This is a genomic window from Pseudomonas sp. Leaf48 (genome assembly GCF_001421885.1).
Classification (GTDB): Bacteria; Pseudomonadota; Gammaproteobacteria; order Pseudomonadales; family Pseudomonadaceae; genus Aquipseudomonas.
The window spans coordinates 57,672-114,391 of record NZ_LMLH01000014.1; the positions used below are offsets into that span (position 1 = coordinate 57,672).

Here is a 56,720-nt window from a genome sequence, read left to right on the forward strand (position 1 = left end):
TCGAGCAGATTGCCAACCGCACTTTTAGACCGATTTCGACCAGTAGAAAGTGCGTAAGGAAGGGAAAACACTATGGCCGAAAAGAAGGACGATCAGCAAGAACTGGCTGGCAACCTGGCCATGGCTCAAGCCGGGCGACTCATGACGGCCGGCGCACCGCTCTCACCCTGCCGCTGCCGCCTCCACCGCAAAAGAATCGCTCGCCGCCGTCGGATTCCAGGCCCGACACGCCGACACCGGCAGGCATCCTGAGGCTCTCCAGCACTTCGCCGGACTGCGGATCGATACGGCGCAACTCACTCTCATCGCCCTCCCAGGTGCCATGCCACAGATCACCTTCGACCCAGGTCACGCCGGTGACGAAACGGTTGGATTCGATGGTGCGCAGGATCTCGCCGGTACCGGGGTCGATCTGGTGAATCTTGCGCTCGCGATATTGCCCTACCCACAGCGAGCCTTCGGCCCAGGTCAGGCCCGAGTCGTTGCCGCCGCCGGGTGCGGGGATTGTGGCCAGGACGCGGCCGGTCTGCGGGTCGACTTTGTGGATACGGTCTTCGGCAATCTGGTACAGATACTCGCCATCGAAGGCAGTCCCGGCATGGCCGGCGACCTCCAGCGAGCGCAGGGTCTTGCCGCTTTCGGGGTCGAGGGCGTGAAGTCTGTCGGTGGTTGCAAACCAGACCTGTTCGCCGTCCCAGGTGACGCCATGCACGGCGTCGACACCAACAAACGGGCCATATTCACGAAGGATCTCGGCAGCTGCGGTTTTCATCTTGCATTACCTCTTCAGCGGACTGGTGGCGTTGATCCTAACCACTGGGCAGCGGCGCCGGGAGTAACAAGGTCGTCGCGAATCCGGGCATCGGCGGGGTCATCCAGCGCCGGGCGCGGCCGCAACCGAACGACTGCACCTTGCCCTCGGCCGCCAGGGTATCGAGCGCCCGTTGTACCGTGCGCTGACTGATGCTCAGTGCCAACGCCAAGGCCGAACTGGACCACGATTCACCGTCCGCCAGGCAGGCGCACAAGGCGGCAAATTTTTCTTCGAGCGGCGGTACCAGTACCACCACCTCAGGGCAAACCGGGGTGGTCAGGACGAACCCGCGCGGGGTGGCGGTCACACCGGCCAAGGGTTTGAGCGCGACCCGCAGCCGGCCGATTTCCACGCGCAGCCGTGCGCGGTGGGACTCGTCCGAAAGCTTCAGGCGAAATGCCCGGGCGATCAACACCTCCCTTGCAACATCGGCTGGCCAGGCTTCGGCCAATGCTTGCGCGAGGCTGAACAGGATCGGTCGTGTGCCCAGGGATACCGACATGCCGCAGCCACGCACGACGTAGCGGCAGGCGTCCACCACCAGCGAGGTCGAAGCGAGCAAGGCTTCAACTTCGTCCAGCAACACTGGCCGCTGTTCGCCCCCGGCAATCAGGTGCGCAACCGGGGTGTCGAGGAGCATCGCCGCGTGTTCAACTTCAGCGCTCAATGCCGCAATGGCGGCTTGATCGGCCGCGCGCCGTGCCCGCGTCAGGGCATCCCTGGCCGCGCGCGATTGCAGGCGGCGCAGGGCAATTCCCAGCAGTACCAGTTCGTGGGCCGTGCGCAACGCTGGGGGCAATGGGTCCGGGTTAAGTCCGGCGATCAGGTGTTGCGCTTGATCGAGCTGACCGATCAGCAACAGTCGACGAATTTGCAGATAGCGGGCGTGATCGGCATTGACCTGATCACCGTGCGCCTCAAGGGTGATTCGCGCCGCTTCCAGCGCCTTGACCGGCCAGCCAAGTTCCCGGGAGGCCAGCGCGATCTCGGCTTCGGCTACCACGCAGCGGGCCCGGGACAACGACTCTTTCGGGCCGAACCCGCGCAGGGCGCTTTTGATCAGCGCCCGGGCCCGCACCAGATCGCCCAACTGAGCCATGGCAATACCGCGCAGCGCCAGCGCCGGTGCATCGTCGCGCAAGGCCACGCGGTCCAGCGCGCCCAAGGGATCACCCGCCGCCAGGGCGCGGGCTGCCGCTGTGATCATCGAGTCCATCGCAATACCGCCACGCTTGTCACTCCCACCGTTGCATACCCCGGTTTAGTCTAATTCACGACAGGCCACCAGGAGCGTACGCCGAGGAACAATGGCTGGAGCAACAGTTACATTGCCTTGGCGCCCTACTCCCGGTCTTTCGTCGAACGGATCAGATTGCTGCGTAATTTGACGATTGCCTTCTGCATCTGCACGAATTCGTCAGGGTCAAGACCGGTTTGCGGGAAACCTTCTTCCCAGAGGCCTTCACGCAGTTTGCGTCCTTCTTTCGTGAGCCTGATCCGTACCTGGCGTTCGTCTTGCGGATCGCGCTGGCGCAGCAGATAACCCATCGCTTCGAGCTTCTTCAGGATCGGCGTGAGGGTGTTGGATTCAAGGAACAGCTTCTCGCCGAGGCTGCCCACGGTCTGGTTGTCTTCCTCCCACAGCGCGACGAGGGTGATGTATTGCGTATAGGTGAGGCCAAGCCGTTCGAGCATCGGCTTATACGCCTTGCTGAACGCGAGGTTGGAGGAATAGACCGCAAAACACAGAAAATCGGCAAGCTTGAGGTCGAGGGCGGCTGTCTTTTCGGTGGGTTTCATGGGCATTCTCGATGGGCACGACGGATGAATCGCGGGGTCCGACTATACATCGCATGCGATGGTATCGGAAGTATTCACACCATTGGCAGTCGTCCAGAAAGCAGCACCATGCAGGCCGACGACCGGCTCACCAGGTTTAACCCTGGCGAGCCGGTCGTGCAGTGGGTCAAGCAGTCAGGACCTTGATGGCAACGTCAATATTGCCCCGTGTGGCCTTGGAGTACGGGCAGATGGCATCGGCGTTGTGAGCCAGTTCGGTCGCAACCCCCTCATCCAGGCCGGGCACCCGCAGGGTCAATCGAGCCTGGAGGAAGTACTGCTCACCGGTCTGGCCCAGATCGACTTCGATATCGACAGCCGTATCGGATGGCAACGTCACCTTCAATTGTTGAGCGGCCAGCCCTACCGCTGCGATGTAGCAAGCCGACCACGCCCCGGCGAACAGTTGCTCGGCTTTGGGGTGCGGTTGCACGCCGGTAAGCACGTGTGCCGCAGTGGTGCTGCCGGGGGACGACAACTCGATGTCGAGGTTGCCGTTATGGCCGCGCGATGTATTGCCGGCGCTGCTACGGGTGGTATGGGTTCTGCCGCTGGCCAGTACTTTTTCGATCTTGCTCATGATGATTTCCTCAGGTTTACAGGCTGCTTAATTCGTATGCGCTTGCATCGCGTGCGACGCTTGTCGCCGCATCCAGGCATCACGCCGTAATCACGTTCAGGGCAACGTCGATATTGCCGCGAGTCGCTTTGGAATAGGGGCAGATGGAATCGGCGATGTGCGCCAGTTCCGTCGCGACATCCTGTGCCAATCCCGGCACGCGCAGGGTCAGTCGAGCCTGAAGGAAATAGGCCGGACCAGTCTGGCCCAGGTCCACTTCGATGTCGACGGCCAGATCCGCTGGCAACACGACGTTGCGCTCCTGCGCCACCAGACCGACCGCCGCGGTGTAGCAGGCCGACCATGCCCCGGCGAACAATTGCTCGGCGGTCGGGTGCGGTTGGGTGGCGGCGAATGTGTGTGCTGGCTGGGCGGAACCGGGTGAAGACAACTCGATATCGAGGTTGCCGTTATGGCCGCGCAGGGAGTCACCGGCAGCGCTGTGGGTGGTGTGGGTTTTGCCGGTAGCCAGTACTTTTTCAATCTTGCTCATGGACGGTTTCCTCAGTGTTTTATTGCATGCGATCGTATCGTATGCGAGTTATTAAGTGTAGAAGCAACGCTTATCAAGCGGCTGGTGCAGTCATCCAGTTATTGCCGTTGTGGCCGTTGTGGCCGTTGTGGCCGTTGTGGCCATGGAAATCACGGGTGTGGCGACTTTCGGTGTTCATGGTTGGAATCTCCAAACGGCAAGGCCATGATCTGCTATCGCAACCGATTTGATCGTACGCGATGTATAAATATTCAACCAAAGCCGCAGTCATGTCAAAGATTATTTTAAGTGTCATCGACGGGCGGTAGATGGCCGCCAGAATCGGGGGAGTAGTCAGGGCCCGGCATCCGGGCCCTGGTGTTCAGGCCTCTCTCAAGGCGCCCTCGAAAGCGGGGGTCAGCCCCGACAGTTGCAGCTTGCGAACAAAGTCGCCGAGACGCTGTTGCTTGTAGGCTTCTACATCCAGCTCGCTGTAGTCATAAAACCCCTGGCCGTCTCGCAAGCCATTGCGGCCGTTTTGCATATTGTCGGCAATCACCTGTGGCGACTCGAAACGAGGTGCCAACGCGCCACTGAGGTAGCGCGAGGCGTAGTACAGAATGTCGCCGCCGCCCCAGTCGATAAACTCCAGCAGCCCCAACACCGAGAAACGCAGGCCAAAGCCGACGCGCACTGCGGTGTCGATATCTTCGGCGCTGGCCACGCCCTCCTCGACCATCCGCGCGGCTTCGTTCATCGCCAGCGCCTGGATGCGCGGGACGATGTAGCCGGCCACCGGGTTGCACACCACGGGCACCTTGCCGATCTGCTTGAGCAGTTGCAGCAACCGCTCGACCACTTGTGGGCACGTCGCCTGGCTGCGGCTGACCTCCACCAACGGCATCAGGTACGCCGGATTGAGCCAGTGCGCGTTGACGAAACGCTGGGGTTCACTGACCATCTCGGCCAACTCGGTGACCAGAAAGGTCGAGGTGGTCGAGGCGATGATGGTCGACGCCGGGACATGCTCGCTGATCCATCCAAAGGTCTGCTGCTTGACGGCGATGACTTCCGGCACCGCCTCAAACACCAGGTCGCACAGGCGCAAGTTCTCCCCGGCCAGGGTTCGGGATTGCAGGGTCAACCGGGATATCGCGATGTCCGCCTGCTCCTCCACTAGCATGCCCAGGCGTACCAGCATCTGCAGTTCGCTGCGCACGTTGTTTCGCACGCGTTCGAAGTAACCACGCCGCTCGTGCTCGGCGCGATCCTTGATGTCGATCAGGGTTACCGGCAATCCCGCATGGATGAACGCCAGGGCAATGCCCTCGCCCATCCGGCCGGCACCGACCACGCAGACATGAGGCAACGCAGCGTTCATCAGTTGTAACCCCTGGTCAGCAGCTCGGTCATCTGCGCCCGGTCAAGACGGGCCAGACCGAGGTTTTCCAGGGTGCGACCTTCGGCGTAAAGATCCCGTGCAGCGACTGCCGATGCGATGCTCAGCAGTCCCTGCGCCACCGGGGTAGGCACACCGGCCCACCGGCCGACGGATACCAGGAAGGACAGGCCCAGGCGCGTGTCTTCGAGCATGTAGCGATGTTTCTGCAGGTCGATGTCTTCGCGCCAGTCGCCGCTGTCGGTCAACTTGCCGTGGGCACCGCGACCGTACATCCACTCCTCGCCTTCGCTGGTGTTGTAGTGATCGGCCAACGGAAAGTGCGGCGCGCCGTAGGTCAGTGCTTCGCGCACGGCCATGCGCTCGGCATCAAGCTGGTTGGTCACGCGGCGAATCGATGGCTGGGTACCCTCATTGTGAATGTCCCAGGCCTCGAAATGCTCCAGGGGACCTGCGTTCATCACGATCAGCGGCGGGTGAATGATGGGGCCTGCGTTCATCAACGCCCCGCTCAGGGCGTCTTCAATCGGCTCGACGCTCGGGTAGGCCTCGCGCAGCACCGCAAAAGCGTGCTCGGACAGGTTGCTCGGGAACACGCCGGTCGGCAGACGGGTGGCGTAGCAACTGATCACCAGGTCGCTGGCACCGTGCTTGCGCACCAGGTACGGCAGCGTGCCGGTTTCAGCGAAAGCGACCTTGCTCTGGTTGCCCGCATCGGCCATGGCCTTGGCGAACACGAAACTGCCGAAGGTGCCCGGCGGCAGGAACACCACCTGACCGTCGTGCAGGTGCGGCGCGACTTGCCTGGCCAGGTCTTCATGGGAGGTCGACGGCAAGGGGATGATGACCAGTTGCGCGTCGCTCAGGGCTTCGCCCAGGTTGTCGGTCAGGGACAGTTTGTCGCCAGGATTGCCGACGGCCAACTGGCGAGTGCCCCGGTAGTCCTTGATGGTCAGGCTGCCGATGTCCAGCAGCTCTTTGAGCGCTGCGCTGTCGCGACGCCACAGGCGGGTCTGATGCCCCTTTTCCGCCATCTCCACAGCAGCGGCATAACAGCCGTGTCCACCACCCAGCACGGTAATATTCATCGAGTTGCTCCTCTTGTCAGAGACCCGATGCTATCGAGGCGCAGCGCCGCAGACTTATCCGATTACGCAGCCGAATGACCGATTGCGCAGCAGTCTCAATGCTTGCGTCGCCGCAGGGTGTCCGAAGGCAGGCAACCATAGCGTTGTCGATAGGCGCTGGAGAAATGCCCGAAGCTGTTGATGCCATGACGCAACAGGATATCGGTGACGGTTTCGCCGGCCCTGCCCTGCCTGAGCGACTCATGGATCACTGCCAGGCGACGGTCACGGATGTACTCGACCGGCGCCTGCTGGAGGAACTGATTGAAGCCATTCTGCAGAGTGCGCACCGAGACGCCACACAGTTCGCTCAACGTCGCCAGGCTGATCGGTTCGTCGAGGTGCTCCTCGATGTAATCACGGGCCTTTTTCACGTGGTGCGGCAGCGGTGCGCGCGAGTCGCTCAACAGGTCCGCCGAGTAGTTATGCGGTAACTGTGTGAGCAGCAGTTGCATCAGGTATTCGGACAGGCCGCTGGCCAGGCGCGATCCGTCCACGCCGCTGCCGTAGAGCCGGCAAATGTAATCCAGGGTGTGATAGAGGCTGACGACGCCGGCGCCCAGGTGATCGACGCTGACATCAAAGATCACCGACTGGCGCAGGCTGCGGCCGAGCAGGCGTTGCAACTGCGTCTCCAGGGCATCACGGTCGACACGCAGGATCAGGTTGCGACATTGCCCATCGGTGACGATGCGGCTTTGCGCGAATGGCGATGACACGCTCAGGTAGCCCGACTGCATCGCCGCGCTGCGCCGCCCGTGGGCCACCTCGCAATGCCCCTGCAAGGTAATGCGGAACAGGTACTGATCGGCAATGTCGCCGATGGTAATCTCCACCGGCGCGCCATAACTCAGGTCGAGCAGCGCCGAATCGCCGAAAAAAACGCCGTTAAGCCGGGTATGGATGGGCTTGTCGCGCAGTACGTTGAAGCTATGCGGGCACAGGTATTGGCTGACCTTGTCCTTGATCTCGCGGTAATCGGCGGAGCTGAGCAGGCTGTGGCGTTCCAGCAGGTGTACGTCATTCAACATCAGAGGCTCTCCTGACCTGAAGCGGAGCGGCCCCGCTGCGTGGAAACGCAGCGAGGCCCAAGTACTGGCGTATTCATCTCACGCCCGGGTAGGGTATTCCCTGGCATAGCTTTCGCGGAAACGACGGCAACCACGCCATAGCAGAAGCACGGTTAACACCGAGGCGCCAGCAATCACCAGCGACATCGACGAGCCCACCGCTGCCGGCGAGCCGAAGTAACGGTCGGTCAACAGCGCCACCAGCGTGGTGCCAAGTCCCAGCCCCAGCAGATTGCTGATCAACAGGAACACGGCCGAAACCTGCGCGCGCACCTGATTGGGCGCGAGGATCTGCATGGCCGCCGTGGACGCCGGCATCGGGAACGAGGCAAAGAACATCGCGGGTACCAACAGGGCTACCGACAGCCACAGTTGATCGACTTGCGGGAACAGTACGGCCGGCACTGCCATGCCGAGGGCACCGATCACCCCGGTGCGCATCGCGGCATCCTGATGCCCTTTTTTGGCCAGATAATCGGTGAGCCAGCCACCGAACAACACCCCGGCGGTGTTGGCCAGCAACAGCACGGTGCCGAGCATGTAACCCGCCTCTACCGGGGTCATCCCGAACTTGCGGATGTACAGCGCCGGGCTCCAGCTCATCATGCAGAAAAGCACCATGGCGTAGAACGAAAAGCCCAGGTAATGGCAGGCAAAGGTGGCGCGGTGGCGCCCGAGGAAGCGCAAGCCATCGCTCAGCGCGACCTTCTTCGGCCGGCCCGAAGCATCAATCTGCAAACCCTTGCGCGCCGGGTCACGCACGGTGAGCCAGATCAACAGGCCGACCACGATGCCAGGCAGGCCGACAATGAAAAACGCCAGCTGCCAGGCCTTCATCGCACCGAGAACCGCGACTTCGATGGTGTTCATATCCTTGAGCATCGCGATCACATAGCCGCCCACCAGGAACGCCAGGCCGCCACCCACAAACGAGCCGATCGAATAGATGCCGACTGCCCGGCCAAGTTTTTCCTTGGGAAACATGTCGCTGAACATCGAGTAGGCCGAGGGCGACAGCGCCGCTTCGCCGACGCCGACGCCAATGCGCGCGAGGAACATGTGCAGGAAGTTTTTGCTCATGCCGCAGGCGGCAGTCGCCAGGCTCCAGAAAACCACGCCGACGGCGATGATCTTCGGTCGGGAGAAACGGTCGGCCAGGTAGGCGATGGGCATGCCCATGAATGCGTAGAACAAGGAAAACGCCAGCCCGTGCAGCAAGCTGAACTGGGTGTCGCTGATTTGCAGGTCGGCTTTGATCGGCTCGATCATCAGCGCCAGGATCTGCCGATCCACAAACGAAAAGATGTAGGCGACCATGCACAGGGCCACCACATACCACTCGTAAAAATAGGTTTTCTTGTGCTGCAGGACCGCGTTATCGACCTGGACATTCATTAGTGTTTGCTCCTCTTGGAATCCGCTCATGTGCGCAGCGCGCCGGGTGACGGTGCACAGAGCACCGACTGGGAAGTTGCAGGGCAGATGTAAAGGACAATGGGTTCGAACATGCTCAGGCCTCTTATTGTTATGGGGTCAAACACCGGGTGGACCGGGCTTACCAGAACTTCCAGGTGTACGTCGTGGCGACACGGAATTCGTTGTAGTCGTAGCCGTACTTCTGTTTTACATCGATGTTGCGCAGGTCCAGCCCAAGGCCCTGCAGCGCCCCGCTCTGCACCACGTAGTTGAGCCCCAGAAAGCGTTCGCTTTCCTGGTTGTCGCTCAAGTTTGCGCCACGATCCCAGTGGGTACCCTTGATGTAGCGGGTGTAGAACTTCAGCCCCGGCATACCCATCCCGGCAAAGTCATAGCTGTAGCGTGCACCCCAGGACTTTTCATCCGGGCGGACAAACCCCAGGGACGACCAGTGCACCAGGTAAGGTTGCGGGATATAACCGTTCATGGTCGGGAACACGCTGTCACCAAGCATGCGCTGGTAACTGAGGCCAAACATGTGGGCGCCCTTGAGCAAGGTGAACAAGGCTCCGTAGGAGCGGTTGTCTACTTCACCGTTCAATGCACTGCCATCTTCATTGTTATTGAAGTAACGCAAGTCGGTTTTTAGTTTGTAGCCATTGCCCAGGTCGGCCATATGCATCAGGCCGAAATAGTGTTGCTGATAAATATCGTGCAACACGCCATAGAAATAACTGGCTTGCAGGTTCTTGGTAATGTCGTAAGTAGCACCACCAAAGTCCAGGCCATCACTGTCGAGGTTATCAGTGGAGCCAAACTTGTAGAGTTTCTCGTGGTTGGAAGACTCCCGTGTAGCGGCAGACCAGAAACGGCCACCGGTCAGCATCAATCCGTCAACTTCCCTGGACTCGACCACAGCCCCCTGGTAGATGGTATCCAGTTGTCGACTCGGGTCATCGGACGCCACCGGCAATTGTGGGCGCAGATCACCGACCTTCAATTCGGTCTTGCTGTAGCGCATCTTGAAGGTGGCACCGGCACGACTGTAGTCATCCGCCGTCTGCTGATCGCTCACGCTGTACGGTAGCGAACCATCGTTGCCTGACGAATCCAGGCGCACGGCGTATTGCGCATCCACATCAAGGCCGATGGCCAGGGCTGTGTCGGTGTAACCGGAGGTAAACTGCGCATCGAAACCCTGAGACCAGCTATGCACTTCTGAAACCGGCGCATTGGTATTGGTGTAGTTACGGTGCAAGTAGAAGTTACGCGTATCCACTTTGAAGTGACTGTCATCAATAACATCGGCATAGGCTGCCAGTGGCGAACAGATTACTCCGAGCGCACTGGCAATACCGAGCCCACGGCAAGATTGCTTTACCTGATACATCTGACATCTCCACATCTGTATGTGCTCGGGCACTGTATTTATAGGAGCGAAATCAAACTGAAAAACGCCGGGCGACGATGTAACAATCCAGCGACCGGAAAAGTGCACGGCAGACAACTACAGCAAAAGACGGATTGCATCAGGGACGTAAAGGACCATGGGTTGGAGCATTGTCAGACCTCTTGTTGTTATGGGGTAAAACGCCAGGCGGGCTCAATGCAACAGTCCGCTACGACGACGCGCTTCCCTTCTACGCAAGGTATGCCAGTCAGCGTCGCGCCGATATCAAGACGAACAGCATTCGTTGGGGGGTAATCTCCAAGCCGGCTAAAGGTTTCCCTTAGTCCAAATCCACGATGGGCGTTGGCAACGCCTGGGCTGCATAGGCCTTCCTGGAGCCAGTTCATGCTGATCGGTGCGCTCTAAACTAGCCATTGCACCACCTGCCAACCTCCCCGATTGCGCAGCAGATTCTCCAATTGCGCAGCCCGCTGCCGAGCCCGGACTCACCTGCGCAGAATCAGAGAAATGTCCGCTCCCCAGCAAAACTTTTCGCTTCACTGGGCGTCCGTTAATAAGTCGACATGATCTTTGAACCCCAGACCGCTGATCTCAGCCAGGGACAGATGATCTCTCTTGTTTTCCTCCTGGCCCGCGACCTTGGGTGGCTTTGTATAGCCGCAGCGCTGAACTTATCCATGGGGTGTAATAACCGCTGATGACGAATTTCGAATCGGGTACTAAAGCGCCATGGCCAGTAGGCGAACGGGAGTTGCTGCAAGTGCGCAACTTCAACAAAAAGCTCGCCTGGATACCGCGCTTTCGAATCCGCAACCGCATCACCCCCCATGTGATCCAGGCGCTGTTGCGCGCCAGTCAAATCGGCGGCGCGGGAAAATTGCTCAAGCACGGGCTCAAGGCTGAAACAAAGGTAGTGGGTGCGGGCGGCGACCAAGTGCCCGTTCGGATCATCCGGCCCAGAGGCAAAGCAAAGGGCGTTGTGCTTGATTTCCATGGGGGCGGCTGGGTAATCGGCAATGCGCAGATGAATGACGACTTTAACCTTGCCATGGTGAACGCCTGCGGCGTTACGGTTGTCTCGGTCGACTACCGGCTTGCCGTATCGACTCCGGTTCAAGGTCTGATGGAGGACTGCCTTTGTGCCGCTCGCTGGCTATTGGATGACGACTGTCGAGAGTTTGCAGACCTTCCTGTTATCGTCGTGGGTGAATCGGCAGGGGCTCATCTTGCAGCGGCAACGATGCTGGCGTTAAAGCAATCGCCCGGCTTGCTGCAGCGGGTCAGCGGTGCGCTGTTGTATTACGGCGTCTACGATTTGACGGGAACACCAAGCGTCCGTGCGGCGCCCCCGCAAACGCTGGTGCTGGACGGCCCGGGCATGGTCGAAGCTTTTCGCCTGCTGACGCCGGGCCTGACTGACCCGCAACGCCGGCAGCCACCTTTGTCACCGCTGTACGGCGACTTCACGGATTTCCCGCCAGCGCTCATGTTTGCCGGTGAACTTGATCCCCTGAGAGATGACACACTCCAATTAGCCGATCGCTGGATGAAATCTGCCCCTGTCGAAGTGCACTTGCTACCCTCCTCGCCCCACGGGTTTATTCATTTTCCGACGGCAATTGCAGATAGCGTGCTTGCTTACGGCAGGGACTGGATAACGACTCGAATCGACGCCTGGATTGGCTGAAAACAATCTTGCAGGAGCAAGCTTGTTCGCGATGAGGCCCTCACATTCACCATCCTCGGCGTCTGACCTGCCGCCATCGCCGGCAGGCCAGCTCCCACAAGGGATTTGTGCCATGCGCGGATGTTGAATTCCCCATGGAAACCTGTATGAGCTGGCTTGCCAGCGATGAGGCCCTCACATCCACCATCCTTGGCGCCTGACACGCCGCCATCGCCGGCAAGCCTCGCAGGCGTGGGTCATCCACCACGAATGCCCCACATCAAGCGCTAAAAGCCACCCTGGATGCGCGATGACTCTTTACATCTCAACCTGTGTACCCAGCTCAATCACCCGATTCAACGGCAACTTGAAGTACTTCAGGTTGCTGTTGGCGTTCTTGAGCAAAAACGCGAACAGGCTTTCTCGCCAACGGGCCATACCGATGCGCTTGGTCGGGATCACCGTCTCCCGGCTGAGGAAATAGGTGGTGCGCATCGGACTGAAATCCAGCTCGGACAAGTGACACAGACTCAGGGTCAGAGGAACATCCGGCTCCTCCATAAATCCGAAGTGCAGACTGACCCGAAAGAAACCTTCGCCATAGGCTTCAACCTCAAATCGCCGGTCAGCAGCCACGCGCGGGCTGTCTTCGGAAACCACAGTGAGTAACACCACTTGCTCATGCAAAACCTGGTTATGCAGCAGGTTGTGCAGCAGCGCATGAGGAACAGCATCTGCCCTGGCCGTAAGGAACACTGCCGTGCCTTGTACGCGATGGGGAGGCTGCGTACGGATGCTGCCGATGAACAGCGGTAGAGGAAGTGCAGTTTCATCCAGCCGCTCAACGATAATCTTTCTGCCCCGCTTCCAGGTCGTCATCAAAATGAACAGACCAATGCCGGCAATCACCGGAAACGCACCGCCCTGAAAAATCTTTGCGGCGTTGGCCGCGAAATACAGGCTGTCTACCAGCAAAAATCCGAGCAACATTGGAATGGCCACCCAGCGCGGTGTTTTCCATAGGAGCAGGACGACAGCCGAGGACAGGATTGTTGTGATCAGCATGGTCCCCGTCACCGCGACGCCATAAGCCGCAGCCAAAGCACTGGACGACTCGAAACCAAGCACCAGCAGCACGACACCCACCATCAACGCCCAGTTAACCGTACCGATGTAGATCTGCCCCTGCTCATGGCTGGAGGTGTGCTGGATGAACATGCGAGGGATATACCCAAGCTGGATGGCCTGGCTAGTCAGGGAGAAAGCGCCCGAAATCACGGCTTGGGAAGCGATGATGGTCGCCAGTGTGGAGAGTGCAACCATCGGCAAGAGCGCCCAGTCGGGTGCCAGCAAATAGAACGGGTTACGCACAGTCTCCGGGTTGCCCAGGATCAACGCGCCCTGGCCAAAGTAATTGAGCACCAGGCCCGGCAACACGAGGATGAACCAGGCACGCGCAATCGGTTTGCGACCAAAGTGGCCCATGTCGGCATACAGCGCTTCAGCACCGGTCAATGCCAACACCACAGCACCCAGGATAGCCACACCCATTCCCGGATGAACCACGAAGAATTGCACAGCCCATACAGGGTTCAGTGCTTGCAGCACTTCCGGACGCAGCGAAATACCGTAGATACCAAGTGCACCCAACACCACAAACCACAGCACCATGATGGGGCCAAACAGGATACCGATTCGAGCCGTGCCATGTTTCTGTATCAAGAACAGCGCCACCAGCACAATCACCGACAAGGGCACGACCCAGTGTTCTATTCCGTCAAACGCCAGTTGTAGTCCTTCAACCGCAGAGAGCACAGAAATAGCCGGGGTGATCATGCTGTCCCCATAAAAAAGTGCTGCACCGAACAGGCCAAGCAGTACCAGAACCTTGCTCATGTGCGGATAAGGTGCGGCCGCGCGGCGCGCTAGCGCCGTCAACGCCATGATGCCGCCTTCGCCCTGGTTGTTGGCACGCAGGATGAACAGCACGTATTTGATCGAGACCACCCAGATCAGTGACCAAAAGATCAACGATAGAATGCCCAGCACTCCGTCGTGATTTACCTGAACGCCGTAGTGGCCGGAAAATACTTCCTTGAGCGTGTAGAGGGGGCTGGTGCCAATGTCCCCGTAAACCACTCCGACGGCGGCGACGAGCAAGCCCACTCCTGACGCCTTGGATTGGGATTGGGAATCTGAATGTGCACGGGTCGCTGTTTCACTCAAGGGTCGCTTCTCTCAAATTGCGGGAAAGAGGTGCATGCCATCCTTGGGCAATACATTGCCAGCGTCATCAGGAATGCAGACGCTTGGGCGATTAATAAAATCGCGGCCAGTATCGTTGCGGACCAAACCGCTTATCGTAAAAAAAGCGTAAAAAATTAACGGCTCGCCTCAAGCCTGGCTCCGACCAGTCATGCCGATGCGCACTGGATGGTGATTGCATGGATGGCGGTCGGCGGTGAAACGCCTCGTTGCACTCAACACCAGGCTCAGTGGCAACATCCTGGATACGCGCTTTCCAGCGGCATGCGCGCAGATCGTGGGTATAATGCGCGCCCTCTTCATAAGCCAATGTTTTCCAATGAAAAAACTGCTGTCCGTAGTAGCGCTGGTGCTCTCGGTAATCACCCCCGCCTTCTCAAGCCCTCCGTCGAACTTTTCCGAAGCCAAGGTCATAGCAAAACAGAAAATCTACCTCGACCAGGCGAACAGTGCCCTTGGCGAGTTGTACTGCGGTTGCAAGTGGACATGGGTAGGCAAGTCGGGTGGCCGTATTGACCCTGATTCTTGCGGCTATCAAACCAGAAAACAGCAAAACCGCGCCGAGCGGACTGAGTGGGAACATATAGTTCCTGCCTGGACATTCGGTAACCAACGCCAGTGCTGGAAGAACGGCGGTCGAGAGCACTGCGTGGACGACGATCCGGTCTTCCGAGCCATGGAAGCGGACCTGTTCAATCTCTACCCGTCTGTTGGGGAAGTGAACGGCGACCGTAGTAATTTCAACTACGCAATGACCCCCGGCGTAGCGCCGCAGTATGGGCAATGCAAGACCCGGGTTGATTTTGATCAACGAGCCGCCGAACCCCGTGACGAGGTCAAAGGCCTGGTCGCGAGGACGACCTTTTACATGTTCGATCGATACAATCTGAACATGTCACGTCAGCAGCAACAACTACTGATGGCCTGGGACAAGCAGTACCCGGTCTCGGCCTGGGAGAAAGTGCGCGATAGTCGCATTGCCTCAATCATGGGGCACTCGAACCCTTTCGTGACGGGTGACCGTCAATGGACGCAAGGATACAAGGCGGCGGGTGATGGAACCGTCAGCGCCATTGCCGGGAAACCCGTGCCAGTAACGGCCCAGCCAACCCTGGCGAAAGCGACCGGGGCAGGCTTGATCATTGGCAACCGCAAGAGCCAGGTGTATCACCTCTCAATCGGTTGCCCTGGTTATGCTCAAGTGTCGGAAAAAAACCAGATAACTTTTGACTCTGAAGCTGCCGCCCAGGCCGCCGGATTTCGTAAGGCCGGCAACTGCAAGTAGCAGCAGGTGGAGTTGATGGAGCCGCTTTGACGATTAGCGTCGCTGAAGCTTCCTCGGCATGCTCACGCCCTCGCCAGGCGTGAGCATGGGCCGATCACTCAGGCAAAGACGAAGTCCGCCGCGGTAACGGAGTCTGGCAGGACCCCGGTCAAGGTGAACCTGTGCGCATTAAGTTGCGTTCGGGCGACTCGATCAGCACCCAATCGCTCGCATTCTTCGGCGCCCTCTTCACCCCGGAGGAATGGTCGCCAGTGCCCCGATCAAAATGGTCAACAGCAGAAAACCACCGAGAAAAATCGTCATTCTGGCCATATGGCCTCCCAGCTCATGAAGTTGCTGTACAGGGTCGTACTGCGCTGTTGTGCGCCGGGCGGATGACCCTGCCGATGAGTTATTGTGGGCCGGTGACTGTTTTCGTTACAGATGCAGATTGCGCAGGAAAATACGGATCAGACAGGCTTCGTCCAGGCTCGGTCAAGTTCGATTGCGGGCGTCTGGGGGGGAAAAACTTGCGGGCAACGTCGACAAAGGGCGTGATGATCAGGCCGTGAAGCGTCAGGTAACGCTCGTGATCCTGCTCACCAGTGCCGAAGCGGATTGCTTCCGGGGTCGACCGGGTGACATAGAGCGTGCCGAACATCCAGTCCCACAGTGACAGGTTGATACCGAAGTTCTTGTTGAAATGCCGCGGCGCATCGCTGTGGTGAATCTGATGCTGCGCGGGACTGCTCAGCACCCGCTCGATCACCGGCCCGAATGAAAACCACACATGGCTATGCCGCAGGTTGGCCGCCAGACCGTTGAAGATGAACACAATCCACGTCACGCCAAACAGGGTATAGCGGCTGACCTCGCCGCCACAGGCGTACCAGAAGACTCCGGCATAGAGGCCCAGGCAGATGATATCCACCAGCTTTTCGACGAGTTCTTCAAGAAAATGCACCCGGCTTGCCGTAGCCGGCACCAGCACGGGCGCCGAATGATGGACTTTGTGAAATGCCCACAAGTAGCGCGAATGAAAGGCCCGGTGGTTCCAGTAATGAGCGAAATCCTTGACCAGGAACACGCCCAGGCCGTAGAGCAGGGAAAGCCCGAGGTTCTCCCCCACTTGCGCGCGCGCGCCCCACAGGTTGGAGAAAAATCTGATGTAGTCCGCTGAACGCAGCACATAGGGATCAACCAGCCCGACAATCGGCAGCACCAGCGCCACTTTCAGGATGGCGAGCACGAAGTAGTAGCGGTAATCGAGCAGCGCCGAGCGGTGCAGGTAAACCCGCCGCCCGCCGAGGAACTGCCCGAAGGAGCGCGCCCCGGTCAATCCGCGAGACGTTCTGAATCGAAACAGGCCATAGGCGACGCCGTAGGAAACGCAGAGAAAGACCACTCCCAGGCGTCCATTGACATCGAAGATGCCAAGAAACTGGTGGGTGACCGGCTCGATCACCCACCTGATCAGGTAACGATGTAGATCGGCGAGCACATCCATACCCGACTGCCCTGCGTAAGTGGAAGGGCATTGTAAATGAGAATGAATACTCAATGTGCTGCCGGGTGAAAATCTCTAGCCACCGAGCGCGATGATGGCGACGATCAGCACGCTACCTGTGAGCGCCAGGGCCACCCCGCCCTGCCAAGGTTTGGTGTTAGCGTATTTGGCCAGCATCCAGCCGGCGATGACAGATACATGACAGCGTCCGCCAGCCCCAGGCAAGGTTACAGCCGAGCGCGGCAATCATCATCGAGCGCTCTTGCGCTGCCTGGTCTGCCGTCGCCACACTGATGGTTCCGGTGAACGTCATGGCCATTAACAGGCCGAATACAACTTCTGTAATGTGCTCGACTGGATCAAGCACCGGGGCCCGCTTCTGTTTTTAATTATTTTGCATTGCCCACCCTCTCCATGTCCTGCTCGTTGAGTACCGTCCGGCTCATCCGCCGATACCGGCTCTTCAAGTGTAGATTGAGCGGCTACACTGGAGCGAGTACGCCAACTGATTCACAGAGAGACAATTGATGCTTGATTACTTCGCGTTGGGGCTGTTGTTCTTTGTCGGACTTGTCCTGTTCTACGGGATTATCCTGCTCCACGACATTCCTTATGAAATTGCGGTCCACCGCAATCATCCGCACCAGGATGCGATTCACGCCACGGGCTGGGTCAGCCTGTTTACCCTGCATGCGCTGTGGCCGTTCCTATGGATCTGGGCGATGGCATACCGGGAAGACCGGGGCTGGGGGTTCAGTGATGGAAAATCAGGGCACGCCCATGTTGTGCATCTGGAACAACAAGTCGCAGAACTGCAAAGCCGCGTCGCGCACCTGGAGACAGCGACAGGAACGGCGCAGCACAGGTTGCCGACCGACAACAGTGGCGAGGGAATCTGACCCATGGATCTTTTACTGGTACTGACTTACACCGCCATCTGCGTTGCAATCTTCAAGATCTTCCGCATCCCCTTGAACAAATGGACGGTCCCCACCGCTGTATTGGGCGGGATCCTGATCGTTGGCGCGATGATTTTCGTGATGAACTACAACCATCCCTACTCGGAGGTTGCACGTTCGTATTTCGTCTCCGTCCCGGTGATTCCCGTGGTCACAGGCCAGGTGATCGACGTGCCGGTCCAGGGCAACGAACGCCTGGAAAAGGGCGATGTGCTGTTTCGGATCGACCCGGCCCCCTTCGAGTATCGAGTGAAGTCGCTCAAGGCCCAACTGTTGGTGGCCAAAGCTGACCGCGCCCGAATCAGCGAACTGATCAAGCGTAACTTCGCCACCCAACGGGAACTGGATGTCGTCGTTTCCCGTACTGATGACCTGCAGGCGCAACTCGACGGCGCGCAATACGAACTCGACAACACGACGGTGCGCGCACCGAGCAAAGGCTTCGTCACCCATGTGTCGTTGCGTCCGGGCATGATGGCGACGAAGTTCCCGCTACGCCCCTCGATGGTGTTCATCCCCGATGAAGGCCAATATTTCGCGGCGTGGATGCGCCAGAACAGCCTGCTGCGCCTGACGGTCGGCGATGAGGCCGAAGTCGCTTTCGACGGCATTCCGGGTAAGGTTTTCGAGGGCAAGGTCAAAAGCGTCCTTGAAGTCATCGCCGAAGGTCAGGTCCAACCTTCCGGCTCGCTCATCGGCTTTACCGGCTCACCACCGGCCGGTCGGGTTCCGGTGATCATTGAAATCACCGACCCCGATTTCGCCCCGTATGCCAAGCTGATGCCCGGCGGTGCCTACGGCCAGGCGGCGCTCTACAGCCAGCATTTCACCCACATTGCCATGATGCGCAAAATCCTCCTGCGCATGGCGGCCTGGATGAACTACATCTTCCCATTCCATTAATCGCTGGATGATGGCGGCGTGACGTTCAAAGGATTGAGACAAAGGCCGGTTCAAAGGAGCCGGCCCGATCACGCCGTTGAACCGGTCGTTGCAGGTTAACTCAGCGATTGGCACAGACATGAAGTGCAACGCGGGGAATGGTTCCCCGCGTGCATTGGGTTGAATGCATTCGAGAGGTGCGGATATTTTTTGATATTCAGCGCTGCGCTAAAGAATCCAGGGCAGCAGAAGGTGCGAGGCAATCCAGGGAGACGCCTGGCCCACGACCCATTGCAGGAAGACACATGCGGCCAGGTAAGCCGCAAAGAACTTGATCATCGTCAATCTCGCCATGACCATCACCAACCTCCCGCCTTTAAATCCTGGGGTTCCAATTCGACCCCGTGACCATCACCACGCCGAACCGCCCGTAAAGCTTTGACGCCTGCAATTTTTATCAGTTCCATGTGTGCCGGGACTTGATGACGGGCTACCGTCCAACCCGCTTGCGCCCCGCTGCACGCCGTTTGGCGGCTTATCCACCGAGCCCTCTTCTGGGCAGAACCATACATCCGACAAACGGCCTGGCCGACTTGCACCCTCGTTCCGGAGCAAAAAGCGACGAGCCTACCGGCTGGCTGCACAAGGTTGCGGGTGACCCGATCCCGGCCTATGGTCCAAACGAACCCTTGCCTGTGACGAGTACTCGATGCTTATCGCAGGTCGCTGTTCATTCGCAGCACAGCTACATCAGGAGCTACGCAAGGAGGAGATGACATGCCAGGCAATTCACGCCCCGCCGTGCTCGAACTGATCGGCAACACGCCACTGGTGCGCGTCAGCCGTTTCGATACCGGCCCCTGCACACTGTTTCTCAAGCTCGAATCCCAGAACCCCGGTGGTTCGATCAAGGACCGCATCGGTCTGGCGATGATCGACGCCGCCGAGCGCGATGGCCGGCTGCGCCCCGGTGGCACCATTGTCGAGGCCACCGCCGGCAACACGGGCCTGGGCCTGGCGCTGGTCGGCCGGGCCAAAGGCTACCGGGTGGTGCTGGTGGTGCCGGACAAGATGTCCACGGAAAAAGTCCTGCACCTCAAGGCAATGGGCGCCGAGGTGCACATCACCCGTTCCGATGTCGGCAAAGGCCATCCGGAGTATTACCAGGACGTCGCCGCACGGTTGGCGCAGGACATTCCCGATGCCTTCTTCGCCGACCAGTTCAACAACCCCGCCAACCCGCTGGCCCATGAGTGCAGCACCGCGCCGGAGATCTGGGCACAGACCCAGCATGACCTGGATGCCATCGTCGTCGGCGTCGGGTCAGCCGGCACCCTCACCGGCCTGACCCGCTTCTTCAAACGGGTACAACCGGACCTGGAAATGATCCTGGCCGACCCGATCGGTTCGGTGATGGCCGAATACAGCCGCGGCGGCACCCTCCCCACCCCCGGTTCCTGGGCGGTGGAAGGTATTGGCGAAGACTTCATTCCATCGATTGCCGACCTTTCCAGCGTGCGTCACGCCTATTCGATCAGCGATGAAGAAAGCTTCGATCACGCCCGCCAGTTGCTGCGCGCCGAAGGCATTCTCGGTGGTTCTTCGACCGGGACATTGCTGGCGGCGGCCTTGCGTTACTGCCGCGAGCAAACCGAGCCGAAACGGGTGGTCAGCTTCGTCTGCGACACCGGTACCCGTTACCTGTCCAAGGTCTACAACGACCAGTGGATGAACGACCAGGGCCTGTTGCAACGCAAGCATTACGGCGACCTGCGCGACCTGGTCGCGCGGCGTTTCGAGGATGGCCGGGTGATCAGCGTCGGCCCCGACGACACCCTGCTCACCGCGTTCCAGCGCATGCGCCTGGCGGACGTCTCGCAACTGCCGGTGCTGGTGGGCGGGCAGCAACTGGTCGGGGTCATCGACGAATCCGACATTCTGCTCGGGGTGCACGAAGACGCGGCGCACTTTCGCAAGACCGTGGCCAGCGCCATGACCGACAAACTGCAGACCTTGGCCCCCGACGCCACCCTGGCGGAACTGGAGGCTGAACTGGGCCGAGGCCTCGTGGCGATCATCAAGGATGCCTCGGGTTTTCACGGACTGATTACCCGAACCGACATGCTTAATCACTTGCGGAGATCCCTGCCATGAGTCAACAGGACAAAAACTCCCGGCCACAGGGCTTCGCGACCCGGGTGATCCATGCCGGGCAAGCACCGGACCCGTCCACCGGGGCCTTGATGCCGCCGATCTACGCCAACTCCACCTACCTGCAACAGAGCCCCGGCGTGCACAAGGGCCTTGACTACGGACGCTCGCACAACCCGACGCGCTGGGCCCTGGAGCGTTGCGTCGCGGACCTCGAAGGCGGTACCCAGGCCTTTGCCTTTGCGTCGGGGCTGGCGACTATTTCCACCGTGCTCGAACTGCTCGACGCCGGCTCGCACGTCGTCTCCGGCAATGACTTGTACGGTGGCACCTTCCGCCTGTTCGACAAGGTGCGCCAGCGCAGCGCCGGGCACCGTTTCAGCTTCGTCGACCTGACGGATCTGTCCGCCTTCGAGGCAGCGCTGGAAGACGACACGCGAATGGTCATGGTCGAGACGCCGAGCAATCCCCTGCTGCGCCTTTGCGATCTGGCCGCCCTCGCTCGCATCTGCCGCTCACGCGGGATCATTTGCGTAGCCGACAATACCTTCGCCAGTCCGTACATCCAGCGCCCGCTGGATCTGGGTTTTGACATCGTGTTGCACTCGACCACCAAGTACCTCAATGGCCACTCCGACGTGATCGGCGGCATCGCCGTGGTCGGGCAAAATGCCGAGCTGGCCGAGCGCCTGGGTTTCCTGCAAAACGCCGTGGGGGCGATCGCCGGGCCGTTCGACGCCTTCCTCACCCTGCGCGGCGTGAAGACTCTGGCCCTGCGTATGGAACGCCACTGCAGCAACGCCCTGGAGCTGGCGCAATGGCTGGAGCGTCAGCCACAAGTCTCCAGGGTCTACTACCCCGGTCTGCCCTCGCACCCGCAGCACGAATTGGCTTGCCGGCAAATGCGCGGGTTCGGCGGAATGATCGCCCTCGACCTTAACAGCGATCTGGCAGGCGCCAAACGCTTCCTTGAGAGCGTGCAGATCTTCGCTTTGGCCGAGAGCCTGGGCGGCGTGGAAAGCCTGATCGAACACCCGGCGATCATGACCCATGCCACCATTCCTGTTGCCACCCGTGCGCAGTTAGGGATCGGCGATGGGCTGGTGCGTTTATCAGTTGGAGTCGAGGACGTGGAAGACTTGCGGGCTGATTTGGCGCAGGCGCTGGCGAAGATGTAAGCCCCCCCGACTAACGGGACACCCTGTAGGAGCGAGCACGCTCGCGAAAAACCGGAGAGCGCCACGGGCATTCAGGATGCCCGCGTCATCGTTGACGTCCATCGCGAGCATGCTCGCTCCTACAGGATCGCGCGCAATGCCTCTATAATCCCGACGTTTTCGTCTACCCTCACGAAGCGTCGTGCAGCAATCAGCTTGTGCGGGGCGCATCGACATTTTTCCGCTATTGAACCGGAGAACCTCCATGCTCAAACGCACCCTGGCATTGGCCGTCGGCCTGACCTTGTCCCTTTCCACCCTGCTGGCTCAGGCTGCCGAGACCCTCAAGGTCAGCGCCATTCCCGACGAAGCCCCCACCGAACTGTTGCGCAAGTTCAAGCCATTGGGCGAATACCTGGAGAAGCAGTTGGGCATGAAGGTCGAGTTCGTACCGGTGTCCGACTACCCGGCCGTGGTTGAAGCGCTGGCTACCGACCGCATCGACATGGCCTGGCTGGGCGGCTTCACCTTCGTCCAGGCGCGCCTGAAAACCGGCAATGCCATACCGCTGGTACAGCGCGAACAGGATGCCCAGTTCACCAGCAAATTCATCACGGCCGACCCGAACGTCAAATCGCTGGCCGACCTCAAGGGCAAGTCCTTCGCCTTCGGTTCGGTGTCCTCCACCTCCGGCAGCCTGATGCCGCGCTACTTCATGCTGAAGGACGGCATCAAGCCGGAAACCTATTTCAGCCGCGTCGGCTACTCCGGTGCCCATGACGCCACCGTTGCCTGGGTTCAGGCCGGCAAGGTGGATGCAGGCGTGCTCAACGCCAGCGTCTGGGAAAAACTGGTAGCCGCCGGCAAGGTCGATACCAACAAGGTCAAGGTCTTCGCCACCACACCGGCCTACTTCGACTACAACTGGACCGTGCGCGGCACCCTCGACCCGGCCCTGGCCGCGAAAATCAAGGCCGCTTTCCTCGCGCTCGACCCGGCCAACCCTGAGCAAAAGGCGATCCTCGACCTGCAAGCCGCCAGCCGCTTCATCGAGACCAGTCCCGAGAACTACAAGGGCATCGAGGAAGCCGCACGCGCTGCCGACCTGCTGAAATGACCTTGCATCTGAACCGGGTCAGCCTCACCCATGGCAATGGCGTGCGGGCGCTGCATGAGGTCGACCTGCACATCGGCGCCGGTGAGCAGGTGGCGATCATCGGCCCCTCCGGTGCCGGCAAGTCGAGCCTGCTGAACCTGCTGGCCACCGCCCTGCGCCCCGGCAGCGGCACGGTCGAAGTGCTCGGCGAGCAAGCCTGGCAGCTCGGCGCCAGCCAGCGCCAACGCTTGCGGGCGCGCATCGGCCTGGTGCACCAGGCACCGCCACTGCCACCGCGGCAACGGGTGGTCACGGCGGTGCTGGCCGGAAAACTCGGCCAATGGGGTTTTGCCAAAAGCCTGCTGAACCTGCTGCATCCGGTGGACGTTCCTGGGGCTCGGGCGGCACTGCTCAAGCTGGACCTGGGCGACAAGCTGTTCGCCCAATGCCAGCAATTGTCCGGTGGCCAGCTGCAACGCGTGGGCATTGCCCGCGTGCTGTACCAGGCGCCCGAGGTGTTGCTGGCCGATGAACCGGTGTCGGCGATGGACCCGGTATTGGCCGGGCACACCCTGTCGACCCTCTGCCGCCACGCGCGCGAGCACAAGGTGACGCTGGTCGCCAGCCTGCATGCGGTGGACCTGGCGCTGAGCAACTTCTCGCGCATCATCGGCTTGCGTGAAGGGCAGGTGCTGTTCGATCTGCCCGCAAGCGACGTCGACCACGATTTGCTCGACAGGCTCTACGCCAATGAGCAACTGCAATCCCCGCCCCCTCCGGTGGCACCCTTGAGCCTGCAGATTCCCCGATGCTGACCCGCGATACACGAGACCCCGCCACCCTGCCTCGCCTGCTGCTCAGCCTGTTGGCACTTGCCCTGCTGTGGCCCGGCGTCCATTTCAGCGAACTGGACCTGGGTGTCCTGCTCATGGCCGACAGCCAGAGTGAGATGGGCCGGTTTGTCTCAGCCTTCTGGCCACCGGCTCATGGCGAAGAATTCCTTGAACTGCTGTGGCAAGCCACGCTGCAGACACTGGCGATCGCCACCGCCGGCATGGCCTTGGCGTTGCTGCTGGCCGTACCCGCGAGCCTGCTGGCCAGTCGCGCACTGTCGCTGTCGGCGGCTTCGCGCAGCGGTCGCCCGAGCGCCTTGGGCCGGCTGTTGCGCTGGCCGGTGCGCGGGCTGCTGATCTTCCTGCGCAGCGTGCCGGAAATCGTCTGGGCCCTGCTGTTCGTGCGCGCCGTCGGCCTTGGCCCGACGGCGGGGGTGCTGGCCATCGCCATCACCTACAGCGGCATGCTCGGCAAGGTCTACGCGGAAATTTTCGAGTCCGTCGACCAGCGTCCCGCCCACGCACTGCTGCAAGCCGGCAGTGGCCGGCTGGCGGCGTTCTGCTACGGCATCCTGCCCAATGTCGCGGCGGAGTTGCTGTCGTACACCGTGTATCGCTGGGAATGCGCGATCCGCGCGTCCGTGGTGATGGGTTTCGTTGGCGCCGGTGGCCTGGGCCAGCAAATCGACCTGTCGCTGCGCATGTTCGCCGGCGGTGAAGTGGCGAGCATGTTGCTGACCTTTTTCGTGTTGGTGCTGCTGGCCGATCAGATCAGCCGCCTGCTGCGCTGGAGGTTCGCATGAATCGCCTGATCAACCTGCTGCTGATCCTGTGCATCGGCGCGGCGGTCGTCGCGTCGTTCCGTTATCTGGGTATCGATCTCGGTGAGCTGGCAGGCAGCGATAACCTGAAGCAGATGGGCGCCTACGTCCTGCGTTTTCTCAGCCCCGACCTCAGTGCCAGCCACCTGCAAGCCATCGGCCGTGGTGCCGTGGAAACCCTGGCCATGTCGGCCTTGGGCACCCTGCTCGCGGCGGTATTGGGCCTGGTGCTGGCACTGCCGGCGGCCGGGCGTTTCGGTTGGCCGCTGCAGAGTGCGTCGCGCCTGGTGCTGAACGCCCTGCGCGCCATTCCGGAACTGGTGTGGGCTGCACTGATGGTGCTGGCCGCCGGACTCGGCCCCAACGCCGGGACCCTGGCCCTGGCCATGCACACCACCGGCGTACTTGGCCGCCTGTTCGCCGAAGCGCTGGAAAACACCCCGCCGCAACCGGCCGAAGCAATCCGCCTGCAAGGCGGGAATGTGGTGTGGGCCTTCTGTTACGGCACCCTGCCCAACCTGTTTCCGCAACTGTTGGCGTACATCCTGTACCGCTGGGAAAACAACATCCGCATGGCCAGCGTGCTCGGCTTCGTCGGTGCCGGTGGCCTGGGGCAAATGCTCTATGTCAGCCTCAGCCTGTTCCAGGAAGCCCAGGCCAGCACGGTCATTCTGGCCATGTTGCTGTTGGTGTTTGCAGTCGATGGTCTGAGCAGCTGGAGTCGTCAGCGCTGGGTCAAGGCGTGATGGGCAATTCAGGGGTATTGAACGCAATGTTCCATTTAAAACTATTCTGACTCCGGCGCACGAAAGGCCTTACTGTAGTAACCAGACTGGTCGAAACAGCAAACCCGCTGCTTGCCGGATGCAAGCATTTCGCAGGCATCTCCCACTCGTTTTGCACGCGTCTTGAGTTGCTTGGCTGAAGTAATCCAGTGGATCCAGTCTACTCGTGCGATGGTCGTCGTATTGTTCCAGACTTTACGCGCCTCGGGAGCGGCTGCCAGCGCCTCCTGAAAATCCGGCGGGATGTCAGGCTCGGGGTCCTTCTTCACTGGCGTCAGCTCCAGCGTAACGATATCCCCAACCGCCGCGCCTGCGGCTTCGTACAACTCTCTACTTACCTGCAGCCAATGGCTCAGTTGACCATCCGGCTCAAGGGTTGCCTGAAACGGGTGCCCATTGATTGTGCCTTCAACTGTCGTCCTTCCTCGCCTCGGAAGCTTTTCACTCGCATCTCTTGGCAGTACTACGAACGCCCACGACGTATCATCAGGCTTTGCCGGACGAAGAAGCTTTGCTTCAAATCGGGATTTCACATCGATTGTTGTCATTGCAATTTCTCCAACTGATACGCCTGACTACTATCCGTATAACGTTCCTTGTTGTCCTGCAAGCCTGGCCTAGCCTGAATGAGTTGCAGTAAACACGAGACAGCCAGAAAGACATCGTGTTCGAGGCTGGTGACCGTGTGCATCAGCTGACTGACAGCGGCGTGAGACATGAACGGTAAACGTATGGCGCGGCCCCCCAAAAAAGTGCTGAGTACTTACACAAGCGCATCATGCGGTACCGCGCGCCATCGCAAGCAGGCTCCTAAAGGTTCAAGTGTCTAAACCACCCGGCATTTGTTTCCCGCTTACTCCTTGAGAATCAACAACGGCTCGCCCTTCTTCACGATGTAAGACGCCAACTCCGAACCATTGCCCTGCCCGACATTCTTCGCCACATGGGCAACACCGGCGGGTATGTACAACGAATCACCGGCCTTGAGCGTGACCGGCGCCCGCCCCTCCAGTTGATACTCGAATATGCCGCTGACGACGTAAGCCACTTCCACACCCGGATGAGCATGCCTGGGCGATGTCACGCCCGGGTCGAAATCGACACGCACCTGAATCACTTCGCGGTCGGCGGCGCCGAGGTCTTCGCGTACCAGGTCGGTACGATGGATGCCCTGCTGCCAGCTTTTCGCCGCGCCGGCCTCTTGCGCCTGGGCGAGGCTCGCGACGGCAGACAGGCCGGCGATGACCAGGGCAGCACCCAGGCCGCCAGCCATGTTACGGGGATTGAATCGGGACATTGCCTTTCCTCCAGTTGAACCTCGGTACGCCACGCCAGCTTTGGCGCGGTGTCTGAGGTTGCATTTAGAGGCCGCCATGTATCGCCCGGGTGTCGGGGAACGCTGAATTTGTATTCGAAAGTAGCTGTGGTCGCTGCAGATACCTGCAGATACAAGCGCAGCACCCGCTTACATCGGTAACCCTGCTCGCCCAGCGCTGCCGGGCTGCGCGTCGACTAACCGCTAGGTCTGCCGCATGTGCTCGATGGCCGTGATCTGTGGGTGCCGCGACCCGATTCCACCCGGGTCGCGGCTATTTTCAGGCTGACGTGACGATCACTTGAGGTCGAAGCGATCCAGATTCATCACCTTCGTCCACGCAGCCACGAAGTCATTGACGAACTTCTGCTGCGCATCGGCACTGGCATAGACTTCGGCCAGGGCGCGCAACTGCGCGTTGGAGCCGAAGACCAGGTCAACCCGGGTGGCCGTCCACTTCACCGCGCCGGTTTTGCGATCGCGCCCTTCGAACTCCTGCCGGGCGTCCGAGGTCGGCTTCCACTCCACGCCCATGTCGAGCAGGTTGGTGAAGAAGTCGTTGGTCAAGGATTCCGGACGCGAGGTAAACACGCCATGTTTGCTTTGCCCGGCATTGGCGTTCAACACGCGCAGGCCGCCGAGCAACACGGTCATCTCCGGTGCGGTGAGCGTCAGCAGTTGTGCCTTGTCGATCAGCAGATTCTCGGCCGGTACGCGATATTGCTGTTTGAGGTAGTTGCGGAAACCGTCGGCAATCGGCTCGAGGAAGCCGAAGGAATCGACATCCGTCTGCTCCTGGCTGGCATCGGCGCGGCCCGCAGTGAACGGCACCGTCACACTCTGGCCGGCGTTTTTCGCGGCCTGTTCGACACCCGCACAACCGGCCAGCACGATCAGGTCAGCCAGGGAGACTTTCTTGCCGCCGCTTTGCGCTCCGTTGAACTCGTTCTGGATGCCTTCGAGTTTGGCCAGCACATTCGCCAATTGATCCGGCTGGTTGGCCGCCCAGGATTTCTGCGGCGCCAGGCGCAGGCGACCACCGTTGGCACCACCGCGCTTGTCCGAACCACGGAACGTCGAAGCCGCCGCCCATGCGGTCGACACCAGTTGCCCGACCGACAGGCCAGAGGCCAACAGCTTGCTCTTGAGCGCAGTGACGTCACTGTCATTGACCAGTGCATGATCGACACGTGGGATCGGGTCTTGCCACAGCAGCTCTTCGGCCGGCATTTCCGGACCCAGGTAACGCGACAACGGCCCCATGTCACGGTGGATCAGCTTGTACCAGGCGCGGGCGAAGGCGTCGGCCAACTGGTCCGGGTTCTCCAGGAAGCGCCGCGAAATCGGCTCATAGATCGGGTCGAAACGCAGGGCCAGGTCGGAGGTGAGCATGGTTGGGTTACGACGTTTGGCAGGATCAAAGGCATCGGGAATGATGCCGGCGCCGGCGCCGTTTTTCGGGGTCCACTGATGCGCACCGGCCGGGCTTTTGGTCAGCTCCCACTCGAAGCCGAACAGGTTCTCCAGGTAGTTGTTGCTCCATTTGGTCGGTGTGGTAGTCCAGGTAACTTCCAGGCCGCTGGTGATGGTGTCGGGGCCTTTACCGCTGCCAAAGGTACTCTTCCAGCCCAGGCCCTGCTGTTCCAGGCCGGCGGCTTCGGGCTCAGCCCCGACGTTGTCGGCAGGCCCGGCACCGTGGGTCTTGCCAAAGGCGTGGCCGCCGGCGATCAGCGCCACGGTTTCCTCGTCGTTCATGGCCATGCGGCCGAAGGTTTCGCGGATATCCAGGGCTGAGGCGCGCGGGTCCGGCTGACCTTCCGGGCCTTCCGGGTTGACGTAGATCAGGCCCATCTGCACAGCGGCAAGGGGGTTTTCCAGATTGCGGCCATCTTCGGTACGGCTGTCTTCGTTCCTGCCAGGCTCTGCCACGAGCGGGACATCGCCCGGTGGCTGCACGGGTTTGCTGTCATCTTTGCCGTAACGGCTGTCGCCACCCAGCCACTTGTTTTCCGAACCCCAGTAAACATCTTCGTCCGGTTCCCAGACATCCGGACGGCCACCGGAAAAACCAAAGGTCTTGAAGCCCATGGACTCAAGCGCGACGTTACCGGTCAGGACGAGCAGGTCAGCCCAGGAAATCTTGTTGCCGTATTTTTGCTTGATCGGCCAAAGCAGCCGGCGCGCCTTGTCCAGGCTGACGTTATCCGGCCAGCTATTGAGTGGTGCAAAGCGTTGCTGCCCGGAACCGGCGCCGCCACGGCCGTCGCCCGTGCGATAGGTGCCTGCGCTGTGCCAGGCCATGCGAACAAACAAAGGCCCATAGTGGCCGAAGTCGGCTGGCCACCAGTCCTGGGAGTCGGTCATCAGCGCCGTCAGGTCTTGTTTGAGCGCTTGAAAGTCGAGACTTTTGAACGCCTGCGCATAGTTGAATTCGCCGCCAAGCGGGTCAGACTTGGGCGAGTGCTGGCTCAGGATTTTCAGGTTCAGTTGATTCGGCCACCAGTCGCGGTTCGTCGTGCCACCACCAGCGGCGTGATTGAACGGGCATTTCGATTCGGTTGACATGGCATCTCCTCATTATTGTGTGATCAGCTAACCACCCTTGAGCGTGGATCCGGAGTACCGATTAATGAAATAGCTTTTCGACATGGGATCCATAGCCTTAAGGCTATGACGGCTCCGTGATCAGTCACTCCAGACCATCCATTAAAGTACCGGTCGGGGAAACTGTCGCTTCACCATGGAAGATTGCTGATAAAAGCCCTGTTGCGCCCACTCGGCGAATGAAAGCCCTCCAACGAGAAAATGCTGGCAAACAAAGGGGAAGTTTGCGCAAAAAGTGCCACACTCAAGGCAATCATTGCTGCAGGGATGTTGGCGAAAAGCAAAGCAGGACGCGCGCGAGGCCGCCATGGTTCTAAAAGCCGTTGTCCTCTGGGTGTTGCTGTCGATTGTCGTCGTCGCCGTGCTTTGTCGGCTGGTTCACAATGCCAAGGTCGCGGACCGGGCGCTGAAGAGACAGGCACTGGAGCGAAAACCCGTAGACCCGGGCTTGACCGACAGGCTTGGCCACCCGGTGTCGCGCAGCGCTCACGACGATCCGGACGGCTTGCGCGATAAGAACGAACCGGATTAAACCCGCCATAAAAAAACCCGGCTTTCAGCCGGGTTTTTTATTCATTTCAACAGCACTTCGGTCCGGCTTTGCTGCCGTAACGGGCTTCCTGGCGCTCGCGAAAGAACGCCTCGTAGTCCATCACCGGCTGGTCCGGGTGTTTGCCCTGCATGTGCTCGACGTAGTTGTCATAGTCAGGCATGCCGACCATCAGGCGCGCGGCCTGACCGAGGTATTTACCGAGGCGACTCAGGTCATTGAACATGCTTAAACCCTCGGATCACGCTTGCGGCACAGTCTGGTAAGGCGCTTCTTTATCCGTACGCTCTTTAGTACCCCAGGCGGCAATGCCGACCTTGAGCGCAAAGAACAGGATGCTGAACACCACGAACAGGAACAATGCAGTCAGCGTTGCGTTGGTGTAGGCGTTGAAGATCACGTGCTGCATCTGATCAATGCTCTTGGCCGGCGCGAGGACCTGACCGTTGGCCAAGGCGTCGCTGTACTTCTTGGCCAGGGCCAGGAAACCGATTGCCGGGTTGGCGTCGAACAGCTTGATGAAGCCCGCCGTCGTGGTGCAGATCAGCAGCCATACCGCCGGCAGCAAGGTCACCCACACATACCGCTGGCGCTTCATCTTGATCAGCACAACAGTGCCGAGCATCAGCGCGATCCCGGCCAGCATCTGGTTGGAGATGCCGAACAGCGGCCACAAGGTGTTGATCCCGCCCAGCGGATCGATCACGCCCTGGTACAGCAGATAGCCCCACATCGCCACACAACCGGCGGTGGCGATCAGGTTGGCGGTCCAGGATTCGGTACGTTTCAGGGAAGGCACGAAGGAACCGAGCAGGTCCTGGAGCATGAAACGCCCGGCGCGGGTACCGGCGTCGACAGCGGTGAGGATAAACAGCGCCTCAAACAGGATCGCGAAGTGGTACCAGAACGCCATGGTGTTTTCACCCGGCAGAAGCTGGTGCAGGATCTGCGCGATACCCACCGCCAGGGTCGGCGCGCCGCCGGCACGGGCCAGGATGGTGGTTTCACCGATGTCGTGGGCTACGGCTTGCAGCGCCTCCGGGGTGATGGCAAAGCCCCAGCTGCTGACGGTTTGCGCAACAGTCACGGCGTCAGCGCCGACTACCGCAGCCGGGCTGTTCATGGCGAAATACACGCCCGGATCGATCACCGAGGCCGCGACCATGGCCATGATCGCCACGAACGATTCCATCAGCATGCCGCCATAACCGATGTAACGGGCATGCCCTTCATTGGCGAGTAATTTCGGCGTGGTGCCGGAAGCGATCAGCGCATGGAAACCCGAGACCGCGCCACAGGCAATGGTGATGAACAGGAACGGGAACAGGCCGCCCTTCCACACCGGACCGGTGCCGTCGATGAACTGGGTCAACGCTGGCATTTTCAGCTCGGGCATGGTCACCAGGATGCCGATGGCCAGGGCGACGATGGTGCCGATCTTGAGGAAGGTAGAGAGATAGTCACGGGGCGCCAGGATCAGCCACACCGGCAATACCGCTGCCACGAAACCGTAGCCGATCAGCATCCAGGTGATCTGGATTCCGGTAAAGGTAAAGGCCTTGGCCCACACCGGATCGGCAGCAATCTGCCCGCCCAGCCAGATCGAACCGAGCAGCAACAGCACGCCGATCACCGAGATCTCACCAATGCGGCCCGGGCGGATGTAGCGCATGTAGATGCCCATGAACATCGCGATCGGGATAGTCGCCATTACCGTGAAAATACCCCACGGGCTTTCGGCCAGGGCCTTGACCACGATCAGCGCCAGCACCGCAAGGATGATGATCATGATCAGGAAGCAGCCGAACAGCGCGATGGTACCGGGAATGCGGCCCATTTCTTCACGGACCATGTCACCCAGGGAGCGACCGCTGCGGCGGGTCGACAGGAACAGGACCATGAAATCCTGCACCGCACCGGCCAACACTACCCCGGCGATCAGCCACAGGGTACCGGGCAGATAGCCCATTTGCGCGGCCAGCACCGGACCGACCAGCGGGCCCGCGCCGGCAATGGCGGCGAAGTGGTGACCGAACAGCACGTGCTTGTTGGTCGGCACGTAGTCCAGGCCATCGTTGTTGAGCACGGCGGGAGTGGCGCGATTGGGGTCCAGCTGCATCACTTTGTTGGCGATAAACAGGCTGTAGTAGCGGTAGGCAACGAGGTAGATAGCGACGGCTGCAACGACGATCCACAAGGCGTTGATCGCTTCGCCGCGGCGCAGGGCCACGACACTCAGCGCAATCGCTCCCAGGACAGCCACGGCAAACCAGGCAAGGTGTTTAGCCAGACGGGGCATAGCGGGTCTCCTGCCACAGCCTGTGAACTGTGGCGGTAATTTTTATAATTGTGTCCGCGGAGCGGAGCTGGCCCAATATCCGCGCATGCCGTCAACAAATAAATCCGCGTTACTACGTACGTGGCGTCTACGTAGTACTACGTAGACGCCATCCCCTGTGGGCCCATCCCCGATCAAATTGTGGGAGCGGGCTTGCTCGCGAAAGCGGTGGATCAGTCACTATTGATGTCAACTGACACACCGCTTTCGCGAGCAAGCCCGCTCCCACATTGGTTTTGCATTTCAACAGACCAATATTCAGGCCGCCGGTCATTCCGTCCAGCAACGCTACTGGCCGAACGCCTCTTTGGCATATGATCCCGAGCCTTCGCGCGGGCAGGAATGAACATGCAGCTCAAACACAAAATCGTCGCCCTCGGCATTCTGCCGCTGGTGCTGGCCATTGCCGTCATCTGCGCCCTGGTGATTTCCCTCAACCGCCAACTGGGTGATCAACAGGCGCAACTGATCGAAGACAGCATTCTGGCGAGCAAGCGCGCCGAACTAAAAAACTACGTGGAAATGGCGCAAAGCCTGATCGCCCCCCTGTACGACGACGGCCACGGTGACGCCCGCGCCCAGCAACAAGTGCTGGAAGAACTGCGCAAGCTCAGCTTCGGCATCAACGGCTACTTCTTCGTCTATGACCACGAAGGCCGCAGCCTGATGCACGCGCGGCAATCGGAGCTGGTGGGCCAATACCTGTGGGACATGAAAGACCCCCACGGCCTGCCGGTGATTCAGGCGCTGCTGCAAAGCGCGAAATCGGGCGAAGGCTTCCAGCGCTACGCCTGGAACAAGCCCTCCTCCGGCCAGGTGACCGACAAGCTCGCCTACGTGGTGATGCTCGATCGCTGGGGCTGGATGCTCGGCACCGGCATCTACCTCGAAGACGTCGAGCGCGCCACCCAGCAGGCCCGCGCCGAAGTGGCCATGGGCATCCGCAAGACCATGATGGCGATTGCCGTGGTCGCCCTGGTGGCGGTGCTGTTCGTCTTCGCCAGCGGCATGACCCTCAACGTCAGCGAACATCGCCTGGCCGACAAAAAACTGCAGCGCCTGACCCAGCGCATCGTCAGCCTGCAGGAAGAAGAACGCTCGCGCGTCTCCCGTGAACTGCACGACGGCATCAGTCAGGTGCTGGTGTCGATCAAATTCCAGTTCGAACTGGCCAGCCATCTGCTGGAACGCGGCCAACCCCACGACAAGGGCTTGAGCACACTCAAAGACGCCACCGAGCGTCTGGGCGATGCCATCGGCGAAGTCCGCAGTCTCTCCCACGACCTGCGCTCCTCCCTGCTCGACACCCTCGGCCTGTCCGCGGCCATCGGCCAACTGGCCGCGGAATTCGAGCAGCGCAGCGGGCTGACCGTGACCTATGACGAAAATGAATTCGACTGCCAACTGGTCGACGGCGCGGCGGTTTCGCTGTTCCGCATCGTCCAGGAAGGCCTGACCAACATCGAACGCCATGCCCGGGCAAAGAACGTTTCCATTACCCTGCGCGGCTGCGATAAAAACGTACGGCTAACCGTGGTCGACGACGGCATCGGTTTCAACGTCGCCCAAGTCGAGCGTTTGCACGCCGGTATCGGCCTGCGCAACATCCGCGAGCGAGTCGCGCATTTTGGCGGGCGCTTCGAGCTGATCTCGATGCCCGGAAGAAGTGAGCTGGACGTGCTGTTGCCGATGACACCGCCCGCCACGAAACGCTGAGCCGGCCCACAACAAGAGTGAATACCTGCATGAACCTGCCCTCCCCGATCCGCGTCGCCCTGGTCGACGATCACTCCCTGGTCCGCGACGGGATCAAGGCGCTGCTGGCCGTCATGGACTTTCTGCAAGTGGTGGGCGAAGCCGAAAACGGCGCCGAGGCAATCGAGATGGTCGGACGCTGCCAGCCGGACCTGCTGCTGGTCGACATCAGCCTGCCAGACATGAACGGCCTGGAGCTGACCCGGGTGCTGCGCAGCCAATACCCCGCCCTCAAGGTGCTGGTGCTGAGCATGTACGACAATTACGAGTACGTCAGTGAGTCGCTGCGCTCGGGTGCCAGCGGCTACGTGTTGAAGAACGCCCCCTCACGGGAAATCATCGCCGCCATCGAAGCCATCACCAGCGGCGGGACCTTCTACAGCGCCGAAATCGCCCAACGGCTGATCGCCGACAGGCATACCGACAACGAACTGACCCCGAGGGAAAGCCAGGTGCTGTCGAAGATGGCCCAAGGGCTGAACAACAAGGAAATGGCCCGGGAACTGGACATCAGCGTCCGCACGGTAGAGACACACCGCTTGAGCATCCGGCGCAAGCTCAACATCGACAAGCCTGCGGCGCTGGTCAAATACGCCATCGATCATGGCCTCATCTCCCGATAACACCCCGAATCCTGTATCCACTACAAAACCTGTGGGAGCGGGCTTGCTCGCGAAGGTGATGTGTCAGTCGACAACATTGCTGGCTAAGCCGACGCCTTCGCGAGCAAGCCCACTCCCACAAGGGGGTGACCAATCACCCATTGACCGCATCGATAGTCACCATCATCTCAATGAAGTTCTCTTAAAAAATCCCCGGCGTAACATCTGCTCCATACCAACCCATAAACACCCCGGAGCACACGATCATGAAACGCCAGACCCTCCTCAGCATCGCTTTCTCGGTTTTCGCAGTTAACGCTTTTGCCGCTACCTCTGCTCAACCTGTGGTCGCTGAAGGCGGCTCGGATCGTCTGATTGAAAGCCGTGTGGCCGAGGGTGGTTCCGATCGCCTGATCGAGAATCGTGTGGCTGAAGGTGGTTCGGATCGCCTGCTGGAAAAACGTGTCGCTGAAGGTGGCTCTGACAAACTGCTGCAGAACCGCGTCGCTGAAGGTGGTTCCGACAAGCTCCTGCAAAACCGCGTCGCTGAAGGTGGTTCCGACAAGCTCCTGCAGAACCGCGTGGCTGAGGGTGGCTCCGACAAGCTSCTGCARAACCGCGTCGCTGAAGGTGGTTCCGACAAGCTCCTGCAGAACCGCGTCGCTGAAGGTGGTTCCGACAAGCTCCTGCAGAACCGCGTCGCTGAAGGTGGTTCGGATCGTCTGATCCAGAACCGCAGTGCCTGATTAAGTTGCTCTACTACCGCCCCACAAAAAAACCGGCCTGATCAGCCGGTTTTTTTTGTAATGGTCAACCTGACGGAACCCGGAAATCCTCAGGCCAGGCTCGGGGCAGTCTCAGCGCTGCTGGCACGCTCAGTATCCAGCAGTACATCCAGCGTCGTAAGAAACAGGTCATGACTCAAAATACCGGTGCACACCGTAAATAGAATCTGTCTCCCGGTCGCATCCTTAATAGTGACCATTTCACTCCACTTATTTAGATCAACTGTGGAGAGTGTCGATAGCGGAATTTTACTACCCTCAACGTCCAGGCACTCACCTGTGAAAATGATTGGCTGGGTAGTGATACTCAAGAAGTCGCCCCCGACTCGTTTGCGCCAGGCCATCTACCAAAATCAAATAACGACTATTTTATTTTTAAAGAAACCAACAGGCCAATGACCGGAATAATATGATCTAACTATTGTCAACCATCGATCACCAAGCCCGCGGCGAAGCTTGAGCTTTTCCACCTTGTTCGATCAGGTGAAAGAAGCACGGCGAGCAGACCCCGATTACCTGACCCAGGGTGACTGGCAAACCGATCTGAAGTCATCCGACTGGGATCTGACCCTCACCCTGGCTGCCCAGGGCCTGGCTCGACAGAGCAAGGACCTGATGCTCGTCGCCTGGCTCAGCGAAGCCCTGGCGCACAAGTACCATTTCACCGGTATCACCTTTGGCCTGACCCTGGCCGAACGCATACTGGACAATTTCTGGGCCGGCCTTTTCCCTTCCCTCGAGGATGGGGTCGATGAACGCGCTGCCCGCCTGGCGTGGATGAAAACGACCCTGGCGGAGGTGGTGGGTGGATTGCCCATCACCCAAGGCCAGCAGTACGGCCTGCTGCGTTATGACGAATCCCGGCACGTCGAAAACCTGGCGTTGCAAAACCCCCAGGCCATGCGTGCCGCCCTCGACGAAGGCAAGATCAATGCCGAGGTGTTTCAGCGTTCGGTGGTGCTGACCGACTCCGATCACCTGCGCCTCAAGGCCGGCGAAATAGCCGCCAGCCTCAATGCGTGCCAGCAGTTGCAGAACACCGCTGACAGGCTGTTCGGCCCTGACGCACCTAGCTTTGCCGGACTCAATGACATGTTGTCCCGCGCAGGACAACTGGCCGAAAAACTGCTCAAGGATCGGGGTATCGAACTGCACCCCGCCCCTGCCGCTGCCTCCCTGGCTGAACCTGAAAGCGCTGGCGCACAACCCACAGGTGCTGCAATGAACCAGATCCCCCAAGACCGTTCAGCCGCGCCGCTGCGCACCACGCCGCAGTCGCGCGATGAAGCGTTCACCCTGCTGGCGGGTATTGCGCAATTCTTCAAACAGACCGAGCCCCAAAGCCCCGTGCCCTACCTGATCGAACGCGCCATCAAGTGGGGCAACATGCCGCTCGAGGGTTGGCTGAACGATGTGATCAAAGACAGCAATGTAGTAGACAATATCCGCGACGTACTGGGGACCAGGGACGCGAAGTCCTGAGCGGCCGCCGGCGCGCATTGATCGCCATGGCCCGCGACGGTGGGCACCTGCTAATGTGTCATCCGAGGCCATCACAACGTCGGGTTGTGGTGGCCTTTTTTCTGCTGCGTGTAAGATAACTTTTACAACAGCTTCCTCAAATTCCGGTTTAATGCTAAATAGTGCTCAGTATTTTTAACACCCGACACTGTCATGTCACACAGTGCAACGAGAATAACGATATGAAAGTCCTTTTCGAGAAACGTGAAGCGCCAGCACCCCTCCACCTGCACCCGGCGGTGACAGCATGATCGAAGTTACCGAAGTTTCCATTGCCCAACTGCGTGCCGCTCTCGAGTCCGGGCAGACCACCTCGGTTGAACTGGTCCAGGCCTATCTGGCCCGGATCGATGCCTATGACGGCGCCGATACGTCCACCGCTCTCAACGCCGTGGTAGTGCGCAATCCCGAGGCGCTGAAGGAAGCGCAGGCCTCTGACGCCCGTCGGGCCAAGGGCGAGACGCTCGGGCCCCTCGATGGCATTCCGTACACGGCCAAGGACAGCTACCTGGTCAAGGGCCTGACCGCCGCTTCGGGCAGCCCGGCTTTCAAGGACCTGATCGCCTATCGCGACGCCTTCACCATCGAGCGCCTGCGCGGTGCCGGGGCGATCTGCCTGGGCAAGACCAATATGCCACCGATGGCCAATGGCGGTATGCAGCGCGGTGTCTACGGCCGCGCCGAGAGCCCGTACAACGCTGATTATCTCACCGCGCCTTTCGCCTCGGGTTCGTCGAACGGTGCGGGAACGGCCACCGCTGCCAGCTTCGCCGCCTTCGGCCTGGCCGAAGAAACCTGGTCCAGTGGTCGTGGCCCTGCCTCCAACAATGGCCTGTGCGCTTATACCCCTTCGCGCGGGGTGATCTCGGTGCGCGGCAACTGGCCGTTGACGCCGACCATGGACGTGGTCGTGCCCTTTGCCCGGACCATGGCGGACCTGCTCGAAGTGCTCGACGTGGTGGTGGCGGACGATCCGGACACCCGCGGCGATCTGTGGCGCCTGCAACCCTGGGTGCCGATCCCGAGTTCTTCCTCGGTACGCCCCGCTTCTTACACCGCGCTGGCAGCGAACAGCGAGGCACTGGCCGGCAAGCGCTTCGGTGTCCCGCGCATGTACATCAATGCCGACCCTGAGGCCGGCACCTGCGAAGCACCGGGCATCGGCGGCCCCACCGGCCAGCGCATCCATACCCGGCCTTCGGTGATCGGGCTCTGGGAGCAGGCGCGCAAGGCACTCGAAGCCGCGGGCGCCGAGGTGCTGGAAGTCGACTTCCCGCTGGTGTCCAATTGCGAGGGTGACCGCCCTGGCGCACCGACCGTGTTCAATCGCGGCCTGGTGTCCAAGGAGTTCCTGCACCATGAGCTATGGGACCTGACGGCCTGGGCGTTCGATGATTTCCTGCAGGCCAACGGCGATCCAAAACTCAACCGTCTGGTCGACGTCGACGGTCCGCAGATTTTCCCTCACGACCCGGGCACCCTGCCCAACCGTGAAGGCGACCTGGCCGCCGGCATGGACGAATACGTGCGCATGGCCGAGCGCGGCATTACGCCCTGGGACCAGATCAGCACGGTGCCGGACGGACTGCGCGGGCTCGAACAGACCCGTCGCATCGATCTGGAAGAATGGATGGACCGGCTGGGGCTCGATGCGGTGATCTTCCCGACCGTAGCCGATGTTGGACCGGCGAATGCCGATGTCGATCCCAAATCCGCGGACATCGCCTGGAGTAACGGTGTGTGGGTCGCCAACGGCAACCTGGCCATCCGTCATCTGGGTGTTCCCACGGTGACCGTGCCAATGGGCGTCATGCCGGATATCGGCATGCCTGTGGGGCTGACCTTTGCGGGTCGCGCTTATGACGATTCGTCGTTGCTGCACCTGGCTTCGGCGTTCGAGTCGACCGGGAGCAAACGGCTGATCCCGCCGCGTACCCCGCCCCTTCAAGTCTAAACACACAAGCGAGCCTGTTCGCGAAAACCCGAAGACGCCGCGGGCATACAGGATGCCCGCGTTATCGTTCACGTCCATCGCGAGCAGGCTCGCTCCTACAAGGATTTGTGGCCTTGCGCAGATGTTGTGTCCGCAGCAAATCCATGTGGGAGCGGAGTTTCAGGGATCGACCTGGGCCATCAGTTCCGGGATCCATTCCGGCCGTTTTGCGTAGCGTTGCGCCAGCACCGCGCAGACCATCAGTTGGATCTGGTGGAACAGCATCAGCGGCAGGATCAGCACACCAATGGTGCTGCCGGCAAACAATACCTGCGCCATGGGCACACCGGTCGCCAGGCTCTTCTTCGAACCGCAGAAGAGAATGGTGATGCGGTCTTCCTGATTGAAGCCGAAGGCTTTGCCCAATCCGGCGGACGCCAGCAGCACCAGCCCCAGGACCACGCAACAAACCACCACCAGCCCCACCAGGTCCAGCAGCGGAATCTGCTGCCAAAGTCCCTCGATCACCGCCTCGCTGAAGGCGCCGTAAACCACCAGCAGAATCGAACCCTGATCGACGAACTTCAGCCAGTTCTTGTTGCGCGCTACCCAGTTGCCGATCCAACGCCGCGCGATCTGCCCGGCAATGAATGGCAGCAGCAATTGCACGCTGATCTTGAGGATCGCATCCAGGGTCGAGCCGCCATCGCCATGCACATCCAGCAGCAAGGTCACCAGTAACGGCGTGAGAAAGATCCCGAACAAACTGGACGCCGCCGCGCTGCAAATCGCCGCGGGGATGTTGCCACGCGCCAACGAGGTAAAGGCAATCGCCGACTGCACCGTGGCCGGCAGCGCGCAGAGGTACAGCATGCCCATGTACAAATCGTCGCCGATCAGTGGCGACAGCAACGGCTTGAGCGCCAGGCCAAGCAGCGGGAACAGCACAAAGGTCAGGCTGAACACCAGCAAATGCAGGCGCCAGTGCCCGGCACCGGCGATGATCGACTCGCGGGAAAGTTTGGCGCCGTGCAGGAAAAACAGCAGGGCGATGGCGCTGTTGGTCAGCCAGCCAAAGCCGACCGCGACCTGGCCGCTGGCGGGCAGCAGGCTGGCGAGCAGCACCACGCCGAGCAGGGTCAGGGTGAAGTTGTCAGGTAACAAGCGAGGGCGGGTCATGGGTTTGATCATCCGGGGTTGCCAGTACGTGAAAGCGACTCTAACGTGACAGGGAATTACCGACTAACGCCGAAGAGCCAGCAGATGCCGCCTAAAGGACATGACAAGAGTATCCGGCGCAGTATTCCCGGGCTGGCAAGCCTGCCACGCCCCTTGTACGGTCGCACTGAATCGCTGCCCAATCGCGCCCTGACCCGGCGTCACAGCCATCCATGGGTGCAGTTGTCCTATGCGATCCAGGGTGTGCTGGAAATCCAGACCGGTGTCGGGCGCTTTGTCGCACCACCGGCTCGGGCGGTGTGGATTCCGGCGGGCATGCCGCACCGGGTATTCAGCTCGCCGCGCACGGAGATGCGCAGCCTGTACATCGATTGCAGTGTCACGGCGTGGGCGGCGCCGCGCTGTCATGTGCTGGGGGTCAGCGACCTGCTGCGCGAGTTGATCCGGGCGTTCAGCCAGATCCCGGTGGAGTACGATCAAAGCGGCCCCCACGGGCGCCTGGCGCAGGTGATCCTGGATCAGTTGGCCGAGGCGCCGCAATTCGATTTGATGCTGCCCCTGCCCCAGGACAGTCGATTGAAACAGATCTATCAGAGCCTGGACCTGCATCCGGAACAGTCGACCACGCTCGGCCACTGGAGCGAGCAATTGGGCGTGACTGAAAAAACTCTCAGCCGACTGTTCCTGCGTGATACCGGACTGACATTCCGAGCGTGGCGCCAGCGCTTGCGCCTGTTGGGCGCGTTGACCCCGCTGGAGCAAGGACAACGGGTCACGGATGTGGCGTTGGCCTGTGGCTATGATTCAACTTCGGCGTTTATCGCGGCGTTCCGCCAGCAATTCGGCGAAACGCCGGGTGAGTTTTTTCGCTGAGCGCCCTGCACCCTACCTGTTTGTTGCCTGTCAGTACGCCATCGCAGGCAAGCTCGCTCCCACAAGGCGCGGCGTCGTCCACAGCATTCGTGCACAACGACATTCAACTGTGGGAGCGGGCTTGCTCGCGAAGAGGCTGCTACAGCCAGCATGTATGTTGACTGACACACCGCCATCGCGGGCAAGCCCGCTCCCACAGTTGATCAGTCTCAAACGCGAAATCTGTCTACACCCTTGCACCCGGACAAAATGAGCAATGCTTTTTTCAGTCCCGACCGACCGACTAAATTCCAGGCAAAAAAAATCCCGGGCAGCTGATGGACGCCCGGGATCTAAAAATGCATAAACCGTGGTGGTGAACGCGGCGCGAATATTACGGAACATTTCACACTGTAACAAGATATTTTTATTCACTATCTAGTTACTAATTCTTCCAACACCTTAAATATGCACAACTTTTCAAGAATGACCCTACATGAACCAGCGATACTCCCGCGCACTGATGTCGTTCATGAAGGCCAGATGATCCTGGCGCTTGTTTTCGCAATAGACGTCCACGAACTCCGCGCCCAAGCCTTCGCGCAGCTGCGCATGGCCTTGCATGGCCTGCACGGCCTCCAACATCTCCAGAGGGAAATCGATACCACTGCCCCGGTCTTCATTGAGGGGGACAATCGGTTCACGGCCGCTCTCCAGACCTTGCTCCAGCCCCACCAGAATGGCTGCCAGCACTAAATACGGGTTGGCATCGGCACCGGCCAGGCGATGCTCGACGCGCAGGTTTTTCAGGTCCGACTCCGGCACCCGCAAGCACGCATCGCGGTCTTCAAAGCCCCAACTGGCGCGGGACGCGGTGTTCACCGTACCGCTCAAGCGACGCAGTGCGTTATGGTTCGGCGCAAAAATCGGCATGCAATGCGGCAACACATCCAGGCAGCCGGCCACGGCGTGACGCAACGCTTGCTGGTCATTTGCTGCCAGCAGGTTGTTGCCCGCCCCGTCGTACAGGCTCACATGCACATGCATGCCGCTGCCGGGATGTTGCAGGTACGGCTTGGCCATGAAACTGGCGCGGTAGTGGTGCTTGAGGGCAACGCCGCGGGTACTGCGGCAAAACAGGGCCGCCCAGTCTGCGGCGCGCAGGCCGTCATCGAGATGGCCGAAATTGATTTCGAACTGGCCCGGACCGAGTTCGGCGGTGATCACCGTGGCATCGACGCCCTGGGCCCGCGCGGTCTCGACCATTTCATCGAGCACCGGGGCAAATCGGGTCAGGCGTTCGATGTGCATGTTCGGCTGATCATCGGCATCCCCGGTCAGCTCATCCCGGGGGAACTGCGGCAAGCCATCCTTCAACCGGCTATCGAACAGATAAAACTCCAGTTCGAACGCCACCACCGGGAAAATGCCTTTGCCACGCAGACGCGCCAGCACCTGGGCGAGGACTTCACGGGGTTCGAATTCAATCGGTTTTTCGGTGCCGTCGGAGGTGATCAGCATTTGCCCCAAGGGTTGTTTTTCCCAGCCCACGAGCTTGAGCGTGCCGGGCACCAGGCGCCGACGTGCATCCGGATCGCCGTCGTTGAAACAGTAATCACCGATCTTGAACAGGCCGCCCTGGGTGCCCAGCAACACGCAGTTCTGCGGCAACTTGAGGGCGCTGCCGGCAGCGACTTTTTCGAGCATTTCGATCGGGTAGCGCTTGCCGTAGAAATGCCCCGGAATGTCCAGGGCAATCAGATCGACATAACGCACGTCCGGGTGGCGGTGACGGAAGTTACGAACCTCGGCCAGCAGATCAGAGCACACAGCATCCATCTTTTTTATTCCTGGTTGTTTTCAGGTGTAAACCCAAAGCACGCGGGTCAGTTGGTCGCAAAGATTGCCGTAGCGACAGTGCGCATGACTGGCCAGCTGGAAGCTGTCGCCTGCGTGCAAGGTCACCGGTTCGTTGCCGTCGAGCCACAGGGTCAATTGCCCTTCCAGCACATAGCCACCCTGCTCGGAGCTGTCCTTCATGTGCCTGTCACCGCTGCTGGCTCCAGGCTCCAGCTGGCTTTCGAGCATGGAAAAAGACGCGCGCATCTTCGGCGAAACCATGATGTCGGTGATGCCGTCGGCGTAGTACAGCGTGCGACGCTCGTCGGGGCGCGTAACCCAGGACAGGGCCATGGGTTTGGGCAGGCTGTAGAAATAAGTGGTCGGTACACCCAGGGTTTCGCTGATGGCGGTCAAGTCCGCCACCGTGGGGCGCGACAGTCCGCGCTCGACCTGGGAGAGAAAACCGACGGAGCGACCGATTTTGTCCGCCAGCTCCTTCAAGGTGTACTTCTTGTGCTTGCGCAGGTCCTGGATCAGGATCGCCAGCGCGGAGATTTCTTCTTGCATGTCCATCAACTGTCCCTCAAATGCTGTCACGCAGCCGGTACCAGGCCTTGCCGATGGCTTCCAGCGGAGCGGCCAGGTATTTGCCGCCGGGAAAACGGCCGTTGCTCAATCCCTGATACAGGCCAAGCTCATCCGGCTGGCCCAATATCGCGTCGGACACCGCCCGCGCGGCGGCCAATGTCGGTAATACGCCATGCCCGGAGTAACCCTGCATCCAGTAAAGCTCGCCGCGTCGACCGATATCCGGTGTGCGCTTGAGGGTCAGGTCGATGTGCCCGCCCCAGGCGAATTCCAGTTTCACGCCGGCGAGCTGTGGGAACACCCTTTGCAGGAATGGCCGGGTCGCCGCCGCGATGTTTTTGGGCATCCCGCCCAGGTAGGTGCAACCACCGCCGAAGAGCAAGCGGTTGTCCGGTGTGCGACGGAAATAATCGAGGACAAACTGGTTGTCCGTGACGCACACATTATTCGGTAGCAGCGCCATGGCCTGGTCTTTTGTCAGCGGCGCGGTGGCGACCTGGTAGGTGCCGACCGGCAGCACACAGCTGGCCAGTTGCGGATCGAGCCGGTCGAGGTAGGCGTTGCAGGCCAGCACCAAGACATCGGCGCGGACCAGACCGCGCGGCGTCGACACGACAAACCGGCCGCCCTCTTCGCGGTAGTCCAGCGCCTTGCTTTGCTCGTGGATACGGCCACCGGCGCGCTCAATCGCATTCGCCAGGCCGAGGGCCAGTTTCAACGGGTTCAGGTGCCCGCCTTCGGGGTCGAACAGGCCCGCCTGATAGCGCTCACTGGCAACCCAATGGGGCAATTGGTGGCGTGGAATGAATTGCAGGCCATCGTGGCCCCACTTGTGGCTCGCCTCGTGTTGCCAGTCCGTCAGCAGGCCCACCCGGCGCGGCATGACCGACGTCCAGAGGTGACCGGGGCGATAGTCGCAATCGAAATCTTCGCGTCCGGGCAGGTCCCGCAATTCCCGCGCCGCCCAACGCATGCCGTCCCACAAGCGCCGCGCCCGCTCATGACCCAGCGCGGCTTCCAGCGGTGGCATGTCGCACGACCAACCGAGAATTGCTTGTCCGCCATTGCGGCCCGACGCGGCCCACGCCACCCGGCTGGCTTCCAGCACAGTCACGCGCTTGCCGGCCAGCGCCAGGCGCAAGGCCGTATGCAAGCCGCTGAAACCGGCGCCGATGATCAGCACTTCGGTGTCGTGCTCGCCCTCCAGCGCTGCTCGATGCACCAGGCGATCGGCACAGGTGTGAGCGTAATAGCTGGCGACATGCTGGGTGGATTGCTGAAACATAAGGGGTCGTGAATTTTTCTACTTATAATTTCATGAAAAAATACACGGTAAATTTCACACAAGCAATGTTTCCAGGCGCAAAAAAAATCCCGCCCAAGTTGGCCTGGGCGGGATTTCTTTATTTGAACCGCGTTAGCGGATCACTGCCACTGGCGGCTCAGGCCACAGGAATCATTGGATCGGCCGATGCCAGCGCAGTGGCACGGTCGGCTGCAGGCGGGTAGATCCATAGGGTGTTGATCTGGGTTTTCAGCGCCTTGGCCTCCTCCTTGATGAGCTTGACCTGACGGTCCCAGCCTTCGGTGTACACCGCGCCCCAGGCACCCAGGTCCAGACAGGTCACGTACTTGGGCTGGCTGTACGGCGTCGGGGCCACGCCGAGGATGTGTGCGGCCACGTTGTTACCGGCATGCCGACCCAGCGAAATGGCGTGCTGGCAGGTCATCAGGGCGAAGTTGCCGAACGAAATAACCCTGCTGGATATCGTCAAAGCCATCGACGGCCGCAAGTCCATTTTTGAATGCCGGGAGGTTCGCGGCCGTTGCGCGCTATTTGACGGTTCGCCACCGGAATGGGCGTTGGACGGCCCTTGTGCGATCAATGGCGCAATGATGGTGGCGAAGAAGCGCATGGAAGAAGCTCTCGCCCAGCAAACCATCCTCGACATTGCCAGAAAGGTCGGGCGCAAGGCCCCGCCGGAGTTCGGCGAGCGAGTGGAAAACTGGATGAATGATCGTCGAGACAGGAATAGCGCCAGCCAAGGCGCCCCGCTGATCCCGTTGACCGATATTGGCGAGTGATACTCAGAGGCAGTCGCGTACCGCTTTGCGCAGGTCTCCTGATTTTGCCCAAGGCGGCCCTTGGTACAGTGACACCCGGCTGCCATTTTTCGATTTCACGATATCGACAATTTCGTCAGCCGTGATCACGCTTGGCGCAGTGATCCTGTAGCCGTTGGAAATAGACGACTGGGTCGAGCCCGATACCTCATGCTGCCAGACAGGCAACACGCACGCTGCGTATTCCTTTGGCGGCTTCTCACTGAATTTATTCAAATTGGGCTCACCCGGCACCACCGACGCCGGCAACGAACACCCTGCCAGCAACGCCAGCACAACTCCCCCGATCAACACCCGCATGATGCTTCCCTTAAGTTCTGAAAAAATGTCCTGGAAAAATTGTAGCCCGTCGTTTACCGCGCGGCCATTGGCCAGAGCGAAATCAGAGGCCGACACTGTGACCGCTTCCCCCCGGATAGTTCCGTTCGTTCAGGTAGGCCATCCACCGCTCATACGCTTCATGCTGCCATTGAGTGACCCGCTCCCATTCCGGCCCGCTCAGTTGGTGGGCGCTGACCAGTTGCATCATTTGGGTCGTGGCAGCGTCAAGATCAACGATCAGCTCGTGGGCCCGGGCCCTGAAATCATCGGTAGTGCTCATTGGAAGTCGCCCCGCTCTGCTGATAAGCCGATACATGAGTAGGACAACGCAGTTTGCCCTTCGCCTTGGTTTTCCCGACCAAAGGTGGCGCAAACCCACCTGCTGAACACAACGCCCCATGGCGTAAAGCGGTCTAAAATTTCGGAACGTGAAATCAGGAGATCATCATGTGGCTTAACGAAGCAGAACAGGAACTTCGACGCGACCTGCAAGGACTGGCGTCAGATTTGCGCTGGTCGGCGGTAGAACTTTTACGCATAGAACAGCAATTGCGCCTGAGCGGGAACGAAGCCGATGCACAAGCCATGCAGCGGCTGTGCTCGTTATTTCAGGGCGATGAAGAAAAGTTGTCCGGCTATGCCGAAGAAGTGAAAGCGAGATTGATCAGCCGCAATAAAACCCCATAGCGGGCTGTTTGTCGTGAACACCCTGTCCCGCAACCCGGTGGTCGCGGTGACACTGTAAGAGCGAGCATGCTCGCGATGGTTTTGAGAACACCGCGTTAAACGAGTAAGCACGCGTTATCGTTTAACACCATCGCGAGCAAGCTCGCTCCTGCAGCCAGCAAGTTTCAATCATCTTTGCTGGTGGTCACCGGCAGGCTTGCCGGTTCGGGCCCGGTAGCCAGGAAGCGCCGCGGCAAATGCCAGTGCCTCCTCTCTACTGCCGAATGAACCAAGCCGGTCACCCCGGGTGCATACCCGCCACGGACCATTGTTCACGCTCAGTACGTCATAACCGTTCATATGCATTTTGTTCAGCATCGGTACGCTCATCGTCTCCTCCTTTCGGCAGGGATGTCAGATTGACAGACCCACCTTACACCTACCGTTCTCGAAAATACCGACCAGACGTCGCAACATAAATTCCAAAATTAATGGCACTTTGCGGCGTATTCATCCCTCAAAATATTCCGTTGCCAGCCGAAACAGTCACTGGCCCCGATTTTGCGTTTGGATCTCCAATCCACGACAACCGGTAATCCATGAAAATACGAGCAACGGTCATTTGCGAGCAGGACCGCCATGTTCTCCTGGTGCGCAAGGCCGGAAGCCGCTGGACGCTGCCGGGGGGTAAGGTCGAGCCTGGCGAAACCGTCGCCGATGCCGCCATTCGCGAACTGCAGGAAGAAACCGGATTGCGGGTCGATGAGCTGGTGTACCTGATGGCGCTGGAATCAGGCACTACTTGCCATCATGTCTACGAAGTGTCGGTGCTGAACCTGCATCAGGTCCGCCCGCACAACGAAATCATCGATTGCATCTGGCATCCCCTGGAAACCGTGCACAACCTGAACACCACCGACGCTACGCTCAGTATTGTCAGGGCGTTTTTGCGTCGCTTGTAGTGAGCCTCTTGCCTCAGCCCTGATCGCCACCGCCCACGGGCATGACCATGCCGGTGATGTAGGACGCTTCGTCGCTGGCCAGAAACAAAATGGCGCCTGCCTGTTCATCCAGCGTGCCGTAGCGTTTCATCAGGCTGCTGTCGAGGGTCTGGTCGACGATTTGCTGATACCAGACTTTCTCCTGGTCACTTTGCCCGGCACTGTTGCGCGGGATAATCCGCGGTGGCGCTTCGGTACCACCCGGTGCTGTGGCATTGACCCGCACGCCGCGACCAGCGGCCTCGAAGGCCAGGCAAGCAGTGAGCGCATTCACCCCGCCCTTCGCCGCACCGTAGGGCACACGGTTGACGCTGCGGGTGGCGATGGAAGAAACGTTGACGATTGCACCACTGCCCTGCTCCAGCATGAACGGTAGCGCGGCATGACAGCACCACAAGGTCGGGAATAACGAGCGGCGGACTTCGGCCTCGATCTGCGCTGCTTCATAGTGCTCGAAGGGCTTGGCCCAGATCGTGCCGCCGACGTTGTTGATCAACACATCGAGACGACCAAAACGCTCGACAGCCGTATGCATGACCCGGCGGCATTCCTCGTATTGCTCAAGGTCAGCGGTCAGGGCCAGCACCTGGCAGATTGGTGCCAGCTGCTGCTGTACTTCGAACACCAGTTCGGAGCGATCGATCAGGATCAGCTTCGCCCCTTCGGCCGCCATACGTTCGGCCACACGCCGCCCGATGCCTTGGGCAGCGCCGGTGATCAGCGCGACTTTTTCGTGAAATCTGTTCATGTGTACCTCATCGGTTAATGACGAATCCTGCGGGAGCAAGCTTGCTACGGGCGGCGTTCCGACGATGGCGGCCCCATCCACAACATTTCTGTGGAATGTTCCGGCCTCTTCGCGGGCAAGCCCGCTCCCACATTGGAGCTGCGTCGTGCGCAGAAAACGCGGTCACCACCCATCAACTGTGGGAGCGGGTTTGCTCGCGAAAGCGCACTTACAAACCACATCAACGCTGAATGTTCCGGCCTCTTCGCGGGCAAGCCCGCTCCCACAYTGGAGCTGCGTCGTGCGCAGAAACCGCGGTCACCACCCATCAACTGTGGGAGCGGGCTTRCTCGCGAAAGCGCACTTACAAACGACATCAACGCTGAATGTTCCGGCCTCTTCGCGGGCAAGCCCGCTCCCACACTGGAGCTGCGGCGTGCGCAGAAAACGCGGTCACCGCCCATCAACTGTGGGAGCGGGCTTGCTCGCGAAAGCGCACTTACAAACGACATCAACGCTGAATGTTCCGGCCTCTTCGCGGGCAAGCCCGCTCCCACACTGGAGCTGCGTCGTGCGCAGAAAACGCGGTCACCGCCCATCAACTGTGGGAGCGGGCTTGCTCGCGAAAGCGCACTTACAAACGACATCAACGCTGAATGTTCCGGCCTCTTCGCGGGCAAGCCCGCTCCCACACTGGAGCTGCGTCGTGCGCAGAAAACGCGGTCACCGCCCATCAACGCCCATCAACTGTGGGAGCGGGCTTGCTCGCGAAAGCGCACTTACAAACGACATCAACGCTGAATGTTCCGGCCTCTTCGCGGGCAAGCCCGCTCCCACATTGGAGCTGCGGCGTGCGCAGAAAACGCGGTCACCGCCCATCAACCGTGGGAGCGGGCTTGCTCGCGAAAGCGCACTTACAAACGACATCAACGCTGAATGTTCCAGGATCTTCGCGAGTACCCCCGCCCCACACTGGCTCGTTTCAAGCCGCGCTGGCGGCGAATTTCTCGTAGTAAAAGTTCGCCGGCGCAATGCCTTGCTCACGGATGAACTGGCTGACCGCCTCGACCATCGGCGGCGGGCCACACAGGTAGACGTCGACGTCGCCATCGTGCAAATGCCCGGGCTCGATGTGCTGGGTTACATAGCCCTTGAGTGGATGCCGGCTCTCGGGGCTGGCCACGCAGGCGCTGAAACTGAAGTTGGGGATGCGCGCGGCGAAGGCTTCGAGGCGGTCGAGTTGCACCAGGTCGAAGTCGTGGGTCACGCCATAGATCAGGTGCAGCGGATGCTCACTGCCCTGTTCGGCGATCTTTTCCAGCATCGCCGTGAAAGGCGCCAGCCCCGTACCACCGGCCAGCAACAACAGCGGCCGGCGGATGTCGCGCAGATAGAAACTGCCCAGGGGGCCAGCAAGGTTAATGCTGTCGCCGACCTTGGCCATGCCGGTGAGGAAGCTGCTCATCAGCCCGCCGGGCACGTTGCGAATCAGGAAACTGACCTCGCCGTCGCGCTGCAACGAGCTGAACGAGTAGGCGCGGGTCTGCTCGCTGCCGGGAATGCCCAGGTTCACGTATTGCCCCGGCAGGAACGCCAGCTTGCCCAACGCATCGCCCTTGATCGACAGCGCGATGGTGCTGTCGGACAACTGGCGCACCGCACTGATGGTGGCGTCGTAGCTGGCCTGACGGGTGCGGCAGACATCCGAGGACGCCGGCACTCGCACCACACAATCACTGCGCGCGCGCATCTGGCAGGTCAGGACGAAACCCTGTTCAGCTTCTTCAGGGCTGAGGGCGTCTTCGATGTAGTCCTCGCCCAGATCGTAGCGCCCGGCCTCGGCGAAACACTTGCAGGTGCCGCAGGCGCCGTCGCGGCAGTCCAGGGGAATATTGATGCCCTGGCGATAGGCGGCATCGGCCACGGTTTCGCCGGCATGGGCATCGATGAAACGCGTGACGCCGTCTTCAAAACTGAATGCGATGGAATGAGTCATGACGGGCGCCTCACAGGTGGTAGACATCAATGACCTGGCGAACGTAGTCGTTCTTCAGGATCACTTTCTTGGCCTTGATCAACGGGTTTTCACCGCGCACATCAAGGGTGTAGAAACTGCTGCCGAAATAGCTGTCGACGGTCTTGTAGCGAAAGCTCAGGGTGTGCCAGTTGAAGCGCACCTTGCACAGCCCGTCAGCCTGTTCGAGCAGCTCGATGTTGCTGATGTTGTGGGAGGTGCGGGTGTCCGGCACGCTGGCGCTGGAGCGCTCGGTCTTGATACGGAATACGCGGTCTTCGAGGCCGGTGCGGTTGCCGTACCAGATCAGCGAGATCTCCCGCTGCGGGTCCTCGGTCAACTCGTCGTTGTCGTCCCAGGATGGCATCCAGAAGGTCGCGTCCGGGGCGTACAGTTCCAGCCATTGGTCCCACTGGCGATCGTCGAGGTAGCGCGCCTCGCGGTAGAGGAAGTCGCGCACGCTGTCGTAGGTGATGGTCATTGCACGGCCTCCACGGCAATCAGTGCGCACTGCTCTGCGGCCAGGGCCTTGAGCATGGTCTGCTGCCAATACTTGTGTTGCAGCACGAACAGACCTTCGTCTTCGGTACGCACACCGCTGAGCAGCGGGTGCAGGTCGATCTCTTTGGCGGCTTCGTCTGCACCTTCGATCCAGTGTTCTGCACCACGGGACATGTCGTTCCAGGTGGTGACGCTGCCCTGGTAGCTGGTCTGGCAGGAGCGAAACTCCTCCAGGTCGTCCGGCGTGGCCATGCCGCTGACGTTGAAAAAATCCTCGTACTGGCGAATGCGGCTGGAACGGGCATGGTCGCTCTCACCTTTCGGGGCGATGCAATAGATGGTGATTTCGGTGCGGTTGACCGAGATTGGCCGGGCGATACGGATCTGCGAGCTGAACTGGTCCATCAGGTACACGTTGGGATACAGGCACAGGTTGCGCGAGTTCTCGATCATCCAGTCGGCGCGGGCCTTGCCGAAGTCCTGGGCCAGCTCGTCGCGACGTTCGTACAGCGGGCGGTCTTCGGGGTTGGCCCAACGGGTCCAGAGCAGCATGTGGCCCTTGTCGAAGGAATAGAATCCACCACCCTGCTTGGCCCAGCTACCGGCGCTCATGGTCGGGTTGCTGTCACCAGCCTCGCGTTGCTTGCGCTGGTTTTGCGTGGCCGCATAGTTCCAGTGCACAGAGCTGACGTGGTAGCCGTCGGCGCCGTTTTCGGCAGTGAGTTTCCAGTTGCCTTCGTAGATGTAGCTGGAGGATCCGCGCAGCACTTCCAGACCGTCGGCGGACTGGTCGACGATCATGTCGATGATCTTCGCCGACTCGCCCAAGTGCTCGACCAGCGGCAAGACGTCGGCCTTCAGGCTGCCAAACAGGAAGCCGCGATAGGACTCGAAACGCGCGACCCGAGTCAGGTCGTGGGAGCCGTCGCAGTTGAAACTCGCCGGGTAACCCGCCTGGGCCGGGTCCTTGACCTTGAGCAGTTTGCCGGAGTTGTTGAAGGTCCAGCCGTGGAACGGGCAGGTGTACGAGCTCTTGTTGCCGGACTTGTGCCGGCACAGGGTTGCGCCGCGATGGCTGCAGGCGTTGATGAAAGCGTTGAGCACACCGTCCTTGTTGCGCGCGATGAAGATCGACTGGCGCCCCATGGTGGTGGTGTAGAAATCGTTGATGTTGGGGATCTGGCTTTCGTGGGCCAGATAGAGCCAGTTGCCTTCGAAGATGTGTTGCATCTCCAGATCGAACAGGCGCGGGTCGGTGAACATCTCGCGCTTGCAGCGATAGATGCCTTGTTCGGGATCGTCTTCAAGCAGGGAATGAAGATATTCGGGTCGCAGGGTCATGGCCGCCGCCTCCATTGTTATTGTTCAGGCAGGGGTCATGCTAGGACGGGGCAATGAGGGGGACTATCCGCGGGGTGCAGACCTTTATCCGTTTTGTGCAGGGGGGTTGGCGTTGAGTCAGGGCAACATCAATGTTGAATGTGCCGGCCTCTTCGCGAGCAGGCCCGCTCCCACATTGGTTTTTCTGTGGGCCACGGATCTTTAATACACCAACGCGAGTATGTGGGAGCGGGCTTGCTCGCGAAGGCGTCGATTCAGACAACATCAAAAGTAAAGCATGACAACGGTTGTCAGTGCCGACGCTTGAGGGTATCGGACGGCAACTCGCCGAACTGTTTGCGGTAGCTGTCGGAGAAGCGGCCCAGGTGCAGGAAGCCGTAGTCCATCGCCACTTCAGTGACGTTGCGCACGTTGCAGGTCGGGTCGCTGAGGCAGGCGTGGATGCGTTCCAGGCGTTTGTGGCGCAGGTAGTTTTTCGGCGTCAGGCCGGCATTGCGCTCGAACAGGCCATACAACGAGCGCAGGCTCATGCTGGCCTGGCGCGCCAGTTCTTCGCTGTCGATGTCCTGCTTGAGATTACACGCGATGTAGTCGGCAATCGCTTCGAAAGTCGAGGCCTGTGAACCGGGACTGAAACGGCTGACATTGGTTTTCATCAGACTGAGCATCTTGCTGACGATGATTTGCGTGTAGTGCTCCTGCACCCTGGGGATCTGTTCGGCAGCCTCGGCTTCCTGGCAGATCATCGCCAGCAGGTTGACGAAGCCTTCCAGTTCATTGAGCTGGTAGCGGTTCTCGAGGAACCTCACGCCCTGCCCCGGATAATGCCAGCGCTGCTCGTCGCAGACGGCTTCGAACAAGTGGGTGGGGACTTTGAGGATGAATTTTTCGCAATCGTCGGAGTACGTCAGGTCCACCGGATCGTCGGGGTTGATCAACAGCAGCTCACCGGGGGCGAAGTAATGCTCCTGGCCGTGCCCGCGCCACAGGCAGTTGCCACGCAGCAGCACCTGCAGGTGATAGATGTTCTCCAGCGCGCCCGAAGTCACCCGCACACTGGCGCCGTAGCTGATGCGGCACAGATCGAGGCTGGCGAACTTGCGATGGTCGAGACTGGCCAGCGGCCGTCCCGTACGGGGCATGAGAATGCAGTGATTGCCGACGTGCTGATTGACATAGCCGGACACCGCGTAGGGGTCGGCATGGTCGAATACTCTGCTGCGCTGACTCAATAGTTGCGCTTGCATCATCGGGTCACTCTCGTTGTTGTTATAGGTTGCGTCGGTCCATTCTAGAGCCGAAACACTTGTAGGAGCGAGCCTGCTCGCGATGGACTTGAGAACGCCGCGGGGCATCAGGCTCCCGGCGTCATCGTTGACGTCCATCGCGAGCAGGCTCGCTCCTAAAGGAGTCGAGGGTGATCAGTCCTCGAGTGCGCGGACCCGTTCGTGGCGTTGCTGTTCTTCAGGCTGGCCGGTGGACTGCAGGGTGAAGTCGAACTCGATTTCGGCAAACCGACCGCTCACGCCGTGGGCTGCTGCACGCTGTTGATCATCGCTGAAGGTGATTTTGGCGATTAGCTCGTCACGGGTAGCGTAGGCAAAGTCGTCGTGCAGGTACTGATCGCCGTCGAGGTTGATCTGGGTGGTCAGATGGCGATGGTCCTCTGCCGAAATGAAGAAGTGCACGTGCGCCGGACGCTGGCCGTGACGGCCCAGTTGATCGAGCAGTTGCTGGGTCGGACCGTCCGGTGGGCAGCCGTAGCCCGACGGCACGATGCTGCGAAAACGATAACGGCCTTCGGCGTCGGTGACGATACGGCGACGCAGGTTGAATTCCGATTGGGTGGGATCGAAGTACGAGTAGGTACCACCGGTGTTGGCGTGCCACACGTCTACCACGGCGCCAGCCAGCGGTTCGCCAGCGGTGTTGAACACGCGGCCTTGCATGAACAGCGTCACACCCGGATCGACGCCGTCATCCAGACGTGCTTCGCCCACGGACAGCGGTGCACCGGCCACGTACAGCGGGCCTTCGATAGTACGCGGGGTGCCGCCGGATTTGCCGGCCTGCTCGTCTTCAGCGTCCATCAGCAGGTCGAGGTAATGTTCCAGGCCCAGCCCGGCCACCACCAGGCCCGCCTCCTGACGTGCACCCAGCACGTTGAGGTAGTTCACGGCTTTCCAGAATTCTTCCGGGGTCACCGCCAGGTCTTCGATGATATTCACCGAATCACGCAGGATGCGGTAGACCAAGGCCTTGGTGCGTGGGCTGCCGGCGTCGTTGTGCAGGCCGCTGGCCTCTTCGAGAAATTTCTGGACTTCGGCAGTGTGGGAAATCTTTACGTTCATCAGGGGTTCCTCATCTTGTAATTATTGGCGTATCGAGCTGAACAGGCCAGGTTCAGCGGTCATCGTCACGGATGGAAGAAGGATGCCGGCACAGGGCGTCGATCTCGATGGCCATGTACGGAAACAGTGGTAACTGCATCAGCAGGTCGTGTAACTCCTGAACGCTGTCGACATCGAACACGCTGTAGTTGGCATAGTGCCCGGCGATGCGCCACAGGTGGCGCCACTTGCCCTGCTCTTGCAGGCGCTGGGCCAGGGCTTTTTCGTCAGCCTTCAGTTTGGCCGCCGCTTCAGGATTCATATCGACCGGCAGGTTCACGGTCATTTTTACGTGGAACAGCATAATGCTCTCCTCAGGCTTGATGAATGGCAGTGGATGTTTTGTCGCGGCGGAAAAACGCCAGGCGCTCTTCATCCAGGTTCAGACCCAGACCCGGTGTTGTCGGCACGTGCAGTTCAAAGTCGCGATACACCAGCGGTTCACTGAGAATGTCTTCGGTCAGCAGCAGCGGGCCGAACAGTTCGGTGTCCCAGGCCAGTTTGTTCAGGGTGACAAAGGCATGGGCCGAGGCCATGGTGCCGATCCCGCCTTCAAGCATGGTGCCGCCGTACAGGCCGATACCGGCCGCCTCGGCGATGGCGGCGGTGCGCAGTACCGCGCGCGGGCCACCGTTCTTGGCGATCTTCAGGGCGAACACCGACGCTGCACCTTCACGGGCCAGGTTGAACGCATCTTCCACGCACTCGATGGACTCGTCGGCCATGATCGGTGCCGGGCTCATGGCATTCAGGCGCGCCATGCCGCTGCGGTTGTTGCGCGAGATCGGCTGTTCGATCAGGTCGATGCCGTTGGTGCCGAGGATCCGGCAGGCCCGCAGTGCAACCGCTTCGTCCCACGCCTGATTGACGTCGACCCGCACGCTGGCACGATCGCCCAGGGCTTTCTTGATCGCAATGACGTGGGCCAGGTCGCGGTTGACTTCACCGGCACCGATTTTCAGTTTGAAGATACGGTGGCGGCGCAGCTCGAGCATTTTTTCCGCTTCGGCGATGTCCTTTGCGGTATCGCCGCTGGCCAGGGTCCAGGCCACGGGCAGCGCATCACGCACGCGGCCACCCAGCAATTCGCTGACCGGCAGGCCAAGGCGCTTGCCCTGGGCGTCGAGCAACGCGGTTTCAATGCCGGATTTGGCGAAGGTATTGCCACGGATACTGCGCTCCAGACGCAACATGGCGGCGTTGACGTTGCCGCTGTCCTGGCCGAGCAGTAATGGCGTGAAGTGCGTGTCGATGTTGGTCTTGATGCTGTCCGGGCTCTCGTTGCCATAGGCCAGGCCACCGATGGTGGTGGATTCACCGATGCCTTCGATGCCGTCGGCGCAACTCACGCGAATGATCACCAGGGTCTGGTTCTGCATGGTGTGCATCGCCAACTTGTGCGGGCGGATGGTCGGCAGATCGACGATGATCGTCTCGATCGATTCAATGGCAGTTGCAAGCATTTCGATACCCGTCAGGTTCTTGAAGTTCTGGAATCGATTCTCGTACGGCTTTTTTCGCGAAGCCAATATAGAATTGGTCTGACTCAATACCTTAAAGGTATGCAACTGATCGAGCAGCGGAGGCACCATGGAACTGCGTCACCTGCGGTATTTTCAGGTATTGGCCCAAACCCTCAACTTCACCCGCGCCGCCGAACTGCTGCACATCGCCCAGCCGCCGCTGAGCCGGCAGATCCAGCAACTTGAAGATGAACTCGGGGTCGTGCTGCTTGAACGGGGGCGGCCGTTGAAGCTGACCGACGCCGGACGGTTTTTCCATGAACACTCCACTGCCCTGCTCGAACAACTGAGCAAGGTCTGCGACAACACGCGGCGCATCGGCCAGGGAGAAAAAACCTGGCTGGGCATCGGTTTTGCGCCGTCGACACTGTATGGCGTGCTGCCGGAACTGATTCGTCGCCTGCGCAGTGGCGAGCCTTTGGAGCTGGAGCTGGGGCTCTCGGAAATGACCACGCTGCAGCAGGTGCAGGCGCTCAAGGCTGGACGCATCGATATCGGCTTCGGGCGAATCCGCATCGACGATCCGGCGATCGTCCAGACCGTCCTGACCGAAGACCGCCTGGTGGCCGCCCTGCCTGCCGGTCATCCCTTGCTCGCTGGACCCATCAGCTTGCGCGACCTGGCCAAAGAGCCCTTTGTGCTCTACCCCGGCAACCCGCGACCCAGCTACGCCGACCACGTGATCGCGCTGTTCG

At 60.3% G+C, this 56,720-nt stretch carries 51 protein-coding genes and 3 pseudogenes (1 of these 54 only partly in view); 21 read left to right on the plus strand and 33 right to left on the minus strand.

Annotated features, from left to right (window positions below; genetic code table 11):
* Window positions 1–139: 139 nt before the first annotated feature.
* The 10 genes from ASE98_RS12795 to ASE98_RS12840 all read right to left on the minus strand — a co-directional run bounded on the left by ASE98_RS12795 (window position 140) and on the right by ASE98_RS12840 (window position 10,146).
* Window positions 140–772, minus strand: coding sequence for a Vgb family protein (locus tag ASE98_RS12795; protein ID WP_060541728.1), 633 nt, complete (start codon window positions 770–772; stop codon window positions 140–142).
* Window positions 773–809: 37 nt separating this feature from the next.
* Entirely contained in the window at window positions 810–2,030 is a 1,221-nt protein-coding gene (locus ASE98_RS12800) for a hypothetical protein (RefSeq protein WP_060541729.1), read from the minus strand.
* 125 nt (window positions 2,031–2,155) lie between these two features.
* A complete protein-coding gene (locus tag ASE98_RS12805) occupies window positions 2,156–2,614 on the minus strand; it encodes a MarR family winged helix-turn-helix transcriptional regulator (RefSeq protein ID WP_060541730.1) in 459 nt (152 codons plus the stop codon).
* A gap of 166 nt (window positions 2,615–2,780) precedes the next feature.
* The gene (locus ASE98_RS12810; RefSeq protein WP_060541731.1) at window positions 2,781–3,233 is read right to left on the minus strand and encodes an Ohr family peroxiredoxin; all 453 of its coding nucleotides are present in this window, start codon (window positions 3,231–3,233) and stop codon (window positions 2,781–2,783) included.
* Window positions 3,234–3,312: 79 nt separating this feature from the next.
* Window positions 3,313–3,765, minus strand: a complete 453-nt coding sequence (locus ASE98_RS12815; RefSeq protein WP_060541732.1) for an Ohr family peroxiredoxin — start codon at window positions 3,763–3,765, stop codon at window positions 3,313–3,315.
* 361 nt (window positions 3,766–4,126) lie between these two features.
* On the minus strand, window positions 4,127–5,125 hold the full coding sequence (locus ASE98_RS12820) for a 3-hydroxybutyryl-CoA dehydrogenase (protein ID WP_060541733.1): 999 nt from the start codon (window positions 5,123–5,125) through the stop codon (window positions 4,127–4,129).
* The gene (locus ASE98_RS12825) at window positions 5,125–6,231 is read right to left on the minus strand and encodes an NAD/NADP-dependent octopine/nopaline dehydrogenase family protein (RefSeq protein ID WP_060541734.1); all 1,107 of its coding nucleotides are present in this window, start codon (window positions 6,229–6,231) and stop codon (window positions 5,125–5,127) included. Before ASE98_RS12825 ends, ASE98_RS12820 begins: the two co-directional genes overlap by 1 nt.
* Before the next feature lie 95 nt (window positions 6,232–6,326).
* Entirely contained in the window at window positions 6,327–7,301 is a 975-nt protein-coding gene (locus ASE98_RS12830) for a helix-turn-helix domain-containing protein (RefSeq protein ID WP_060541735.1), read from the minus strand.
* Between the two features lie 78 nt (window positions 7,302–7,379).
* Complete coding sequence (locus ASE98_RS12835) at window positions 7,380–8,735, minus strand: spinster family MFS transporter (RefSeq protein WP_060541736.1); 1,356 nt, start codon at window positions 8,733–8,735, stop codon at window positions 7,380–7,382.
* A 160-nt stretch (window positions 8,736–8,895) separates the two neighbouring features.
* The gene (locus ASE98_RS12840; RefSeq protein ID WP_060541737.1) at window positions 8,896–10,146 is read right to left on the minus strand and encodes an OprD family outer membrane porin; all 1,251 of its coding nucleotides are present in this window, start codon (window positions 10,144–10,146) and stop codon (window positions 8,896–8,898) included.
* Window positions 10,147–10,864: 718 nt separating this feature from the next.
* Here ASE98_RS12840 and ASE98_RS12845 point away from each other — a divergent pair.
* A complete protein-coding gene (locus tag ASE98_RS12845) occupies window positions 10,865–11,854 on the plus strand; it encodes an alpha/beta hydrolase (protein ID WP_060541738.1) in 990 nt (329 codons plus the stop codon).
* Window positions 11,855–12,151: 297 nt separating this feature from the next.
* Here ASE98_RS12845 and ASE98_RS12850 read toward each other — a convergent pair whose 3' ends face one another.
* Window positions 12,152–14,059: a potassium transporter Kup gene (locus ASE98_RS12850; protein ID WP_060541739.1), complete on the minus strand. Its 1,908-nt coding sequence runs from the start codon at window positions 14,057–14,059 to the stop codon at window positions 12,152–12,154.
* Between the two features lie 358 nt (window positions 14,060–14,417).
* On the opposite strand from ASE98_RS12850, the gene ASE98_RS12855 reads away from it, so the two are divergent.
* Window positions 14,418–15,383, plus strand: a complete 966-nt coding sequence (locus tag ASE98_RS12855; RefSeq protein ID WP_060541793.1) for an endonuclease — start codon at window positions 14,418–14,420, stop codon at window positions 15,381–15,383.
* Window positions 15,384–15,774: 391 nt separating this feature from the next.
* Here ASE98_RS12855 and ASE98_RS12860 read toward each other — a convergent pair whose 3' ends face one another.
* Window positions 15,775–16,869, minus strand: a complete 1,095-nt coding sequence (locus ASE98_RS12860) for a sterol desaturase family protein (protein WP_060541740.1) — start codon at window positions 16,867–16,869, stop codon at window positions 15,775–15,777.
* Between the two features lie 527 nt (window positions 16,870–17,396).
* Here ASE98_RS12860 and ASE98_RS12865 point away from each other — a divergent pair.
* From ASE98_RS12865 to phnE, 8 genes are all read left to right on the plus strand, one after another.
* Window positions 17,397–17,768 carry a DUF3302 domain-containing protein gene (locus ASE98_RS12865; protein ID WP_060541741.1) on the plus strand — a complete coding sequence of 124 codons (372 nt, stop codon included), beginning with the start codon at window positions 17,397–17,399 and terminating at the stop codon, window positions 17,766–17,768.
* A 3-nt stretch (window positions 17,769–17,771) separates the two neighbouring features.
* The gene (locus tag ASE98_RS12870) at window positions 17,772–18,731 is read left to right on the plus strand and encodes an HlyD family secretion protein (RefSeq protein ID WP_060541742.1); all 960 of its coding nucleotides are present in this window, start codon (window positions 17,772–17,774) and stop codon (window positions 18,729–18,731) included.
* Between the two features lie 756 nt (window positions 18,732–19,487).
* A complete protein-coding gene (locus tag ASE98_RS12875) occupies window positions 19,488–20,864 on the plus strand; it encodes a pyridoxal-phosphate dependent enzyme (protein ID WP_060541743.1) in 1,377 nt (458 codons plus the stop codon).
* A complete protein-coding gene (locus ASE98_RS12880) occupies window positions 20,861–22,039 on the plus strand; it encodes a trans-sulfuration enzyme family protein (RefSeq protein ID WP_060541744.1) in 1,179 nt (392 codons plus the stop codon). Before ASE98_RS12875 ends, ASE98_RS12880 begins: the two co-directional genes overlap by 4 nt.
* A gap of 244 nt (window positions 22,040–22,283) precedes the next feature.
* Window positions 22,284–23,135, plus strand: a complete 852-nt coding sequence (locus ASE98_RS12885; protein WP_060541745.1) for a putative selenate ABC transporter substrate-binding protein — start codon at window positions 22,284–22,286, stop codon at window positions 23,133–23,135.
* On the plus strand, window positions 23,132–23,929 hold the full coding sequence (locus ASE98_RS12890) for a phosphonate ABC transporter ATP-binding protein (protein WP_060541746.1): 798 nt from the start codon (window positions 23,132–23,134) through the stop codon (window positions 23,927–23,929). The genes ASE98_RS12885 and ASE98_RS12890 overlap by 4 nt, the downstream gene beginning before the upstream one ends.
* Complete coding sequence (locus tag ASE98_RS12895; RefSeq protein WP_060541747.1) at window positions 23,923–24,750, plus strand: PhnE/PtxC family ABC transporter permease; 828 nt, start codon at window positions 23,923–23,925, stop codon at window positions 24,748–24,750. Before ASE98_RS12890 ends, ASE98_RS12895 begins: the two co-directional genes overlap by 7 nt.
* The gene (gene phnE, locus ASE98_RS12900) at window positions 24,747–25,514 is read left to right on the plus strand and encodes a phosphonate ABC transporter, permease protein PhnE (RefSeq protein WP_060541748.1); all 768 of its coding nucleotides are present in this window, start codon (window positions 24,747–24,749) and stop codon (window positions 25,512–25,514) included. Before ASE98_RS12895 ends, phnE begins: the two co-directional genes overlap by 4 nt.
* A gap of 41 nt (window positions 25,515–25,555) precedes the next feature.
* Here the strand turns inward: phnE and ASE98_RS12905 are convergent, their stop codons facing one another.
* The 3 genes from ASE98_RS12905 to katG all read right to left on the minus strand — a co-directional run bounded on the left by ASE98_RS12905 (window position 25,556) and on the right by katG (window position 29,433).
* Complete coding sequence (locus ASE98_RS12905) at window positions 25,556–26,101, minus strand: YdeI/OmpD-associated family protein (RefSeq protein WP_060541749.1); 546 nt, start codon at window positions 26,099–26,101, stop codon at window positions 25,556–25,558.
* A gap of 305 nt (window positions 26,102–26,406) precedes the next feature.
* Complete coding sequence (locus tag ASE98_RS12915; protein WP_060541751.1) at window positions 26,407–26,850, minus strand: cupin domain-containing protein; 444 nt, start codon at window positions 26,848–26,850, stop codon at window positions 26,407–26,409.
* A 315-nt stretch (window positions 26,851–27,165) separates the two neighbouring features.
* Entirely contained in the window at window positions 27,166–29,433 is a 2,268-nt protein-coding gene (gene katG, locus ASE98_RS12920) for a catalase/peroxidase HPI (RefSeq protein ID WP_060541752.1), read from the minus strand.
* A 346-nt stretch (window positions 29,434–29,779) separates the two neighbouring features.
* Here katG and ASE98_RS25840 point away from each other — a divergent pair, with 346 nt between their 5' ends.
* A complete protein-coding gene (locus ASE98_RS25840; protein WP_082457536.1) occupies window positions 29,780–30,004 on the plus strand; it encodes a hypothetical protein in 225 nt (74 codons plus the stop codon).
* Window positions 30,005–30,050: 46 nt separating this feature from the next.
* Here the strand turns inward: ASE98_RS25840 and ASE98_RS12930 are convergent, their stop codons facing one another.
* Entirely contained in the window at window positions 30,051–30,248 is a 198-nt protein-coding gene (locus tag ASE98_RS12930) for a YbdD/YjiX family protein (RefSeq protein WP_060541754.1), read from the minus strand.
* Between the two features lie 15 nt (window positions 30,249–30,263).
* Entirely contained in the window at window positions 30,264–32,321 is a 2,058-nt protein-coding gene (locus tag ASE98_RS12935) for a carbon starvation CstA family protein (protein WP_060541755.1), read from the minus strand.
* Window positions 32,322–32,708: 387 nt separating this feature from the next.
* Between ASE98_RS12935 and ASE98_RS12940 the strand changes: the two genes are divergently transcribed.
* From ASE98_RS12940 to ASE98_RS12965, 5 genes and pseudogenes are all read left to right on the plus strand, one after another.
* Entirely contained in the window at window positions 32,709–34,076 is a 1,368-nt protein-coding gene (locus ASE98_RS12940) for a cache domain-containing protein (RefSeq protein ID WP_060541756.1), read from the plus strand.
* A 29-nt stretch (window positions 34,077–34,105) separates the two neighbouring features.
* The gene (locus ASE98_RS12945) at window positions 34,106–34,738 is read left to right on the plus strand and encodes a response regulator (protein ID WP_060541757.1); all 633 of its coding nucleotides are present in this window, start codon (window positions 34,106–34,108) and stop codon (window positions 34,736–34,738) included.
* Window positions 34,739–34,983: 245 nt separating this feature from the next.
* The gene (locus ASE98_RS12950) at window positions 34,984–35,463 is read left to right on the plus strand and encodes a hypothetical protein (RefSeq protein ID WP_060541758.1); all 480 of its coding nucleotides are present in this window, start codon (window positions 34,984–34,986) and stop codon (window positions 35,461–35,463) included.
* 495 nt (window positions 35,464–35,958) lie between these two features.
* Window positions 35,959–36,984 (plus strand): annotated as a pseudogene (gene tssA, locus ASE98_RS12960) (type VI secretion system protein TssA); the annotation flags it as partial.
* A 286-nt stretch (window positions 36,985–37,270) separates the two neighbouring features.
* On the plus strand, window positions 37,271–38,977 hold the full coding sequence (locus tag ASE98_RS12965) for an amidase (RefSeq protein ID WP_060541761.1): 1,707 nt from the start codon (window positions 37,271–37,273) through the stop codon (window positions 38,975–38,977).
* Between the two features lie 159 nt (window positions 38,978–39,136).
* Here the strand turns inward: ASE98_RS12965 and ASE98_RS12970 are convergent, their stop codons facing one another.
* Entirely contained in the window at window positions 39,137–40,135 is a 999-nt protein-coding gene (locus ASE98_RS12970) for a bile acid:sodium symporter family protein (RefSeq protein ID WP_060541794.1), read from the minus strand.
* An 84-nt stretch (window positions 40,136–40,219) separates the two neighbouring features.
* Between ASE98_RS12970 and ASE98_RS12975 the strand changes: the two genes are divergently transcribed.
* Window positions 40,220–41,008 (plus strand): AraC family transcriptional regulator, encoded by a 789-nt coding sequence (locus tag ASE98_RS12975; RefSeq protein ID WP_060541762.1) that lies wholly within the window; start codon window positions 40,220–40,222, stop codon window positions 41,006–41,008.
* 471 nt (window positions 41,009–41,479) lie between these two features.
* On the opposite strand, the gene ASE98_RS12980 is transcribed toward ASE98_RS12975, so the two are convergent.
* From ASE98_RS12980 to ASE98_RS12995, 4 genes and pseudogenes are all read right to left on the minus strand, one after another.
* Complete coding sequence (locus tag ASE98_RS12980) at window positions 41,480–42,826, minus strand: glutamine synthetase family protein (RefSeq protein ID WP_060541763.1); 1,347 nt, start codon at window positions 42,824–42,826, stop codon at window positions 41,480–41,482.
* 21 nt (window positions 42,827–42,847) lie between these two features.
* On the minus strand, window positions 42,848–43,402 hold the full coding sequence (locus ASE98_RS12985; RefSeq protein WP_060541764.1) for a helix-turn-helix domain-containing protein: 555 nt from the start codon (window positions 43,400–43,402) through the stop codon (window positions 42,848–42,850).
* A 10-nt stretch (window positions 43,403–43,412) separates the two neighbouring features.
* The gene (locus ASE98_RS12990; RefSeq protein WP_060541765.1) at window positions 43,413–44,702 is read right to left on the minus strand and encodes an NAD(P)/FAD-dependent oxidoreductase; all 1,290 of its coding nucleotides are present in this window, start codon (window positions 44,700–44,702) and stop codon (window positions 43,413–43,415) included.
* Window positions 44,703–44,859: 157 nt separating this feature from the next.
* Window positions 44,860–45,162 (minus strand): annotated as a pseudogene (locus tag ASE98_RS12995) (NAD(P)/FAD-dependent oxidoreductase); the annotation flags it as partial.
* On the opposite strand from ASE98_RS12995, the pseudogene ASE98_RS13000 reads away from it, so the two are divergent.
* Window positions 45,152–45,502, plus strand: a pseudogene (locus tag ASE98_RS13000) (Rrf2 family transcriptional regulator); the annotation flags it as partial. The pseudogenes ASE98_RS12995 and ASE98_RS13000 sit on opposite strands and share 11 nt — an antisense overlap.
* A gap of 3 nt (window positions 45,503–45,505) precedes the next feature.
* Here the strand turns inward: ASE98_RS13000 and ASE98_RS13005 are convergent.
* Together ASE98_RS13005 and ASE98_RS13010 are read right to left on the minus strand one after the other, a co-directional pair.
* Window positions 45,506–45,841 (minus strand): hypothetical protein, encoded by a 336-nt coding sequence (locus ASE98_RS13005; protein ID WP_060541795.1) that lies wholly within the window; start codon window positions 45,839–45,841, stop codon window positions 45,506–45,508.
* A gap of 82 nt (window positions 45,842–45,923) precedes the next feature.
* Window positions 45,924–46,142 carry a hypothetical protein gene (locus tag ASE98_RS13010; RefSeq protein ID WP_060541796.1) on the minus strand — a complete coding sequence of 73 codons (219 nt, stop codon included), beginning with the start codon at window positions 46,140–46,142 and terminating at the stop codon, window positions 45,924–45,926.
* 167 nt (window positions 46,143–46,309) lie between these two features.
* Between ASE98_RS13010 and ASE98_RS13015 the strand changes: the two genes are divergently transcribed.
* A complete protein-coding gene (locus ASE98_RS13015; protein ID WP_060541767.1) occupies window positions 46,310–46,549 on the plus strand; it encodes a hypothetical protein in 240 nt (79 codons plus the stop codon).
* Window positions 46,550–46,717: 168 nt separating this feature from the next.
* On the opposite strand, the gene ASE98_RS13020 is transcribed toward ASE98_RS13015, so the two are convergent.
* The gene (locus ASE98_RS13020) at window positions 46,718–46,918 is read right to left on the minus strand and encodes a hypothetical protein (RefSeq protein ID WP_060541768.1); all 201 of its coding nucleotides are present in this window, start codon (window positions 46,916–46,918) and stop codon (window positions 46,718–46,720) included.
* Between the two features lie 209 nt (window positions 46,919–47,127).
* Between ASE98_RS13020 and ASE98_RS13025 the strand changes: the two genes are divergently transcribed.
* Window positions 47,128–47,490 carry an NUDIX hydrolase gene (locus ASE98_RS13025; protein ID WP_060541769.1) on the plus strand — a complete coding sequence of 121 codons (363 nt, stop codon included), beginning with the start codon at window positions 47,128–47,130 and terminating at the stop codon, window positions 47,488–47,490.
* Window positions 47,491–47,503: 13 nt separating this feature from the next.
* On the opposite strand, the gene ASE98_RS13030 is transcribed toward ASE98_RS13025, so the two are convergent.
* From ASE98_RS13030 to ASE98_RS13070, 8 genes are all read right to left on the minus strand, one after another.
* Window positions 47,504–48,277: a 1,6-dihydroxycyclohexa-2,4-diene-1-carboxylate dehydrogenase gene (locus ASE98_RS13030; RefSeq protein ID WP_060541770.1), complete on the minus strand. Its 774-nt coding sequence runs from the start codon at window positions 48,275–48,277 to the stop codon at window positions 47,504–47,506.
* A gap of 961 nt (window positions 48,278–49,238) precedes the next feature.
* On the minus strand, window positions 49,239–50,252 hold the full coding sequence (gene benC, locus ASE98_RS13035) for a benzoate 1,2-dioxygenase electron transfer component BenC (RefSeq protein WP_060541771.1): 1,014 nt from the start codon (window positions 50,250–50,252) through the stop codon (window positions 49,239–49,241).
* A gap of 10 nt (window positions 50,253–50,262) precedes the next feature.
* The gene (benB, locus tag ASE98_RS13040; protein ID WP_060541772.1) at window positions 50,263–50,751 is read right to left on the minus strand and encodes a benzoate 1,2-dioxygenase small subunit; all 489 of its coding nucleotides are present in this window, start codon (window positions 50,749–50,751) and stop codon (window positions 50,263–50,265) included.
* Window positions 50,748–52,112: a benzoate 1,2-dioxygenase large subunit gene (gene benA / locus ASE98_RS13045; protein WP_060541773.1), complete on the minus strand. Its 1,365-nt coding sequence runs from the start codon at window positions 52,110–52,112 to the stop codon at window positions 50,748–50,750. The genes benB and benA overlap by 4 nt, the downstream gene beginning before the upstream one ends.
* Window positions 52,113–52,402: 290 nt before the next feature.
* Complete coding sequence (locus tag ASE98_RS13055; protein WP_060541775.1) at window positions 52,403–53,362, minus strand: AraC family transcriptional regulator; 960 nt, start codon at window positions 53,360–53,362, stop codon at window positions 52,403–52,405.
* A 171-nt stretch (window positions 53,363–53,533) separates the two neighbouring features.
* Complete coding sequence (catA, locus tag ASE98_RS13060) at window positions 53,534–54,463, minus strand: catechol 1,2-dioxygenase (RefSeq protein WP_060541776.1); 930 nt, start codon at window positions 54,461–54,463, stop codon at window positions 53,534–53,536.
* Window positions 54,464–54,515: 52 nt separating this feature from the next.
* Window positions 54,516–54,806: a muconolactone Delta-isomerase gene (gene catC, locus ASE98_RS13065; protein ID WP_060541777.1), complete on the minus strand. Its 291-nt coding sequence runs from the start codon at window positions 54,804–54,806 to the stop codon at window positions 54,516–54,518.
* Between the two features lie 10 nt (window positions 54,807–54,816).
* Window positions 54,817–55,965, minus strand: a complete 1,149-nt coding sequence (locus ASE98_RS13070) for a muconate cycloisomerase family protein (protein ID WP_060541797.1) — start codon at window positions 55,963–55,965, stop codon at window positions 54,817–54,819.
* 127 nt (window positions 55,966–56,092) lie between these two features.
* Between ASE98_RS13070 and ASE98_RS13075 the strand changes: the two genes are divergently transcribed.
* Window positions 56,093–56,720, plus strand: the 5' portion of a protein-coding gene (locus ASE98_RS13075; RefSeq protein ID WP_060541778.1) for a LysR family transcriptional regulator. The gene runs 257 nt beyond the window's last position; only the first 628 of its 885 coding nucleotides appear in the window; it begins with the start codon at window positions 56,093–56,095; its stop codon lies off the right edge, out of view.

Bases quoted from the DNA above. Each gene is read 5' to 3' on its own strand.
- ASE98_RS12885 (WP_060541745.1), top strand. From the start codon at position 22,284: ATGCTCAAACGCACCCTGGCATTGGCCGTCGGCCTGACCTTGTCCCTT.
- ASE98_RS12975 (WP_060541762.1), top strand. From the start codon at position 40,220: ATGCCGCCTAAAGGACATGACAAGAGTATCCGGCGCAGTATTCCCGGG.
- ASE98_RS12820 (WP_060541733.1), bottom strand. From the start codon at position 5,125: ATGAACGCTGCGTTGCCTCATGTCTGCGTGGTCGGTGCCGGCCGGATG.
- ASE98_RS12835 (WP_060541736.1), bottom strand. From the start codon at position 8,735: ATGAATGTCCAGGTCGATAACGCGGTCCTGCAGCACAAGAAAACCTAT.
- ASE98_RS12830 (WP_060541735.1), bottom strand. From the start codon at position 7,301: ATGTTGAATGACGTACACCTGCTGGAACGCCACAGCCTGCTCAGCTCC.
- ASE98_RS12845 (WP_060541738.1), top strand. From the start codon at position 10,865: ATGACGAATTTCGAATCGGGTACTAAAGCGCCATGGCCAGTAGGCGAA.
- phnE (WP_060541748.1), top strand. From the start codon at position 24,747: ATGAATCGCCTGATCAACCTGCTGCTGATCCTGTGCATCGGCGCGGCG.
- ASE98_RS12855 (WP_060541793.1), top strand. From the start codon at position 14,418: ATGAAAAAACTGCTGTCCGTAGTAGCGCTGGTGCTCTCGGTAATCACC.
- benA (WP_060541773.1), bottom strand. From the start codon at position 52,112: ATGACCCTGCGACCCGAATATCTTCATTCCCTGCTTGAAGACGATCCC.
- ASE98_RS12805 (WP_060541730.1), bottom strand. From the start codon at position 2,614: ATGAAACCCACCGAAAAGACAGCCGCCCTCGACCTCAAGCTTGCCGAT.
- ASE98_RS12865 (WP_060541741.1), top strand. From the start codon at position 17,397: ATGCTTGATTACTTCGCGTTGGGGCTGTTGTTCTTTGTCGGACTTGTC.
- ASE98_RS12825 (WP_060541734.1), bottom strand. From the start codon at position 6,231: ATGAATATTACCGTGCTGGGTGGTGGACACGGCTGTTATGCCGCTGCT.
- ASE98_RS12940 (WP_060541756.1), top strand. From the start codon at position 32,709: ATGCAGCTCAAACACAAAATCGTCGCCCTCGGCATTCTGCCGCTGGTG.
- ASE98_RS13005 (WP_060541795.1), bottom strand. From the start codon at position 45,841: ATGCGGGTGTTGATCGGGGGAGTTGTGCTGGCGTTGCTGGCAGGGTGT.
- ASE98_RS12880 (WP_060541744.1), top strand. From the start codon at position 20,861: ATGAGTCAACAGGACAAAAACTCCCGGCCACAGGGCTTCGCGACCCGG.
- ASE98_RS12905 (WP_060541749.1), bottom strand. From the start codon at position 26,101: ATGACAACAATCGATGTGAAATCCCGATTTGAAGCAAAGCTTCTTCGT.
- ASE98_RS12875 (WP_060541743.1), top strand. From the start codon at position 19,488: ATGCCAGGCAATTCACGCCCCGCCGTGCTCGAACTGATCGGCAACACG.
- ASE98_RS25840 (WP_082457536.1), top strand. From the start codon at position 29,780: ATGGTTCTAAAAGCCGTTGTCCTCTGGGTGTTGCTGTCGATTGTCGTC.
- ASE98_RS12985 (WP_060541764.1), bottom strand. From the start codon at position 43,402: ATGGACATGCAAGAAGAAATCTCCGCGCTGGCGATCCTGATCCAGGAC.
- ASE98_RS12795 (WP_060541728.1), bottom strand. From the start codon at position 772: ATGAAAACCGCAGCTGCCGAGATCCTTCGTGAATATGGCCCGTTTGTT.
- ASE98_RS13030 (WP_060541770.1), bottom strand. From the start codon at position 48,277: ATGAACAGATTTCACGAAAAAGTCGCGCTGATCACCGGCGCTGCCCAA.
- catC (WP_060541777.1), bottom strand. From the start codon at position 54,806: ATGCTGTTCCACGTAAAAATGACCGTGAACCTGCCGGTCGATATGAAT.
- ASE98_RS12965 (WP_060541761.1), top strand. From the start codon at position 37,271: ATGATCGAAGTTACCGAAGTTTCCATTGCCCAACTGCGTGCCGCTCTC.
- ASE98_RS12895 (WP_060541747.1), top strand. From the start codon at position 23,923: ATGCTGACCCGCGATACACGAGACCCCGCCACCCTGCCTCGCCTGCTG.
- ASE98_RS12860 (WP_060541740.1), bottom strand. From the start codon at position 16,869: ATGGATGTGCTCGCCGATCTACATCGTTACCTGATCAGGTGGGTGATC.
- ASE98_RS12800 (WP_060541729.1), bottom strand. From the start codon at position 2,030: ATGGACTCGATGATCACAGCGGCAGCCCGCGCCCTGGCGGCGGGTGAT.
- ASE98_RS12990 (WP_060541765.1), bottom strand. From the start codon at position 44,702: ATGTTTCAGCAATCCACCCAGCATGTCGCCAGCTATTACGCTCACACC.
- ASE98_RS12840 (WP_060541737.1), bottom strand. From the start codon at position 10,146: ATGTATCAGGTAAAGCAATCTTGCCGTGGGCTCGGTATTGCCAGTGCG.
- ASE98_RS12815 (WP_060541732.1), bottom strand. From the start codon at position 3,765: ATGAGCAAGATTGAAAAAGTACTGGCTACCGGCAAAACCCACACCACC.
- ASE98_RS12935 (WP_060541755.1), bottom strand. From the start codon at position 32,321: ATGCCCCGTCTGGCTAAACACCTTGCCTGGTTTGCCGTGGCTGTCCTG.
- katG (WP_060541752.1), bottom strand. From the start codon at position 29,433: ATGTCAACCGAATCGAAATGCCCGTTCAATCACGCCGCTGGTGGTGGC.
- ASE98_RS12970 (WP_060541794.1), bottom strand. From the start codon at position 40,135: ATGACCCGCCCTCGCTTGTTACCTGACAACTTCACCCTGACCCTGCTC.
- ASE98_RS12890 (WP_060541746.1), top strand. From the start codon at position 23,132: ATGACCTTGCATCTGAACCGGGTCAGCCTCACCCATGGCAATGGCGTG.
- catA (WP_060541776.1), bottom strand. From the start codon at position 54,463: ATGAACGTAAAGATTTCCCACACTGCCGAAGTCCAGAAATTTCTCGAA.
- benC (WP_060541771.1), bottom strand. From the start codon at position 50,252: ATGACTCATTCCATCGCATTCAGTTTTGAAGACGGCGTCACGCGTTTC.
- ASE98_RS13055 (WP_060541775.1), bottom strand. From the start codon at position 53,362: ATGATGCAAGCGCAACTATTGAGTCAGCGCAGCAGAGTATTCGACCAT.
- ASE98_RS12870 (WP_060541742.1), top strand. From the start codon at position 17,772: ATGGATCTTTTACTGGTACTGACTTACACCGCCATCTGCGTTGCAATC.
- benB (WP_060541772.1), bottom strand. From the start codon at position 50,751: ATGACCATCACCTACGACAGCGTGCGCGACTTCCTCTACCGCGAGGCG.
- ASE98_RS13070 (WP_060541797.1), bottom strand. From the start codon at position 55,965: ATGCTTGCAACTGCCATTGAATCGATCGAGACGATCATCGTCGATCTG.
- ASE98_RS12945 (WP_060541757.1), top strand. From the start codon at position 34,106: ATGAACCTGCCCTCCCCGATCCGCGTCGCCCTGGTCGACGATCACTCC.
- ASE98_RS13015 (WP_060541767.1), top strand. From the start codon at position 46,310: ATGTGGCTTAACGAAGCAGAACAGGAACTTCGACGCGACCTGCAAGGA.
- ASE98_RS12980 (WP_060541763.1), bottom strand. From the start codon at position 42,826: ATGGATGCTGTGTGCTCTGATCTGCTGGCCGAGGTTCGTAACTTCCGT.
- ASE98_RS12915 (WP_060541751.1), bottom strand. From the start codon at position 26,850: ATGTCCCGATTCAATCCCCGTAACATGGCTGGCGGCCTGGGTGCTGCC.
- ASE98_RS13025 (WP_060541769.1), top strand. From the start codon at position 47,128: ATGAAAATACGAGCAACGGTCATTTGCGAGCAGGACCGCCATGTTCTC.
- ASE98_RS13020 (WP_060541768.1), bottom strand. From the start codon at position 46,918: ATGAGCGTACCGATGCTGAACAAAATGCATATGAACGGTTATGACGTA.
- ASE98_RS13010 (WP_060541796.1), bottom strand. From the start codon at position 46,142: ATGAGCACTACCGATGATTTCAGGGCCCGGGCCCACGAGCTGATCGTT.
- ASE98_RS12810 (WP_060541731.1), bottom strand. From the start codon at position 3,233: ATGAGCAAGATCGAAAAAGTACTGGCCAGCGGCAGAACCCATACCACC.
- ASE98_RS12930 (WP_060541754.1), bottom strand. From the start codon at position 30,248: ATGTTCAATGACCTGAGTCGCCTCGGTAAATACCTCGGTCAGGCCGCG.